The organism is Variovorax sp. GW460-12-1-14-LB1 (assembly GCF_059423605.1).
Genome location: NZ_JBWKYF010000004.1, coordinates 111468 through 158730 on the forward strand (window position 1 = coordinate 111468; position 47263 = coordinate 158730).

Annotated in this window: 44 protein-coding genes, 1 tRNA gene, 1 pseudogene and 1 riboswitch (1 of these 47 running past the window's edge); of the genes and pseudogenes, 11 read left to right on the forward strand and 35 right to left on the reverse strand. The window is 68.3% G+C overall.

What is annotated here, in order from left to right; translation table 11 throughout:
* On the reverse strand, positions 1 to 886 hold the 5' portion of the coding sequence (locus AC07Y4_RS03595) for an MBL fold metallo-hydrolase (protein ID WP_487846801.1). The gene continues 191 nt to the left of window position 1, outside the view; only the first 886 of its 1077 coding nucleotides appear in the window; it begins with the start codon at positions 884 to 886; the stop codon falls past the left edge of the window.
* Positions 887 to 968: 82 nt separating this feature from the next.
* Entirely contained in the window at positions 969 to 1856 is an 888-nt protein-coding gene (locus tag AC07Y4_RS03600) for a CsgG/HfaB family protein (RefSeq protein ID WP_139704166.1), read from the reverse strand.
* A gap of 178 nt (positions 1857 to 2034) precedes the next feature.
* Here AC07Y4_RS03600 and AC07Y4_RS03605 point away from each other — a divergent pair, with 178 nt between their 5' ends.
* Positions 2035 to 2265 carry a hypothetical protein gene (locus AC07Y4_RS03605; protein ID WP_062472430.1) on the forward strand — a complete coding sequence of 77 codons (231 nt, stop codon included), beginning with the start codon at positions 2035 to 2037 and terminating at the stop codon, positions 2263 to 2265.
* A 43-nt stretch (positions 2266 to 2308) separates the two neighbouring features.
* On the opposite strand, the gene AC07Y4_RS03610 is transcribed toward AC07Y4_RS03605, so the two are convergent.
* Complete coding sequence (locus AC07Y4_RS03610) at positions 2309 to 2710, reverse strand: GreA/GreB family elongation factor (protein ID WP_062472433.1); 402 nt, start codon at positions 2708 to 2710, stop codon at positions 2309 to 2311.
* A gap of 890 nt (positions 2711 to 3600) precedes the next feature.
* On the opposite strand from AC07Y4_RS03610, the gene AC07Y4_RS03615 reads away from it, so the two are divergent.
* The 3 genes and pseudogenes from AC07Y4_RS03615 to AC07Y4_RS03625 form a co-directional block, all read left to right on the forward strand.
* Positions 3601 to 4224 (forward strand): hypothetical protein, encoded by a 624-nt coding sequence (locus AC07Y4_RS03615; RefSeq protein WP_487846802.1) that lies wholly within the window; start codon positions 3601 to 3603, stop codon positions 4222 to 4224.
* Between the two features lie 577 nt (positions 4225 to 4801).
* Positions 4802 to 5410: a hypothetical protein gene (locus AC07Y4_RS03620; protein WP_487846803.1), complete on the forward strand. Its 609-nt coding sequence runs from the start codon at positions 4802 to 4804 to the stop codon at positions 5408 to 5410.
* 406 nt (positions 5411 to 5816) lie between these two features.
* Positions 5817 to 6413, forward strand: a pseudogene (locus tag AC07Y4_RS03625) (hypothetical protein); the annotation flags it as partial.
* Positions 6414 to 6566: 153 nt separating this feature from the next.
* Here the strand turns inward: AC07Y4_RS03625 and AC07Y4_RS03630 are convergent.
* On the reverse strand, positions 6567 to 6830 hold the full coding sequence (locus AC07Y4_RS03630; protein WP_495274191.1) for a hypothetical protein: 264 nt from the start codon (positions 6828 to 6830) through the stop codon (positions 6567 to 6569).
* 156 nt (positions 6831 to 6986) lie between these two features.
* On the reverse strand, positions 6987 to 7163 hold the full coding sequence (locus AC07Y4_RS03635; protein ID WP_487847346.1) for a hypothetical protein: 177 nt from the start codon (positions 7161 to 7163) through the stop codon (positions 6987 to 6989).
* A 241-nt stretch (positions 7164 to 7404) separates the two neighbouring features.
* On the opposite strand from AC07Y4_RS03635, the gene AC07Y4_RS03640 reads away from it, so the two are divergent.
* Positions 7405 to 9306 carry a prealbumin-like fold domain-containing protein gene (locus tag AC07Y4_RS03640; RefSeq protein ID WP_495274189.1) on the forward strand — a complete coding sequence of 634 codons (1902 nt, stop codon included), beginning with the start codon at positions 7405 to 7407 and terminating at the stop codon, positions 9304 to 9306.
* 48 nt (positions 9307 to 9354) lie between these two features.
* Here the strand turns inward: AC07Y4_RS03640 and AC07Y4_RS03645 are convergent, their stop codons facing one another.
* The 7 genes from AC07Y4_RS03645 to AC07Y4_RS03675 form a co-directional block, all read right to left on the reverse strand.
* Positions 9355 to 9795: a hypothetical protein gene (locus tag AC07Y4_RS03645; RefSeq protein ID WP_487846804.1), complete on the reverse strand. Its 441-nt coding sequence runs from the start codon at positions 9793 to 9795 to the stop codon at positions 9355 to 9357.
* A gap of 257 nt (positions 9796 to 10052) precedes the next feature.
* Positions 10053 to 10128 (reverse strand) — tRNA-Asn (locus AC07Y4_RS03650).
* 115 nt (positions 10129 to 10243) lie between these two features.
* Positions 10244 to 12385 carry a TonB-dependent siderophore receptor gene (locus AC07Y4_RS03655; protein ID WP_487846805.1) on the reverse strand — a complete coding sequence of 714 codons (2142 nt, stop codon included), beginning with the start codon at positions 12383 to 12385 and terminating at the stop codon, positions 10244 to 10246.
* Positions 12382 to 13341: a thiamine phosphate synthase gene (gene thiE / locus AC07Y4_RS03660; RefSeq protein WP_487846806.1), complete on the reverse strand. Its 960-nt coding sequence runs from the start codon at positions 13339 to 13341 to the stop codon at positions 12382 to 12384. Before thiE ends, AC07Y4_RS03655 begins: the two co-directional genes overlap by 4 nt.
* Positions 13338 to 14147 carry a thiazole synthase gene (locus tag AC07Y4_RS03665; protein WP_487847327.1) on the reverse strand — a complete coding sequence of 270 codons (810 nt, stop codon included), beginning with the start codon at positions 14145 to 14147 and terminating at the stop codon, positions 13338 to 13340. The genes thiE and AC07Y4_RS03665 overlap by 4 nt, the downstream gene beginning before the upstream one ends.
* Before the next feature lie 38 nt (positions 14148 to 14185).
* On the reverse strand, positions 14186 to 14383 hold the full coding sequence (thiS, locus tag AC07Y4_RS03670; RefSeq protein ID WP_062472460.1) for a sulfur carrier protein ThiS: 198 nt from the start codon (positions 14381 to 14383) through the stop codon (positions 14186 to 14188).
* A 20-nt stretch (positions 14384 to 14403) separates the two neighbouring features.
* The gene (locus tag AC07Y4_RS03675; protein ID WP_487846807.1) at positions 14404 to 15510 is read right to left on the reverse strand and encodes an FAD-dependent oxidoreductase; all 1107 of its coding nucleotides are present in this window, start codon (positions 15508 to 15510) and stop codon (positions 14404 to 14406) included.
* Positions 15511 to 15545: 35 nt separating this feature from the next.
* Here AC07Y4_RS03675 and thiD point away from each other — a divergent pair, with 35 nt between their 5' ends.
* Positions 15546 to 16394, forward strand: a complete 849-nt coding sequence (gene thiD, locus AC07Y4_RS03680; protein ID WP_487846808.1) for a bifunctional hydroxymethylpyrimidine kinase/phosphomethylpyrimidine kinase — start codon at positions 15546 to 15548, stop codon at positions 16392 to 16394.
* Here the strand turns inward: thiD and AC07Y4_RS03685 are convergent.
* Positions 16339 to 17679 (reverse strand): purine-cytosine permease family protein, encoded by a 1341-nt coding sequence (locus tag AC07Y4_RS03685; RefSeq protein ID WP_487846809.1) that lies wholly within the window; start codon positions 17677 to 17679, stop codon positions 16339 to 16341. The two genes, thiD and AC07Y4_RS03685, sit on opposite strands and share 56 nt — an antisense overlap.
* A gap of 76 nt (positions 17680 to 17755) precedes the next feature.
* A riboswitch (TPP riboswitch) is annotated at positions 17756 to 17860 on the reverse strand.
* Positions 17861 to 17970: 110 nt separating this feature from the next.
* Positions 17971 to 18426, reverse strand: a complete 456-nt coding sequence (locus AC07Y4_RS03690; protein ID WP_159276713.1) for a MarR family winged helix-turn-helix transcriptional regulator — start codon at positions 18424 to 18426, stop codon at positions 17971 to 17973.
* A gap of 136 nt (positions 18427 to 18562) precedes the next feature.
* On the opposite strand from AC07Y4_RS03690, the gene AC07Y4_RS03695 reads away from it, so the two are divergent.
* Positions 18563 to 19339 carry an enoyl-CoA hydratase gene (locus AC07Y4_RS03695; protein WP_062472475.1) on the forward strand — a complete coding sequence of 259 codons (777 nt, stop codon included), beginning with the start codon at positions 18563 to 18565 and terminating at the stop codon, positions 19337 to 19339.
* Positions 19340 to 20835: 1496 nt separating this feature from the next.
* Positions 20836 to 21396 (forward strand): adenylate/guanylate cyclase domain-containing protein, encoded by a 561-nt coding sequence (locus tag AC07Y4_RS03700; RefSeq protein WP_370869525.1) that lies wholly within the window; start codon positions 20836 to 20838, stop codon positions 21394 to 21396.
* Here AC07Y4_RS03700 and AC07Y4_RS03705 read toward each other — a convergent pair.
* Genes AC07Y4_RS03705 through AC07Y4_RS03715 form a run of 3 tightly spaced genes read right to left on the reverse strand, consistent with a single transcriptional unit; the run spans position 21370 to position 24604 of the window.
* Complete coding sequence (locus AC07Y4_RS03705) at positions 21370 to 22344, reverse strand: PDR/VanB family oxidoreductase (protein ID WP_487846810.1); 975 nt, start codon at positions 22342 to 22344, stop codon at positions 21370 to 21372. The two genes, AC07Y4_RS03700 and AC07Y4_RS03705, sit on opposite strands and share 27 nt — an antisense overlap.
* Before the next feature lie 5 nt (positions 22345 to 22349).
* Positions 22350 to 23576, reverse strand: a complete 1227-nt coding sequence (locus AC07Y4_RS03710) for a Rieske 2Fe-2S domain-containing protein (protein ID WP_487846811.1) — start codon at positions 23574 to 23576, stop codon at positions 22350 to 22352.
* Complete coding sequence (locus AC07Y4_RS03715) at positions 23573 to 24604, reverse strand: Bug family tripartite tricarboxylate transporter substrate binding protein (protein ID WP_487846812.1); 1032 nt, start codon at positions 24602 to 24604, stop codon at positions 23573 to 23575. The genes AC07Y4_RS03710 and AC07Y4_RS03715 overlap by 4 nt, the downstream gene beginning before the upstream one ends.
* Before the next feature lie 84 nt (positions 24605 to 24688).
* Here AC07Y4_RS03715 and AC07Y4_RS03720 point away from each other — a divergent pair, with 84 nt between their 5' ends.
* Positions 24689 to 25606: a LysR family transcriptional regulator gene (locus AC07Y4_RS03720; protein ID WP_369646872.1), complete on the forward strand. Its 918-nt coding sequence runs from the start codon at positions 24689 to 24691 to the stop codon at positions 25604 to 25606.
* Here the strand turns inward: AC07Y4_RS03720 and AC07Y4_RS03725 are convergent.
* Positions 25590 to 26330 carry a TetR/AcrR family transcriptional regulator gene (locus AC07Y4_RS03725; RefSeq protein WP_390343631.1) on the reverse strand — a complete coding sequence of 247 codons (741 nt, stop codon included), beginning with the start codon at positions 26328 to 26330 and terminating at the stop codon, positions 25590 to 25592. The genes AC07Y4_RS03720 and AC07Y4_RS03725 overlap by 17 nt on opposite strands.
* A gap of 115 nt (positions 26331 to 26445) precedes the next feature.
* Here AC07Y4_RS03725 and AC07Y4_RS03730 point away from each other — a divergent pair, with 115 nt between their 5' ends.
* Positions 26446 to 27744: an aspartate aminotransferase family protein gene (locus AC07Y4_RS03730; protein WP_487846813.1), complete on the forward strand. Its 1299-nt coding sequence runs from the start codon at positions 26446 to 26448 to the stop codon at positions 27742 to 27744.
* Here the strand turns inward: AC07Y4_RS03730 and AC07Y4_RS03735 are convergent.
* The 9 genes from AC07Y4_RS03735 to AC07Y4_RS03775 all read right to left on the reverse strand — a co-directional run bounded on the left by AC07Y4_RS03735 (position 27731) and on the right by AC07Y4_RS03775 (position 35655).
* Complete coding sequence (locus AC07Y4_RS03735) at positions 27731 to 28807, reverse strand: NAD(P)/FAD-dependent oxidoreductase (RefSeq protein ID WP_487846814.1); 1077 nt, start codon at positions 28805 to 28807, stop codon at positions 27731 to 27733. The genes AC07Y4_RS03730 and AC07Y4_RS03735 overlap by 14 nt on opposite strands.
* Positions 28765 to 29094: a ferredoxin FdxA gene (gene fdxA, locus AC07Y4_RS03740; protein WP_062472491.1), complete on the reverse strand. Its 330-nt coding sequence runs from the start codon at positions 29092 to 29094 to the stop codon at positions 28765 to 28767. The genes AC07Y4_RS03735 and fdxA overlap by 43 nt, the downstream gene beginning before the upstream one ends.
* A 43-nt stretch (positions 29095 to 29137) precedes the next feature.
* The gene (locus tag AC07Y4_RS03745) at positions 29138 to 30475 is read right to left on the reverse strand and encodes a sulfate adenylyltransferase subunit 1 (protein ID WP_062472493.1); all 1338 of its coding nucleotides are present in this window, start codon (positions 30473 to 30475) and stop codon (positions 29138 to 29140) included.
* Positions 30475 to 31428, reverse strand: coding sequence for a sulfate adenylyltransferase subunit CysD (cysD, locus tag AC07Y4_RS03750; RefSeq protein WP_062472495.1), 954 nt, complete (start codon positions 31426 to 31428; stop codon positions 30475 to 30477). The genes AC07Y4_RS03745 and cysD overlap by 1 nt, the downstream gene beginning before the upstream one ends.
* 31 nt (positions 31429 to 31459) lie before the next feature.
* Positions 31460 to 32092 (reverse strand): phosphoadenosine phosphosulfate reductase domain-containing protein, encoded by a 633-nt coding sequence (locus AC07Y4_RS03755; protein WP_307692959.1) that lies wholly within the window; start codon positions 32090 to 32092, stop codon positions 31460 to 31462.
* Between the two features lie 17 nt (positions 32093 to 32109).
* On the reverse strand, positions 32110 to 32505 hold the full coding sequence (locus AC07Y4_RS03760) for a DUF934 domain-containing protein (protein WP_062472499.1): 396 nt from the start codon (positions 32503 to 32505) through the stop codon (positions 32110 to 32112).
* Complete coding sequence (locus tag AC07Y4_RS03765) at positions 32502 to 34280, reverse strand: nitrite/sulfite reductase (RefSeq protein ID WP_307692958.1); 1779 nt, start codon at positions 34278 to 34280, stop codon at positions 32502 to 32504. The genes AC07Y4_RS03760 and AC07Y4_RS03765 overlap by 4 nt, the downstream gene beginning before the upstream one ends.
* Before the next feature lie 254 nt (positions 34281 to 34534).
* Positions 34535 to 34855: a hypothetical protein gene (locus AC07Y4_RS03770; protein WP_139705889.1), complete on the reverse strand. Its 321-nt coding sequence runs from the start codon at positions 34853 to 34855 to the stop codon at positions 34535 to 34537.
* A 107-nt stretch (positions 34856 to 34962) separates the two neighbouring features.
* Positions 34963 to 35655, reverse strand: a complete 693-nt coding sequence (locus tag AC07Y4_RS03775; protein ID WP_095950162.1) for a response regulator transcription factor — start codon at positions 35653 to 35655, stop codon at positions 34963 to 34965.
* Between the two features lie 98 nt (positions 35656 to 35753).
* Here AC07Y4_RS03775 and AC07Y4_RS03780 point away from each other — a divergent pair, with 98 nt between their 5' ends.
* Positions 35754 to 37775 (forward strand): sensor histidine kinase, encoded by a 2022-nt coding sequence (locus tag AC07Y4_RS03780; protein WP_487846815.1) that lies wholly within the window; start codon positions 35754 to 35756, stop codon positions 37773 to 37775.
* A gap of 12 nt (positions 37776 to 37787) precedes the next feature.
* Here AC07Y4_RS03780 and AC07Y4_RS03785 read toward each other — a convergent pair whose 3' ends face one another.
* The 8 genes from AC07Y4_RS03785 to AC07Y4_RS03820 form a co-directional block, all read right to left on the reverse strand.
* Positions 37788 to 38606: a M55 family metallopeptidase gene (locus tag AC07Y4_RS03785; protein ID WP_487846816.1), complete on the reverse strand. Its 819-nt coding sequence runs from the start codon at positions 38604 to 38606 to the stop codon at positions 37788 to 37790.
* An 11-nt stretch (positions 38607 to 38617) separates the two neighbouring features.
* Positions 38618 to 39679: a DmpA family aminopeptidase gene (locus AC07Y4_RS03790; protein WP_487846817.1), complete on the reverse strand. Its 1062-nt coding sequence runs from the start codon at positions 39677 to 39679 to the stop codon at positions 38618 to 38620.
* Positions 39680 to 39692: 13 nt separating this feature from the next.
* Positions 39693 to 40619 carry a glutathione ABC transporter permease GsiD gene (gene gsiD, locus AC07Y4_RS03795; RefSeq protein ID WP_070060869.1) on the reverse strand — a complete coding sequence of 309 codons (927 nt, stop codon included), beginning with the start codon at positions 40617 to 40619 and terminating at the stop codon, positions 39693 to 39695.
* A 10-nt stretch (positions 40620 to 40629) separates the two neighbouring features.
* Positions 40630 to 41550 carry a glutathione ABC transporter permease GsiC gene (gene gsiC, locus AC07Y4_RS03800; protein ID WP_062472516.1) on the reverse strand — a complete coding sequence of 307 codons (921 nt, stop codon included), beginning with the start codon at positions 41548 to 41550 and terminating at the stop codon, positions 40630 to 40632.
* Positions 41551 to 41631: 81 nt separating this feature from the next.
* Positions 41632 to 43185: a glutathione ABC transporter substrate-binding protein GsiB gene (gsiB, locus tag AC07Y4_RS03805; protein WP_487846818.1), complete on the reverse strand. Its 1554-nt coding sequence runs from the start codon at positions 43183 to 43185 to the stop codon at positions 41632 to 41634.
* A 65-nt stretch (positions 43186 to 43250) separates the two neighbouring features.
* Positions 43251 to 45140: a dipeptide ABC transporter ATP-binding protein gene (locus AC07Y4_RS03810; protein WP_487846819.1), complete on the reverse strand. Its 1890-nt coding sequence runs from the start codon at positions 45138 to 45140 to the stop codon at positions 43251 to 43253.
* Between the two features lie 30 nt (positions 45141 to 45170).
* Complete coding sequence (locus tag AC07Y4_RS03815; protein ID WP_495274190.1) at positions 45171 to 46130, reverse strand: isoaspartyl peptidase/L-asparaginase family protein; 960 nt, start codon at positions 46128 to 46130, stop codon at positions 45171 to 45173.
* A complete protein-coding gene (locus tag AC07Y4_RS03820) occupies positions 46127 to 47098 on the reverse strand; it encodes a MurR/RpiR family transcriptional regulator (RefSeq protein WP_062472523.1) in 972 nt (323 codons plus the stop codon). The genes AC07Y4_RS03815 and AC07Y4_RS03820 overlap by 4 nt, the downstream gene beginning before the upstream one ends.
* Positions 47099 to 47263 lie beyond the last annotated feature (165 nt).

A 47263-nucleotide genomic window follows, 5' to 3' on the forward strand; every position in this document is an offset into this window, starting at 1 on the left:
TCTTCAGTGCGTTGCGCAAGCGGTCGAGCGAGCGCTCCTGTCCGTGCTGCAGCCGGTCGATGCGCGCATGCAGGCCGCGGAAGCACTCGTTGTGCGACGGCAGCACCAGCACGTCGTCGGGCACTTCGCGCTTGAGCTTGGCGAGCGACGCGAGCCAGTCGGCCATCGGGTCGGCGTCGGGTTCGACGGGCGAGACCGACACGTTGGACGAGATGCGGGGAAGGATCTGGTCACCCGAGATCAGCACCTTCAGGTCGGGGCAGTACAGGCACGCATGCTCGGGCGAGTGGCCGTTGCCGGTGACGACGCGCCAGTCGTGCGCGCCGATGCGCAACACCTCGCCATCGCGCAGGCGCCGGAAGCTGTCGGGCAGCGGGTGGATGTGCTTGCCGAAGTTGCCGAAGCGCGTGCGGTAGGTTTCGATGGCCGCCTCGCCCCAGCCGGCGCGGCGGTAGAAGGCGATGGCGTCGTCGGGCGCTTCGCGGCCGGTGTCGGACACCATCACGCGGCACATGAGGTATTCGGAGCGGGTCATCCACAGCCGCACGCCAAACTTGCGCGTGAGCCAGCCGGCCATGCCGACGTGGTCGGGGTGCATGTGCGTCACGAAGACGCGGGTGAGGCCGCGCGTGTCGGGCGAATTGGCGAACAGCTCGCGCCAGACCGCCACCGTTTCCTCGGTGCGCACGCCGGTGTCCACCACGGCCCAGCCGTCGCCGTCGTCCAGCGCCCACAGGTTGATGTGGTCGAGCGAATAGGGCAGCGGCATGCGAATCCAGTGGACCCCGTCGGCGACCTCGATCGACTTGCCGCGGGGCGGAAGCTCCGCAAAAGGATAAACAAGCTTGCCCTTGGCTGCTTCCGCCGACTCTTCCAAACCATCCATCGTGTTTCACCTCCAGAGGGATGAATTGTGAACCCGGCCGGCATTCGGGCCGGGTCACTTCGAAGACGATGGACGGCGGCGCTTACTTGCGGCGCGGGCGGGCGGCGCCCGGCGCCGAGGTCTGCGACGGGGCGGCGCCGCCGTCCACGCCCAGCCGGCCACCGCCGCCCAGGCCCTGGCCGCGCACCGTCTGCGCCTTGTAGTTGCGCAGCGAACGGACCATCTGGTTGAACGCGTCCATGAAGGCCGCCGCGATCACCTTGCCCTGTGCGGTGTTGGTGTAGCCGCCGATGCCGCCGGCGCCGCTGCGGCCACCGAGTCCGCCGAAGCCCGCAAAGTCGGTCTTGGAGGCGCTGCCTTCGGCGGCAGCCACCTGCACGCCCGAGCGGTTGTCGATGAGCGTCAGCAGTGCGCTGGCTTCCTTGGTCTGCAGGCTGGCGCCAACGGCCGCGATGGCACGGCCACGGCCGCCGCCCACGAGGCCGCCGAGTGCGCCGCCGATGCCGCCGGCGTCGTTGTTGCTGAACACGATCTCGGGCGACAGGCCGTAGTCGGAGGCCACCATCTGGCCGCGGCCGAAGTTGCTGCCGCCGCGCATCTCGCCCGATTGCATCAGCGCGCGCTCGCGCGTCATGGCGTTCATGCCGGCCGCGCCGCGCTCCACCACCACGAAGCAGTTCGACTGCTGCACCAGCAGGCGCAGCAGGTTGGCCGTGGGCGGCAGGCGGTATTCACCGGTGAGGATCGTGTACCAGCCGGCATTGACGTTCTCGATCAGCGAGACGGTACCGAGCGGCGATTCGCAGCGCTCGAGCTGGCTGCTCTCGCCCGAGGTGGCGCCGCCGGCGGCGCTGCCCGTGGCCGTGGTCTTGGCCGCCGGAGCGCCCATCTGCATGTCCATGGTCTGGCAACCGGAGAGCGCGAGCAGGCCCGCGAGTGCGCTGGCGAGAGAGAGTTTGGAAAAAGGCATGTCCCTGTCCGTCAAATGAAAACAATGTGGCGTCCGCCCCACCGGCGGGCGCCGCGCCCGCGCGACGATACGGGCCGCCCGATGCGCGGGCCAGTGTCGAAAGTCACGCGGTCAGGAACATTTGTGGCGCTTGTCGGGGCTTGGTTACAGTCCGAACTCCATTCGCAGGAGTTTTCAGATGGCCACAAAGAAGAGGAATATCGTGGGAGAAGCCGCCGTCGAACTGACGACGCAACAGGTCGCGCAGGCCCTGGCCATTGCCGGGGCGTCGGGCTACAGCGGCAGCGCCGATCCGTCGTTCGTGGGGGCGGTGCTGGTGGCGCTGGCGGTCAACACGAGTTCCGTCAGCGCGACCATCGACAGTGCGAAGAGCAGGGGCCCCGGCGTCGCTGGCGTGCTGCAGCACTGACCGGCCGGCGGGGCGCCGGCCTCCGGCCTGAACCGGCGCACTTTCAGGTCGTGTAGTCGCCGCTGGCTTCCGGCTGGAACAGCACGGCGATCACGCGCGCACTGTGTTCGCCGCCGCCGGGCGTCTTCCAGCGCGCGACCGCGCCGGTCTTCTGGCCGAGCAGGCCGATGCCGACGGGCGAGAACACCGAGATGAAGCCCGTGGTCGGGTTCGCATCGGCGGGATAGCAGATCACGATCTTCTGCCGCTGTCCGGCGGGCAGGTCTTCGATTTCCACCTGGGTGTACATCGTCACGATGTCCGAGGGCATTTCCCGTGACGGAAGGATGTCGGCCGTGTCGAGCAGATCGACCAGGGCCGGAGGAAGAGGCGTGTCCGCGAATTTGCTGAGACGGACGTAATCGAGTTCGGTGAGCGTGCGCTCCCCGTGAACGGTTGAAAGCATGAAGCACTCCAGATGAACGCAACCCGCCTTTCCAACAGACAGGGTCGCTACCGCGCGGTGTGGTGCCCGGCGGTCAAGGTGTGCGCATCAAGAAGAAGGTAGCGGACCGCCGGGCTCAGGAATGTGCGGACGTGCGTCGGAGGACCGACGTGGCCGCCGCGACGACGGCGCCCACACGACGACCGGCCGCTGCCATGGGCAGGGCTGCGCGCGCAGGGTATCGACGGGGCGAGAGGAGAGCCATGGGGCGCGAGTGTAGGGGATTCTGGCCAGATTGGCCAATTATGGCCCTACGGGTGCAGCGAGGAATTGCCGTGGAATCTCTGGATTCAATCAGTAGAACGCCTGAATTGAAATCAAGAACCTGTGATTCGAGACGACGTGAATGAGTGATGGAAAACGGGTGGGCAAGCACTCATCTTTACGAGATTCTTTGTGAATTGGATATTTTCTTGGTCGACGGGATTTCTCCGAAATTCATCGATGAATAATTTCTTGTGCCGCATCGAATGAGTGGTTTCAAATTAATTCTATGAGTTTGAATTTATTGAAAATATTATTTCATGAATAGGGAGTGCGCCTGGGGTTGCTGTTGTTGTCATTCGATCTCAATCGTTTTGACTCTCCCAGAAGCTTGAAAGCTTCAATTGAGAGGGCTTCATGTCGAATGAAATGGTGGATGCATTTTGTTTGTTCAATATGTCTCATTTGCGCATCCTCTGTTCTTTTGTTTGATTGCCATAAAAGCCCCGAGACATAAGAATTCAGTACGCAAAAATCCAAGTGGCCGATTGCCTTCAATTGCAAGCAATGTTGGCTATTTGTTTGCAATAAGAAGTTGATTGCAAATTTTGCGACGTGAATTTCAAATATTGTTAATTGGGGTTTGAATGACAGCATCCACATGGGACTTGTTCTTGTCGTCGTCGCGAGGCCGCGCAGGGGCGGTCCACCCGCTGATCCGCGCAGGCCTGGTCCTGCTTGCCGCAGGCGCCGCGACCGTCGCGTTCGCGCAACCCACCGCTTCGCTGGAGGCGCCGCGTGCACCTGTCGCGACCCAGGCCGTGACCGTCGTCCTCGCCCAGTCGAAGGTGGTCAAGGGGCCCGACGGCAATGAACAGTTCCAGGACGCGGCCACCATCAAGCCGGGCGACGTCATCGAATACAAGGCCACCTACACCAACAACACCGGCAAGCCCGTCAAGGGCCTCGTGGCCGATCTGCCGATCCCCGAGGGGCTGGAATACCTGCCGCGCAGCGCGAAGCCAGGTGCCAGCCTCGTGAAAGCCGCCACCAAGACCGCCGTCTTCGAGCCCGAGCCGCTCGTTCGCAAACTGCCCGGCGGCAAGACCGAACCCGTTCCCTACAGCGAGTACCGCATGCTGCGCTGGAGCCTGGGCCAGTTGCCCGCAAACGGCAGCCTCGCCGTGAGCGCGCGCGCCAAGGTCGAAACCGTCGCGCCGCCAACGGCAGCGCCTCCCACGCCCGCCACGCCGCCCCCGCGCGGCAAGTAAAGGCCGCGCCGGCCCTCGCGCGCTGCGCGAGGCGAGGGCGCTCGCCTTTTCCATCGATCTCTTGTTTCTGAGTGCCAGTCGGCAGGTACGCGTTCGCCCATCGAAACGTACCGGCCAGGTTCTTTCGTGTTCCCGTTCATCGACAACAGAGGAGAAAACTACGTGATTCCCACCCAGCCAACCCAACGCGCCAGCGGCTGCAAGCCGTGTGCGCCCTGGGCAGGCGCCGCAGCGTTGACGCTGGGCTTCCTTTTCGGAAGCCCGGCTGCATTTGCCGCGTCGCCGCCCGCCAACACCGTCATCGGCAACCAGGCGTCCGCCAGCTATTCGGACGCCGCCGGGACGACCCAGGTCGCTACCTCCAACCTGGTGCAGACCACTGTTCTCCAGGTGGGCTCGTTCACGCTCGACAGCGTCAACCAGGTCACGACGACCGTCGTCAACACCAAGTCCGGCGCGGCCGGTGCCACGGTCTATGCGCCTCACGTGCTGACCAACACCGGCAATGGCGTCGACACCTTCGGCCTCACGGTCAAGGCCGATGCGGGCAAGTTCTCGCGTGTCGAGGTCTTTGCCGATGCCGACGGCAACGGGCTACCGCCCGGTGGACACCGACAGCTGGAACGCGCTCATGCGCTACGAGCGTCGTTCCGAGCGCGTCACCGGCACCGGCAGTTCGACCGGCGCACTCGACGGCGCGAGCGTCTTCGGTGCGGGCAACGGCAGCGCAGCGCTGCCCGGGCGCACCAGCGCCGACATCGTCTCGGCCCACCTCAACTACAACCCGCGCCCCGGCACCGTCATCAACGGGCGCTACGCCGCCAAGTGGTCGCGCGCCGACGACGGCCTGCTGCGCAGCACCTACTGGGCGCATCTGCTGCAGGCGCGCTACACGCAAGACCTCAACGACAGCTGGGACCTCGGCGTGCAGGCCGGCCTGCTGCGCGGCAAGGGCGGCGGCCTGCAGAAAAGCTTGGGCATCGAAGTCGGCTACCAGGTCATGAAGGACCTGTGGGTGTCGGCGGGCTACAACTTCGTGGGCCTGAAAGACCGCGATCTGGCGGCCAACGACTACACGAGCAAGGGCGCGTACATCCGGCTGCGTTTCAAGTTCGACGAGACGGCGCTGGGTGCCGCGTCGGCGGGCGCAGCAGCCCCCGTGAACGACGACCGGACCGATCGATGAAGTCGCGGAGGAATGGCCAATGAAAATGCAAAAAACTGATTCGATGCGCTGCGCGACGGCGCTTCGCTGCCTGCCCGTGCGGAAGAGTGCGATGGCGCTTGCGAGAGGCGTGGCGCACTTCTTTCATGCCTTGCGCGGCGTCGTCTTTCTGGCACTGACCTCGCTGCTGATCGGCACGCAGGCCACGGCTGCAGATCTATGTCTATGGAAGAGCGGGACCTACGGGGGCGTCGCTGTCACCACGGAGGGCGCATGCGGGGTGGTGGGCCAGTACCCATGGGGTACTTATCTCCGGCTGGGAAGGTCCAACCTGCGGGAGGCATGCACGTTCAACTTTTCTGTGCCCGTGAAGAACCTGAGCGTTCGAACTCACTCGCTCAACTGCAACCCACTTGGGTGCGAGAAGATGGTGGTGTCCGTCAACGGAAATCACTATCCGTTCACTGCGGCCGAGCTTACGACGCCTGTCCCCGATCCAGCGCTCCTACAGGTAGCTGGCCCTGCCCCGGTAAAAATCGATGCAGACGGCAATCTCGAGGGGGCGGAACTCTTCAACTCGTCCGGTTATGGGGCCTCTGCATGGGCCTTTGTTTCGAGAACATCCGTGTCTTCCGTCACGCTCTCGAACGAGCCAATCCGCGGTCAGCCCTATGGGTCGGAGAACACGGTGTGCTTCTTCGTGCCAGACCCCCCCATCGGCCCCATCGTGCCAGACCCCCGATTGGCGCTCAAGAAGGAAGCCAGCGCGGCCCCATGGGTCGTGGGCCAGCCTGCCAGCTACACACTCACGCTGACGAACACGACTGGCGTCGCGACCACTGCCGATACGGTGGTGACCGACAGAGTGCCGCCTTCGCTGACCATCGGCGACCTTCCCCCGGGGTGCAGCCGAGTGGGCCAGAACGTCAGTTGCCTGGTGCCCCCAGGGTTCACATCGTCCGCGTCCTTCGTCATTCCGGTGACGCCCCAGCCTTCTGCCGCGCCCGGCGTGACCAACACGGCCACGGTATCGGGGGGGGGGCGACGCCACTTGCAACGGCACGGGGGCGTGCACGAGCACGGTGACCACGCCGGTGGCCCCTCCGTCTCCGCCCATCATCACCTCGACCAAGACGGTCAGCGCCAGCCCGCTGGTGGTGGGGGCGCCCAACCAGTTCTACTCTGTGCTCGTTACCGTGGCCAACGGTACGACCACAGTGCCGATCTCGGTGATGGACACCTTGCCGCCGGGTGTCACCCTGCGCGGGGGCCCGACATTGGTGGCGGGAACGACCACCGGCGTGCTGAGTGGTTGCCCGACCTCGGGATCGAACACGACCAACTGCAGCGTGGCGGCGGGCATCGCGCCCGGCACCTTCGAAATACGGATTCCTGTGAACGTCGCCGCATCGGCCGTGGGCGCAACGGGCGGCACGAACACGGTGAATCTCAGCGGCGGTGGGGATGTCGCATGTACGACGGCGCCAGCAGAGGCGTGCGATGCGAGCACGCCGGCCACGCGCGTGGTGTCTCAAGCGACGTTGAAACTCGAAAAGATCGCTGATGTGGCGCAGTTCATCATTGCCGAGCCGGCCAGCTACACGCTGAAACTGAGCAGCACCAATGCCGGGATGACGACGGCGAACACTGTCATCACCGACACCTTCCCGGTCTCCTTGACGATCGGCACGCTGCCTTCGGGGTGCAGCAGGGCCGGGCAGGTCGTGACGTGCACGGTGCCTGCGGGCATGGCAACGTCCGCGTCGTTCGTCATCCCGGTGACGCCTCTGCCGGCTGCGAGGCCGCGCGTGATCAACGCGGCAACGGCCGTGGGGGGCGGGGACCCCGCGTGCAACGGTGTCGGTCCATGCGCGAGCACGACAATCACATCGGTTGCTGGGCCGCGCATCCGGGGATTCAAGTATTCGAGGCCCCACCCATTGATTGTCGGGGCGCCGGGGCAGCTCTACCTGGTCGACGTCGTTGTGGATTTTGCTCCGACCACAGCGCCGCTCGTGCTCGAGGACGTCTTGCCCAAGGGCATCACACTGGCTGGACCGCCCGTGCTGGTCGCGATGACTACCACGGGTGTCCTGAGCGGTTGTTCCCCCGCCGGCTCCGTGGTCGTCCGCTGCAGCGTGGCTGCGGGTGTCGTGCCCGGTAGCTTCTTTGTCGAGATTCCTGTGCACGTCGACGCCACGGCCGTCGGGCCGCTGGGTGGTACGAACTCCATCAACCTGAGCGGTGGTGGGGATCCGCTTTGCACCACCTTGCCGAACGAAACGCTCTGCGATGACTCGACGGGGCCGGTCGCGGTCCTCTTGCCTCCGAAACTTCGCATCGTCAAGGAAGTGATCAGCGGTTCCGGCACCCATCGCTTCGACTTTGCGCTGTCGGGCCTGAGCGTGGCCCGCGACACCATCACGGTCAGCGCGCCGGGCCGGGGTATCGGTGCGCAGACGATCACCGGCAAGGTGGGCGTGCCGGTCACCATCACCGAAACGTCGCCTGCCGGCTGGCCCGTGAACCCGGTGAGCGCCAGCTGCCGCGACCTGAAGGACGTCATCGCGCCGTCGCCCATTCGCGGGGTGTCGGGTTCGAGCCCGGCCGCAGCGGCCGCGTCGGCGCCGCCGGTGGTGCTGGCCGGCAATGTACTGAAGATTCCTGCCGAGTGGATGGTGGCGGGCGCGGACCTCGAATGCACCTTCGTCAACAGCGACGCCTACGCCATCACCGGCCGCGTCTTCAGCGACAACGGCAGCGGCGCGGGCGTGCCGAACGACGGCGTGGCCAACGGCGGCGAAGCGGGGCTCGTGGGCGTGCAGATGCGGCTCACCAACTGTGCGGCGGGGGTGTGGTCCACGGCGGTGACCGACGGCTCGGGCCGTTACCGCCTGGAGGTGCCGTCGCAGCCTTCGTCGCCATCCGATGGCGATCCGCTGTGCGTCGAAGAGGTGACGCCGGCGGGCCATCTGTCCACGGGGGCGTCGGTCGGCGCCACGCCGCTGCCTTCCGGCACGGGCGTGGCCGTGGGCGGGCGGACCTACACCTACACGCGCACCGCCGGGGGGGCGCCGGACCACATCGCCTTTGGATGGAGCGAGGCCCGGGCCGGCGAGCTGAACTTCGGCGACGTGGCCGTCAACCGCTTCGGCGCCGACAGCGCCCGCACCGGCTCGCCCGGCAGCAGCGTCAGCCACGCACACACCTTCGTGGCGCAGACCGGCGGGACGGTGAGCTTCGGCGTGGCCGGCGCGGTGGCCACGCCGCCGATCGATGGCTGGAGCGCCAAGATCTTCGACGACCCGGGCTGCACCGGCGCCTTGCAGGCCGGCGCTGCGGTGCTCTATCCGCCGGCGGTGCCCCGGCCTGTGACGACAGGGCAGAACCTGTGCGTGGTGGTGCAGGAGTTCATTCCGGCCAGCGCGCTCGCCGGCTACAACGACAAGCGTTCGGTGCAGGCGAGCTTCGTGTTCACGAACGCATCGCCCGCGTTGAGCGCGAGCTACCTCGTGCTCGACACCACGACCGTGTCGAGCACGGCGCTGGAGCTCAAGAAGGAAGTGCGCAACCTGACGAAGAACGGCGACTTCGGGCTCAACAACGAAGCCAAGTCGGGCGAGACGCTCGAATACCGCATCACCTACACCAACAACGGCGCGACGCCGATCAGTGGCCTGACGGTGAGCGACGTCACGCCGGTCTACACCAGCTTCGTCGCCTCGCAGGAAGGCGCGACCCCGGCGACGCTGACCGCATGCACGAAGCGCACGCCGGCCAATGCAGTGCCTGCGCCGGCCGTGGCGTGCGCGGCCGCACAAGCGCCGGGCGGAACGGGGCCATTGGACTGGAAGTTCACCGGGCAACTCGCGCCCGGCGGCACGGGCAGCGTGCGGTTCAGGGTGACGGTGAACTGACGACTTGCGCGTCAGCAGGCGCGCAAGCTGCTCCTGCTGCTGCTGCTATCAGCAGCGTCCCTTTTTCGCCTGGCCGGGCGGGCAGTGGCCGCCGCCGCGGTGGTCGTCGTCATGGTCGTAGCGGTCGTGGTCATGGCGACGGTGGTGGCGGTCTTCGCGGCGTTCCTCACGGCGCTCGGCGCGGCGCCAGTCGCCTTCGCGCCAGCGCCAGCCGCCGTCGGCGCGCACCCAGCCGCCCGGGGCGTAGGCGTAGTCGGGGCGGGCCGCCACGTAGTAGCCGGGGCGCCATGCGTAGGCGCGGTCGTTCCACTGCCAATGGCCGGGCACCCAGACCTGGCCGCTGCGCGGGCGGGGCGCGGGCTCGTAGCGCGGCGCGGGCGGCGCGACCTGGATCAGGCCGGGCACGTTGATGTTGACGGACACCTGCGCCACGGCGGGCAAGGTGGCGGCGGCCACGGCGGCGGCCAGAAGAATTCTTATGAGTTTCATCGTGATGCCCTTGATGGTTGTTATTTGTGAATGACTGAGCCCAAACAACGCCTGAGCGGCGCGTCGCGTGCACGGGTTTGCCCGGGGCAGGGCAGCACAAGTCATTAACAAAGAGGGAGTTTTGCACGCAGGGCGGGGCCTGCGTGTCGGACAGGCCCGCGAGCGGGCAGATGGCGGCCGATGTGTGGCGCCAAAGCAAAAGGGCCGCAAAGCGAAAAGGCCCGTTACCTTGTGGGTAACGGGCCTTCAGCAAATGGTGGCTCCTCGACCTGGGCTCGAACCAGGGACCTACGGATTAACAGTCCGGCGCTCTACCAACTGAGCTATCGAGGAACAAGCCTTAGATTATAGCGTGATTTTTGGGGCTTCCAAAACAACGCGGCGCCGGCGCAACGAATTCGTGGCAACGACGCCGCGATGACGAAGACGAAGCGCTCCATTCATGTCGTCACATCGCGATGCTCACGCCCAGGCGCAGCGTGCGCGGCGCCCCCGGGAACAGGTAGACGTGGCTGAACTGGTAGGGCGATTCCTTCCAGTAGCGGCGGTCGAACAGGTTGTCGACGGCCAGCGTCCAGCTCGTGGCCATGCCGGCCAGCTTCGTGTCGTAGCGCAGCACCGCATCCAGGCGCGTCCACGACGGCAGACGGATGGAGCCGTCGGGCAGCACGTTGCGGCGGCCTTCGTACGACAGCTGTCCCGCGAGTTCGAGGCCCGGCACCGACGCGAAGCGGTAGGCGGCCTGCGCGCGCAGCACCTGCTTGGGTACGTTGGTGGGCGCCTGTCCGTTGAGCTCGGGCGCGGCCGTGCTGCCGCGCCGCTTGGCGTCGATGAGCGCCAGGCTGCCGCCCAGGCGCCAGGGGCCGCCGGCCCATTGCGCGCCGGCCTCGAGGCCGCGGTGCACCGCGCGGCCGTCGTTGCGCACCGTGCAGGACGCGCCGCACAGGTCGAGGTTGGTCATCGGGCGGGAGATGTCGAACCACGCGAGCTGCCAGTTGAACGCCGCGTCGCCGCCCTTCAGGCCCAGTTCCCACTGGCGCGATTGCAGCGCGGGCACCGCCTCGCCCGCGTTCGCGTACTGCGAGCTCTTGTTCGGCACGACCTGCGATTCGACGCCCTTGCCCCAGCTCGCATAGGCGAGCAGCCCGGGCTGGATCGTGTAGCTGGCCGCGATCCACGGCGTGGTGATGCTGTCGCTGTAGCCGGTGGGGCGCGAGCCGTCGGTGCGGATGCTGTCGCGCGACAGCCGCGTGTGCCGCGCGCCGATCCAGGTCGTGAAGCGGTCGTTCCAGCGGATCGCGTCCTGCACCGACAGCTCGGTCGAGCGCTCGTTGCGGTTGGTGTTCGCGTCGGTCAGGCGCGGGTCGGCCGGCGTCATCGCGGTGGCCCAGATGTTGCCGGTGCCGACGTAGTTATAGGCCTGGTCCTGGAAGCGGTTGCGTACGCGACTTTGCAGCAGGCCGAAGCCCAGCTCGTGGCGCACGCTGCCCGTCATCACGTTGCCCTTGAGGTTGAGGCTGCCCGCGGTCTGCGTGCGGCGCTCGTTCTCGCTGCGGAAGTCGTACACGTCGAAGGTGCCGTCGGAACAGTAGCGGTCGTAGTTGCCTTCGGCGCCGCAGCCGAAGGCATAGGCCAGCCGGTCGTCGGTCTTCAGGCGCTGCTGGCCGATCTGCGCGCTCCAGCGCCAGTCGGCATTCAGTGCCTGGCTGAAGCGCACCGTGCCGGTCAGCGCCTTGAACACCGAGGGTTGCGACCACGGCTGGTTGTTGAGGTTGATGCGCGGATCGACCGGCCGGGGCAGCGTGTTGCCCAGCAGGCTGTAGCCGTTCTGGCTCGGCTGCTGCTTGTGGCTTTGCTCCACCTCGAACTCGAGCACCGAGTCGCGTGTGATGCGCCAGTCGGCCGCGAGTGAGAAGAGGCGGCGGCTGCCGTCCAGGTTGTGCGTGAGCGGTTTGAGCTTTTCGCCGGCCACGTTGAGCCGGTAGCCGAACTGACGGTTCTCGCCGAAGCGCCCACCGACGTCGAGCGCGCTCAGCACGCTGCCGCGGCTGGTGGTTTCGAGGCGGATGGTGCGCAGGTCCTGCTCGGTCGGGCGCTTGACGACGTAGTTGACGAGCCCGCCCGGCGCGCTGGTACCGGCCTGGATGCCGCTGGTGCCGCGCAGGATCTCGATGCGCTCCTTGTTGTCCAGCGGGATCGCCGTCTCGGCGCTGATCGGCAGGCCTTCGCGACGGTAGTTGAAGCGGTTGTCGAGCACGAAGCCGCGCACCGTGAGGTAGTCCCAGTAGCCGGCGGAGTTGTAGGCGTCGGTGACCGAGGCGTCGAACTGCGTCAGGTCGGCGAGGCGGCGTGCGCCGCTGCTGCGCAGTTGCTGGCTGTCGATGATGGTGGCCGACAGCGGCAACTCGCGCAGCGGCACATCGCCGAAGCCGCTGATTTCGGCCTGCGGCGCGGCGGCGCCGTCGTTGACGGTGACCTCGGGCAAGGCCTGCGACTGCGATTGCGCATGCGCGCCGCAAGTGCCGAAAGCGAGGAGGGCGGCGGCAAGCGCGCGCGAAAGCGGGGAGTGCGAGAAAAGTCGAGCGTTCATTCTGTGCGTTCAGGGGAGCCGGGGGCGGCGTGCATTGCCGTCATCCATTGCGCGGCCGTGGCCTCGGGGTCGTCGGCGGCCACCAGCGCGCGCACCACGGCGACCGAGCCGACGCCAGTGGCGAGCACCTCGGGCAGCCGCACGGCATCGACGCCGCCGATGCCCACCTGCGGGTAGCCGCGCAGCAGCCGCGCGTAGGCCGCGAGCCGCGCCACGCCCTGCGGCGCGGTCGCCATCTTCTTGAGCGTGGTCGGGTAGATGGCGCCCATCGCGATGTAGCTCGGGCTCACCGCATCGGCGCGCACCATCTCGGCGTAGCCATGGGTGCTCACGCCGAGCCGCAGGCCCGAGGCGCGCAGTTGTTGAAGATCATCGGGCGACAGCGCGTCGAGGTCTTCCTGTCCGAGGTGGATGCCGTAGGCGCCCGCTGCGATGGCGACCTGCCAGTGGTCGTTGATGAACAGCAGCGCACCGGTGCCGCGCACGGCTTCGACGGCGGCCTGCACTTCGCGCGCGACGGCCTCGGCGTCGTCCGACTTGAAGCGCAGCTGCACCGTCGGCACGCCGGCGCGCGCCATGCGGCCGACCCATGCCGCATCGGGCAGCACGGCGTAGAGGCCGAGCCGTTCGGGGCAGGGCGGGAAGGCGTTGGCGCGCGCGGCGGGCGGAAACGGGCCCATGCCGAAGTCGACCGGCGCATCGGGCCATGCCGAGGCGTCGAACTGGCTGAGCCGTTCGGTCTGCGCACGCCACGCATGGGCGAGGCATTCGGCATCGATCTCGATGAAGCCGAGTGCGGTGCAGGCCTGCTTCGCGCCGCGGTAGACGGCGTCGTCCGACGAAAAGCGCGGCGCGCCGCTCACAGCCGTGGACGTTGCCGCGCCGAAGCGCAGGCCGTGGGCCGCGACGATGGCTTGCGCCACGGCGCGGGCGTTGGGGGTGTCGATGGGGTTCATGGTGCGTGGTGCCAGAAGGGCGTGCCGAGCACGGGCGTGCTGGGCTGTGCGGCGTTCTGCGCGGCCATCGCGCCGGCGCGGTAGGCGGCGCGGCCGGCCTGCACCGCATCGGCGAACGCGCCGGCCATGGCGACGGGTTCCTGTGCGAGCGCGACGGCGGTGTTGAGCAGCACGCCGTCGTAGCCCCACTCCATCACCTGGCACGCATGCGAGGGCAGGCCGAGGCCCGCGTCGACCAGCATCGGCACCTGCAGCCGCTCGCGCAGCAGGCGCAGCGCATACGGGTTGACCGGTCCGCGCCCCGTGCCGATGGGTGCGGCCCAGGGCATCACGGCCTGGCAGCCGACATCGACGAGGCGCTGGCACAGCACGAGGTCTTCGGTGCAGTACGGCAGCACATGAAAGCCATCGCGGATCAGCTGCGACGCTGCATCGACGAGGTTCAGCGTGTCGGGCTGCAGCGTGTAGTCGTCGCCGATGAGCTCGAGCTTGATCCACGGCGTGTCGAACAGCTCGCGCGCCATCTGCGCGGTGGCGATCACTTCCTGCACGCTGTGGCAGCCGGCGGTGTTGGGCAGCACCGGCACGGCCAGCTTGCGCAGCAGCTCCCAGAAGCCGTTGCCGAGGTCGCTGTTGCCGGAGCCCTGGCTGGCGGTCTGGCGACGCAGCGAGGCCGTCAGCATCGCGGGTTGGGCGCGCTGTACGGCGGCTTCGAGCACGTCGGGCGAGGGGTAGCGCGCGGTGCCCAGCAGCAGGCGGCTGTGGAAGGTCTGGCCGTAGAGGACCAGGGGATCGGGGTTGGTCATGGTTGTCGTCTCCATCGTCTTGTCTCTGGTGCGTTCGTTCAGCCGCCGGTCACCGGGCGGATCACCTCGACGCGGTCGTCGGCGTGCAGCGGGTGCGTGGCATAGGCCGAGCGCGGCACGAACTCGCGGTTCACCGCCACCGCGAAAGGCGGCACGGCCTGCAGCACGGCCAGCGCGTCGGCGAGCAGCGCGCCCTCGGGCAGTGTGCAGGGCTTGTCGTTGATCAGGATGTTCATCGTCGAAGTCGTTGTTCTCGTCATGCGTCGGGCACGTCCATGCCGAAGCCGCGAGCGAGCGTGGCGCGGCCGTGCGCCAGCAGTTCCATCGCCGCGTCGAGCAGGGCGGGCGCGATCATGAAACCGTGGCGGTACAGGCCGTTGATCTGCAGCACGCGCGGCTGAGGCTGGCGAATGGCAGGAAGGTTGTCGGGCAGCGTGGGCCGGCATTGCGTCGCGATCTCGACGATGCGCGCCTCGGCAAAACCGCTGTGCACCGCATAGGCCGCGCTCAGCAGCTCGAGCGTGGAGCGCACGCTGGCGGGCGACAGGTCGTCCGACTCGATCTCGGTCGCGCCGATCACGAACAGGTGGTCAGGCTTGGGCGCGATGTACAGCGGGTAGCGCGGATGCACGAGGCGCGTGGGCCGCTTCAGCGTGACCTCGAGCGCATGCACGCGGATCACCTCGCCGCGCACGCCGCGCAGCGCATTCCATTGCGGCTTGGCACCGAGGCCGCGGCAGTCGATCACCCAGTCGGGCTGGCCCGCCGTGCCGGGCGAAAAGTCGGAAGGCGCGCGTGGCGACTGCCAGTGCAGCGTCACGCGCGCATCGGCTTCGAGCGTGGCGCGCAGCGACGCCAGCAGTGCGCGGTTGTCGAGCTGGCCTTCGCCCGGCAGGTACAGGCCGCGCGCGAAGCGCGTGCCCAGCGAGGGCTCCAGCGCGGCGATGGCGGCGGGGGTGTCGAGCGCCTGCATCGGTGCCAGCTCGGGCACTTGCGCACCGGTGCGCGCCAGCACGCCCGCGAGCCGCGTGGCCTCGGCGGCGTCCTGGCGGTGCCACAGCACCAGCGTGCCTTCGCGCTGGAAGAACACGGGCTGCGCCAGCGGCGCCAACAGCTCGGGCCAGCGCGACAGCGCGTGCTGGCCCATGCGCACGACCGACACCGGCGCCACGGCCGATTCGGCCAGCGGCGCGAGCATGGCCGCGGCCACGCGCGCGGCGGCGCCTTCGGCCTCGGGGCTGCCGGCTTCGTACAGGTCGATGCGGCAGCCAGCGCGTGCCAGCTCGACCGCGAGCAGGCGGCCCATCAGGCCCGCGCCGAGGATCGCCGCCGAGCAGAAAGGCAGGGGATGCGGTGCGCTCATGCGGCACCTCCGTCGGCTCGCCGATAATTTTCGACATGACCCAAGCATCCACCCAGCGCTACGCACGCGTGCTCTCCATCGCCGGCTCGGACAGCGGCGGCGGCGCCGGCATCCAGGCCGACCTCAAGACCTTCGCGGCGCTCGGCTGCTACGGCATGACGGCCATCACCGCGCTCACCGCGCAGAACACGGTGGGCGTCTCGGGCATCCACGGCGTGCCGCCCGACTTCCTGAAGGCGCAGATCCAGGCCGTGGTGGAAGACATCGGCGTCGACGCCGTCAAGCTCGGCATGCTGCATGCACCCGAGGTGGTCGAGGTGGTGGCCTGGGCCATCGACCGCTACCAGCTGAAGAACGTGGTGCTCGACCCCGTGATGATCGCCACCAGCGGCGACCGCCTGATCGCAGCCGAGACGGTGCAGGTGCTGGTGCGCGAGCTGTTCCCGCGCGCCGTGGTGGTCACGCCCAACCTCGACGAAGCCGCCTTGCTGGTCGGCCACGCCATCGGCGGCATCGACGCGCTCGACGGCGCGGCCGATGAACTGCTCGCGCTCGGCGCGAAGGCCGTGTTGCTCAAGGGCGGCCACCTGCCGGGCGACGAAGTGGTCGATGTGCTGCTGGAGCGCAGCGGCGCGCGCAAGCGGCTCGCGTCGCAACGCATCGCCAGCCGCAACCTGCACGGCACCGGCTGCACGCTCTCGTCGGCCATCGCCGCGCACCTGGCACTGGGCCTGGCGCTGCCCGAGGCGGTCGAGCGCGCACGCACGTACATCCTCGGCGCGATGCGCGCCGGTGCGGATGTGTTGGTCGGCGCGGGCCACGGTCCGCTCAACCACGGCTTTGCGCCAGTGCCGACCCACCGCTTGCCGCTGTCGGCCGGCTGAGCCAGGCCAGCACGAAGGTCGCCGCCAGCGTCGGCAGCGCCGAGCCGAACTGCGGCGCCCACTTGGCCAGCGCGTGGTAGGCCGCGATGCCCGCGAGCCAGATCAGCGCTGCGCCCCAGTCGATGGTGCGCGTGCCGCTCGCCGACACGGTGTGGCCGCTGCCCAGCCGCCCCAGGATCACGCCGTACAGCGGAACGAACACCGAACTCAGCAGCAGCAGGAAGGGTTCGAGCGTGTGCATCGGCAGCACCAGCGCCAGGCCGATGCACAGCACCGCCAGCAGCAGGCCCCAGCGCTTCACGCTCCAGCGCGGCAGCAGGCTGTGCGTGGACACCGAGCCCGAGTACACGTCGCCATAGGCGTTGTCGAGTTCGTCGATGAGGATCAGGCCCAGCGCCACCAGCCCGCCCTGCGCCAGCAGCAGCGCCGTGACGAGGCTGGTGCCCGGCTCGGCCACGCTCACCACCATCACGCCCAGCGCGTAGCACCAGATGTTGGCGAGCGCGTAGCCGATCCAGGTGCCGCTGAACGCGCTGCCCAGGCCGCCCCCCGTGCTGCGCTTGCCGTGGCGTGCGTAGTCGGCCACCAGCGGCAGCCACGACACCGGCATCGCAATCACCAGGTCGAGCGCGCTGAACATGCCCATGCTGCCGTTGCCCGGCCGCGCCCAGAAGGCGTCCAGGCCCTTGGCGTGAAGCTGCGTGGCGAACTGCCAGCTGAGCCACAGCAGCGACAGCACCACCAGCGGCAGGCCGAAGCGGCTCACGAAGCGGCGCACCAGCTTCACCATCGAGCCGGCCAGCAGCGCCAGCAGCACCGCACCCCACAGCAGCGTCGTCAGCACGCCACCCCAGGCCGTGCCCAGCGCGGCGCCGAAGGCCTGTTGCCCGATGGCCTGCGTGCCTTCTCGCATGATCACGAGTTCGAAGGTGGTCCAGCCCACCAGCTGCACGATGTTGAGCAGCACCGGCAGCCGCGCGAAGGCGCTGCCGTAGGTGGCGTGCATCAGTCCGGCGCTGGCCAGCCCGGTTTCGCAGCCCAGCCGCGCCGTCCAGGCCAGCAGCCCGGCGCCGAGCAGCGAGCCCAGCACGATCGCCAGCGCCGCGTCGCGCGTGCCCACGGCCGGCACCAGGTAGGCGCCGATCTGCATTACCAGCAGCCCGACGCCGAGGCTGAACCACAGCGAGGCGTGGTCGTGCCAGCCGAAGACGCGCCGGGCGGCGGGCAGGGGCGTGAGCGCTTCGTTGCCGGACGAAGCGGAACTGTCGTTGTCGTTGTGTGCCATCCGTTTGCTCCAGTGCAAAAGGTTTGGCAGGTGGGCGAGGCTCCAGTGGCGTGGCCGTCGCGCGAGACAACGCGACAGGCCACCGGACCAGCTTCCCTGCGCGAGGATTACCTCAGTCAGGTTCAAAGGGACTTTCTCAGCCACACCGGTCGAAACCGGCGCAGCACCCCTAGCGAAATGTCATTTTAGGCGCGTGTGTCGCAGACGCACCGAAAAGTTCCTGCGCACGGAAGAATCCGGCCACAGCGGGCCTTGCACCCGCCGCACCGATGGCGTGCCGGGGCCGAGGGCCTATTCCTCGTGCTTTCCCGTGCCCTCGGCGGAAAAATTCTCGACCACCGATTCGAGCCACCGGCCGACGATTGCCATCTCTTCGTCGCTGAAACCCTGGGTCAGCCGTGCGTTCAACGCGCCGAGCCCGGCCTTTGCACGCTGTCCGGCAAGCCGTCCTTCCTCGGTCTGGTACAGGCGGAATGCGCGCCCGTCGTTCGGGTCTTGCGCGCGGGTCAGGTAGCCGGCTTTTTCGAGCCGGGCGGCAAGGCCGGACATGGCCGGTGCACCGATGTTCAGTGCCTGCGCGACTTCTCCCGTCAGGGCGCCATCGTTGGTCGACAGGAAAAACATCGTGCCGGCCTGGGCTGCCGACAGCGCGGGCAGGGCGTCGCCGCGGGTTTCTTTCCAGCGCTGCACCGCCCGCTGGGCGACGTTCAGAAGAAACACCAGCCTGTATTTTTTTTGAGCTTTCATCGGATTCCTGTGGCCTGGGCGAAGGCGCTGCAGGTTACATCTTATCCGTATTTATTTCGCACGCGAAGCATATACTTCGTATGCGAATTAAATGCCATCCATCTCGCACGGTGCGAGAGGGCAACCAGGAGAACCTATGACCGAATACGTGACCGTCGAATCCACCCAGGGTGTCCTGACCCTCACGCTGGCCAGGCCGGAGAAGATGAACGCACTGACCAATGCGATGTATGGCCGTCTGGCCGATGCCATCGCAGGCGCCGAGAGCGACCCGTCCGTCCGGGCCATCGTGATGCGAGGCGAAGGTGGCATGTTCACCTCGGGCAACGACCTGGGCGAATTTGCTGCCGTGGCTGCCGGGAAGGCCGGCAACGAAGAGCGCCATGTCGCCCGCTTCCTGCGTGCGTTGGCGAGTTCAACGCGACCGGTGATTGCGGCGGTCAACGGACGCGCAGTCGGCGTGGGGACCACCTTGCTGTTGCACTGCGACTTCGTCGTGCTGGCTGAGGATGCGCTGCTGTCCACGCCGTTCGTCAACCTGGCGCTGGTTCCCGAAGCGGCGTCGAGCCTGCTGCTGCCGGCCCGCATCGGCCACGTTCGTGCCTACGAGATGTTTGCGCTGGGCCTGCCGGTGTCCGCTGCGCAGGCCTTGGCCTGGGGCATCGCGAACCGGGTCGTGCCTGTGTCGGACCTGCACGGCGAGGCGCAGAAGGTTGCCGAGCTGCTCGCCAGCCGTGCCGCGGGCTCGTTGAAGCTGACGAAGGGCCTGATGAAGCAGGGCGCGGCCGTTGCAGCCCAGATGGACCTCGAAGGCGCGCAGTTCGTGGAGCGCCTCCAGAGTCCCGAAGCGCGCGAAGCCTTCACGGCGTTCGCCGAGAAGCGGGCCCCTGACTTCTCAAAGACTGCGGCGTAGCGGCAAGCGGGCCGGTCATCGTCCAGATGTCGGCCGACCCGTGATGCGCCGGTCCGCGGGCCCACGGCCCGGGTGAGAATCTCCGCCACGAGGGCGCCTTCGAATGCCCTGGAGGCTCCCCGCACATGACAGACGACCGCAAGCACCCGGAACCACCGGCCTCATCGCCCGCACCCCACGCGCGGCTGCGGCGCTTCCGGGTCGACGTCGGCACCATCATCTGCGCGGTCGCGCTGCTGCAGTCGCTGCTGCTGGTGGCCTTCGGCTACTGGGGGGCGGAGAAGCTGGTGTCGAAGGTGGGCGAGTCGGCGCACAAGGTCAACCACGACCGGGTCGAGGACAACATCCTCGCCTTCCTGGCCAAGACCGAGGGCCTGGTGCGCGCCATCGCCCACACGCCCGACCTGCACCCGGCGGGCCACGACGGCGAGCAGACTGCCGAGCTGCTCTGGGCCGCGCTGGAACAGACACCCGAAATCGACAGCATCGGCGTGGGCAGCGACGACGGCCATTTCTTGATGGCCATGCGTCACCCCGTGTCGGTGGTGCGGCAGGTGCTGCGCGAGAAAGACTTCAGCACCGAGACCTGGGAGTACAAGTCGCCGCCCGACAGCGACGGCGACGAAGACCCGCGGCGGCGCTATGAGACGACGCGCATCGAGGCCTTTCGCAGCGAGGACGACCCGGTGCACCAGGACTGGTTCACGCAGGCCGAGAAGGCGCAGCGCGCCGTGTGGACCGCGCCCTTCGTGCTGCCCTCGATGAAGGAACTTGGCGTGAGCCATGCGCGGCCGAGCCGGCGGCAGGACGAGGAGGGCGTCACGCAGACGATCGTGGCGGTCGCCAGCGTGTCGCTGGGGCATCTCTCCAACCTCGTGCGCCTGTTCGGTGGCACGGGCCACGGCCACAGCGCGCTGTTGAGTGCCGACCACCACGTGATCGCGCGCAGCGACCACCCGCATTCCGTGCGCGTGCTCGAAGACCCGGACGAGGGCGTGCTCGGTGCGCTGCACACCCACATGCTGGCCAACGGCAGCCGCGGCTGGACCGAGGACATGGCCTTTGCGCTCGTGCACGAGGGCACCCACTACCAGGTGCAGACCTCGCGCATTCCGGCCACCGACTGGCATCTGGTCAGCTGGGAGCCCGAAGAGGCGTTGCTGGGCGCGCTGCATCGCAATGTGCTGTGGTCGCTGCTGCTGGTGCTGGCGTTCCTGGCGATCGCGCTCTTCATTTCGCTGCGCCTGTCGAAGCTGGTGACCGCGCCGATCGAAAGCCTCTCGCGCACGGCGCGGCGCATCGGGCGGCTGGAGCTCGACGACCTGCCGCGCGAGTCGAGCCGCGTGCTCGAGATCCAGCACCTGAACCAGGCGCTGGACGAATCCGCGCGCAGCCTGCAGGCCTTTCGCAAGTTCGTGCCGGTGGACGTGATCCGCCAGCTCATCGCCGAAGGGCATGCACTCGAGCCCAACGGGTCGCCGCGCCGCATCACCGCGATGTTCACCGACGTGGAAGGATTCACGGCCATCGCGGAATCGATGCCGGCCGACGTGCTGATGCGGCAGCTGACCGACTACTTCAACCTCGCGACCCGCGTGTTCGCGCGCCACGGCGGCGTGATCGACAAGTTCATGGGCGACGGCATCATGGTGTTGTGGGGCGCGCCCACCGACCTGCCCGACGCGGAGTACCGCGCGTGCGTGGCCTCGCTCGAACTGCACGCCGAGATGACCGAGCTCAACCGCCGCTGGCAGGCCGAGGGCCTGCAGCCCTTTCGCACGCGCATCGGCATGCACACCGGCATCGTGATCGCCGGGGTGCTCGGCTCGAGCGACCGGCTGTCGTACACCGCGCTGGGCGACGTGATCAACGCGGCCAGCCGCATCGAGGGCACCAACAAGCAGCTGGGCACGCGCACGCTGATGTCCGAAGCGACCTTCGAAGGGCTGGGCGGGCGTCTGGCCACGCGGCGCATCGAGGAGCAGATCGAGCTGCGCGGGCGGCAGACGCGGATGGTGCTCTACGAGCTGCTAGAGGTCGAGCACCAGCCTCGGTGAGCGGGCCCGCGAGCAGCAAGGCAGGAAGCAGTCGTTGGCCGCCTGCTCGGCGGGCGTCAGGTAGAGGTCGTGGTGCGCGACTTCGCCTGCGAGCACCCGCGTGAGGCAGGTGCCGCAGACGCCCTGCGCGCACGAGACCGGGATCTCGATGCCCTCGGCGGCGAGCGCGTCCAGCACGGTCATCGTCGCGGGGATGCGGACAACGCGGCGCGAGCGGTGCAGTTCGACCTCGAAGCTGCCTTGTCCATCGGCCGGCGGTGCGGCGCCGGAGAACGACTCGAAGTGCACCTGCGCGTCCGTCCAATGCAGGGCGCGTGCGGTCGTGCGCACGGCCTCGAGGAAGCCCGAGGGGCCGCAGACATAGACGTGTCGGCCCGGCGCCGGACGGCCGAGGGTGGCGGCGAGGTCGATGTGCTGCGCGGGCGGGCCGTCGTCGTGGTGAAAGAACACCTTGTCCGCGAACGTGCTGTCTTCGAGCCGCCGCCGGTAGGGCGCGCGCGCCGCCGAGCGGCTGCAGCAGTGCAACGCGAAGTCGGCCCCCAGCGTGGCCAGCCGCTGGGCCATCGACAGCAGCGGCGTCACGCCGATGCCGCCGGCCAGCAGCAGGCTGTGCGTTGCGCTTTCGTCGAGCGCGAAGAGGTTGCGCGGCGGGCCGATCTGCAGCACCGAGCCTTCATGGACGGCGTCGTGCATCGCCCGCGAGCCGCCGCGCGAGGCGGCGTCGCGCAGCACGCCGATCTCGTAGTGCCCCTCGCCGTCAGGGGCCGATGCGTTGCACAGCGAATACTGGCGCACCAGCCCGCCTGGCAATGAGACGTCGATGTGCGCGCCCGGCGTGAAGGCCGGCAAGCGCTCGCCATCGACGGGTACCAGCCTGAAGCCGGCCACGCCTTCGGCCTCGACCGTCTTGCGTGCCACCCGCACCGCGATGCCTGCGCCGCTCGACACGCCATTCATTCCTTGGGCACGAGGAAGTTGCCGGCCTCGAACTGCACCGGCGGCGCCGCGGGGTCGAAGCTCACGCCGGCCGGGTCGCGGCCTTCGCGCAGTGCGTCGAGCTGCCGTTGCAGCAGCCGGCGCAGCATCACGATGCCGCGATCGGACGAGGCCAGGTGCTCTTCCGAATGCGCCGTGATGGCGCCCTGGCTCACCTGCGCCTCGTAGTCGCCGGGGAAGGCGCGGTGCTCGGCCTCGCTCAGCTCTTCCCACAGCTTGCCGTTCAGGCGCGAGCGCACGCGGGCGAGATCGCCGGGGTTTTTCACCCGGCCCACGGTGTAGATGCGAAAGCTGTGGTCGTCGATCGGCAGCACCCAGCCGATCGACTCGACGCGCCCGTAGGCGGCCACGCGCGGGTTGGGCACCACACGCAGCGTCGGCAGCACGGGGCCGGCCACGCGGCGGAAGGTGCTGCCGTCTTCGAGCGTGCGGATCGAGGTGATCGTCACGCCGGTCTCGGTGCTTTCGAAGCTCACGTCGGGCATCTGGCCCATGAGCGCCACGAACTGCGTGCCGCTGAAGCTGCCGTGCAGCACGGGCACGTGGAAGGGGTCGGCCACGTTCTCGTAGTGCTGCAGCCAGTTGCACGGAATGACCTGCGGCCCGCCGCCGCCGATGCTGTTGCCGTCGGCTTCCAGGGTCTCGCCGTCGTCCATGGTTTCGAGGCAGTCGTAGCGTGGCAGCACGGGCTTCTTCTCGGCCGGGCCAAGGTACGCCCAGACCAGGCCGTATTGCTCCTGCACCGGGTACCAGGGCTGGCGCACGCGGCCGCGGCTGCGCGCGCCGCCATCGGGTTCGCAGGGCTGGTCGACGCAGTGGCCCTGCACGTCGAACATCCAGCCGTGGTAGCAGCAGCGGATGCCTTCTTCTTCCACGCGCCCGTAGTAGAGCGACGCTCCGCGGTGCGCGCAGCGCCAGTGCACGAGGCCCGCGCGGCCTTTCTTGTCGCGGAACAGGATGAGGTCTTCGCCCAGCACGCGCACCTGGCGCGGCGTGTCGGTGGCGTCGGCGGCCAGGCCGATGGGGTGCCAGTAGCGGCGCAGCAGCTCGCCCATGGGCGTGCCGGCACCGACCTCGGTCAGCTCGGGCTTGTGGCTCGGCGCCTTGCGGCCGTAGGCGGTGCCGGTGTCGAAGGCGATGGGTTGCCACTCGGAGGTGGCGGAAGGCGGGACAACGGCGCTCATTCGGGGGTGACTCCTGCGGCCTTGATCAGGTCCGCCACGCGGGGAAAGTCGGCCTTGTAGCCGGCACGGAATTCGGCGGGCGTGCTGCCCAGCGGCTCGAAGCCGTAGCCGGCCAGCCGCTCCTGGATGTCGGGCAGCTTCGTGATCTCACGCAGCGCGAGCGACCATTCGTCGAGCACGGGCTGCGGCGTGCGGGCGGGCGCGTACACGCCGATCCAGCTGTCGAGGTCGAAGCCAGCGAAGCCTTGCTCGGTGAAGGTCGGCACGTTGGGCATCGAGCGCACGCGCTGGCGGCCCGTGATGCCCAGCACCTTGATGCGCCCAGCCTGGGCGAGTCCGCGCGCCGTCGCGGGGTTGGCCCAGGCCACGCCCAGTGCCTCGCCGAACATGTCGTTGTGCGCGGCGGCTTCGGCCTTGTAAGGCACATGCACCAGGTCGATGCCGTTCTGGCGTGCCAGCAGTTCGCCGAACAGGTGCGCGTTGGAGCCGTTGCCCCAGGTGCCGTACGAAACGCCGGGGTGCGCCTTGGCGTAGGCCACGAACTCGCGCACGGTGGAGAAGGGCGCCGAGGCGCGGGCGACCAGCATCGGGCCGCCTGTGGCCAGCTGCGACAGCGGCTCGAAGTCTTTCACCGGGTCGTAGGGCAGCTTGGGCTGCAGCACCACGTTGTTGATGTGCGTGAGCGGCAGCGTGAGCAGCACGGTGTAGCCGTCGGGCGCGGCCTTGGCGACGGCGTCGGCAGCGATGGTGCCGCTGGCGCCGGGACGGGCCTCGACGATCACCGGCTGGTTCCAGCGCGCCTTGAGCTTCTCGGCATAGACGCGGGCGATGGCGTCCATCGGTCCGCCGGGCGAGCCGAAGGGCACGATGCGCACCACGCGGTTGGGAAAGGGCGCGGGTTGCGCGAAGGCGGGGCCGGCGGCGAGGGCCGCGATGCCGGCACCGAGCACACCGAGCGCATGGCGGCGCGTGGTGCATTTCTTGTCCGCCGCATGTGCTTCGGGCGGCGAGGGTCTGAACCGATTCATCGTGTCTCCAGTCGTGTTGTACTTGTGCGCTGGACGATACGGACAGCCTGCCCCGCGGGCAATTCGAAGCTTTGAATATGAGATATGGCTCAACGTGATATCCGCAGCCTCGACGTCGGCATGCTGCGGACCTTCGATGCCCTGATGCGCGAACGCAGCGTGTCGCGTGCGGCGACCCGGCTCTTCCTGAGCCAGCCGGCGGTGAGTGCCTCGCTCAACCGGCTGCGCGACACCTTCGGCGATCCGCTGTTCACGCGCACGGCGCATGGCGTGGAGCCCACGGCGCGCGCCCATGCGCTGGCCGGTCAGGTCGAGCGCGTGCTGGCCGACCTGTCCGCGATGCTGGAGCCTGGCGAGGGCTTCGAGCCGGCGTCGTCGCAGCGCATCTTCCGCATCTCAGGCAGCGACTACGCCAGCCACCTGCTGCTGCCCACGCTCGCCAACGAACTCGTGGCCTGCGGCTCGCGCATCCGCCTGCACTGGGAGACGAGCTCGTTCCTCACGCTCACCGAGCGCCTGCGCAAGGGCGACTTCGACGTGGCCGTGCTGCCGCGTCTGCAGCCGCCGAGCGATTGCGAATCGGCGCTGCTGTACGAGGACCGCTACGTGGTCGCGGTGCGGCGCGGCCATCCGACGCTCGGCGAGGCGGCCACGCTCGATGCCTTCTGCGAAGCACCGCACGTGTTCCTGGGCTACGGCAGTTCGGCGCTGGACGACCTCATCGATCAGGTGCTGGCGCGGCAAGGGCGCACGCGCAGCATGCGCGTGGCGATGACCAGCTTCGGCCAGATCGTCGACCTGCTGGCGCAGACCGACCATGTGGCCGTGCTGCCGCTGCGCGTGGCCGAGCGCTTTCGCGATCGCCTCGCGGTGCACCCGCTGCCCTTCGAGCTGCCGGGCTACCGCTCGGTCGTCTGCTGGAACCGCCGCTCGAATTCGGATGCGGGCGTGCTGTGGCTGAAAGACGCGCTGCTGCGCATCGCGCTCACTGCGCCGGCTTGAGCCTGCGCGCGAAGGCTTCCAACCCGTCGATCGTGATCTGGATGTGCCGCTCGAAGCTGCTGTCGAGCGGCACGGTGGTGCCGTTGTCCCAGCGCAGGATGAAGGCCTTGTTGGCCAGCTGCGGCAGGTGGCGCGCAAGCACGGGATGGTCGAGCGGGCGGATCGTGTGGACGCGCTCGCGCAGCTCTTCGGCCCAGGCCTGCGTGTTGTCGGCGGGCAGGGGCGAGAACTCCATCGTCAGGAAGCCCAGCATCGCGGCGATCACGCAGTTGTAGGCCTCGCGCAGCGGCTCGCCGTCGAAGCCGGCCTCGGTCAGCGCCGCCAGCACGCCTTCGACCAGTTCGGTCGGCAGGCTGCCGTTGGACACCAGCTGCGCCCCGAGCAGCTGCGCCACGTTCGGGTGCTGCCGCACCGCGGCGCGGCAGCGGTGGAACAGTTCGGCGATCCAGTCCTGCCAGGCGAGCGTGCCCTTGGGCGGTGTGACCTGCGCCATGACCGTGGCGGCGACTTCGGCTAGCAGGGCCTCGCGGGTGCTGACATGCCAGTGCACGGTGGCCGGGTACACGCCGAGTTGCGCCGCGATCTCTCGCATGCTGAAGGCGCCGAGGCCGAACGCGTCGATGTGCGCCAGCGCGGCTTCGGCGATGCGCTGCTTCGACAACGCCGCACCGCCGGCGGGGCGGCCGGCCGTTCGGGGGCGAGGCTCGGGGGCTTTTTTCTTCATGGATGGGGCCATTGTGCAGCGGGTGAATTGATTGTATAAATATTATTAATTGAGCATTGATCAATTAAACGGGCCGAGCGCTCCCGGCACGTTCCACTCTCAAAGGATGTCTCCCATGACGACCGCCATCGATCAGGCCCTGGCTGAGGCCCATCAACGCTTCACCGACGGCAACCCCGAAAGCCTGCGCCGCTTCGAGGCACAGACGCGCTACATGCCCGGCGCCAACAGCCGATCGGTGCTGTTCTATGCACCGTTCCCGCTCACCATCGCCAAGGGCGAGGGTGCGACGCTCTGGGACGCGGACGGCCACCGCTACACCGATTTCATCGCCGAGTACACGGCCGGCGTCTACGGCCATTCGGCGCCCGAGATTCGCGAGGCGGTCATCGAGGCGATGCAGGGCGGCATCAACCTCACGGGCCACAACCTGCTCGAAGGCCGGCTCGCACAGACGATCTGCGAGCGCTTTCCGCAGGTCGAGCAGCTGCGCTTCACCAACTCGGGCACCGAGGCGAACCTGATGGCGCTCACGGCCGCGCTGCGCTTCACGGGGCGGCGCAAGATCGTCGTGTTCTCGGGCGGGTACCACGGCGGCGTGCTCGGTTTCGGCGACCAGCCGTCGCCGACGACCGTGCCCTTCGACTTCCTCGTGTTGCCCTACAACGACGCGGACACGGCGCGCGCGCAGATCGACGCGCACGGCGCGGACATCGCCGCCATCCTGGTCGAGCCGATGCAGGGCGCGAGCGGCTGCATTCCGGGGCGGCGCGACTTCCTGCAGGCACTGCGCGACGGGGCCACGCGGGTCGGTGCGCTGCTGGTCTTCGACGAGGTGATGACCTCGCGGCTCGGGCCGCACGGGCTGGCGAACGGGCTGGGCATTCGAGCCGACCTGACGACGCTGGGCAAGTACATCGGTGGCGGCATGTCCTTCGGCGCCTTCGGCGGGCGGGCGGACGTGATGGCGCAGTTCGACCCGCGCACCGGAGCGCTCGCGCATTCGGGCACCTTCAACAACAACGTGATGACGATGGCGGCCGGCTACGCGGGCCTCACGCAGCTGTTCACGCCCGAGGCGGCGGCAGCATTGGCCGAGCGCGGCGAGGCGATGCGGTCACGGCTCAACGCACTCTGCGAACGCGAAGGCGTCGCGATGCAGTTCACCGGCGTGGGCTCGCTCATGAATGCGCATTTCCTGCGGAGCGAGGTGCGGCGTGTGGCCGACTTGGCGGCGGTGGACGGGCGCTTGCGGCAGCTGCTGTTCTTCCACCTGTTGAGCCAGGGGATCTACACCTCGCCGCGTGGATTCGTCGTGCTCTCGCTGCCGTTGAAGGCGGATGACATCGACCGCTACGTTGCTGCCGTGGGCAGCTTCATCGACGCCTACCGGTCGCTGCTCAGCGCGGGGTAGTGCCGGTCACGCCCAGCAGCTCGTGCAGCCGCGTGCTGGTGGTCGTGTACTGCAGCGGGATCGCCTTGCCGGGAAACACCCGCGCCGCGGCGCCCCAGGCCGCCAGCGTGGCCTCGTGGAAGCCGCAGACGATGAGCTTCTTCTTGCCCGGGTAGGTGTTGATGTCGCCCACCGCGAACACGCCGGGCTCGCGGGTTTCGTACTTCTCGGTGTCGACTGGCACCTGCTTGCGCTCCAGCTCGAGGCCCCAGTCGGCGATGGGGCCCAGGCGCGGCGAAATGCCCAGGCAGGCGACCAGCGCGTCGAGCGGCAGGTCGACCGTGGTGGCATCAGGCGTGGTGATCTGCAGCTGCCGGCCATCGAAGGCGCTCGGCTGGCCGACCCGGAAGGCCAGCTTGCCGTCGGCCACGAGGGCGCGCATGGCGGCCACGTTCGCCTCGTCGGCCTGGAAGCCGTCGCGGCGGTGGACCAGCGTCACCTGCCTGGCCAGGGCCGTGAGGGCGATGGCGGTTTCGAGCGCGATGTCGTCGCCACCGTTGACCACGACCGTCTGGCCGGCGAAGCGGTCGAGCGAATCGGGGTGATAAAACAGCGTCGAGCCTTCGAACTGAGCGATCCCGTCGACGGCGATGCGCTTGGGCACGAAGGCGCCGACACCCGCCGCGATGAACACGGTCTTCGCAAGGAAGGCGGTGCCGGCCGAGGTGGTCAGCAGCAGGCGGTCGTCGGCCTGGCGGGCCAGGGTAGAAACCTGCTCGCCGAAGTGGAATTGCGGCTTGAACGGCGCCACCTGCTGCAACAGCGACTGCGCCAGATCGCGCCCGCTGGTGACCGGGGTGCCGGGAATGTCGTAGATCGGCTTGTGGCCGTACAACGCCACGCACTGGCCGCCCGCGGCGGGCAGCGCATCGACGATGTGGCAGGAAATCTCGAGCAGGCCCAACTGGAAGGCCTGGAACAGGCCGACCGGACCGGCGCCGATGATCAGCGCGTCGGTCTCGATCGGTGCGGGCGCCTGGCTCAGCGCACCAGCTCCGAGATCTTGCCCGTCTTGTCCTTCCACTCCTCGGCTTCGGGCAGGGCGGGCTTGCGCTTGGTGATGCTCTTCCAGCCGTCGGCCAGGGCCAGCTCGGCGTTCAGCTTGATGAAGGCGATCTGGTCGGCCGGCAGGTCTTCCTCTGCATAGATCGCATTGACCGGGCATTCGGGGATGCAGACGGCGCAGTCGATGCATTCATCCGGGTCGATCACCAGCATGTTGGGACCTTCGCGGAAACAGTCGACGGGGCAAACGTCCACGCAGTCGGTGTATTTGCAACGGATGCAGGCTTCGGAGACGACGTGGGTCATTTGTCTTTTAGCGTCAGGAGAAGGGGCTGGAAAACCCTAGATTTTAGGCCTTTGCGGCGGGAGGCTGCACGAGCACGGCGGCGGAGGTGCGATGAGAGGCCGTATCGACCAGCACCAGCGACCCCAGCGCACGCGATTGGGCGAAGGGCAGGACGGCCAGCGGCTGCTGCAGCGCGAGCACCACATCGCCGATGGAATTGGCCTCCAGCTGGGTCGCCGGCTCGGATTCGAGGGTCGTGATGTTCACGCGATCGACGATGCGCGCCACCTTGGCCTTGACCCAGCGGTGGCCCTGCAGCGCCCAGTACACGCGGCCCGCGACCAGCGGCTCGTCGTCGAGCCAGGCCACGGTGGCGGTGATCTCGCGCACGGGCTCGAAGGCCTCGGGCGCCAGCAGCCAGTCGCCGCGCGACACGTCGAGTTCGCGGTCGAGCACGATGCCGGCGCTGTGGCCCGCATGCACGGTCTTCGGCTGGCGCGTGTGGCTCAGCACCTGCGCCACGGTGGCGGTCTGGTTGCTGGGCAGCACCGTGACGCGCTGGCCGGGCTCCACGTGGCCCGAGGCGACGCGGCCCCAGAACACGCGACGGCCCTGCGAGGTGTCGGCCGAGGCCGAGAACTTCTCGACCCACTGCACCGGGAAGGCGAAGGGCACGGCTTCGTCCTGCGCGGTCACGGGCAGGTCTTCGAGCAGCTCGAGCAGGCTCGGGCCTTCGTAGCCGACCCAGTCGGCATGGCGCGTGGCCACGTTCCAGCCCTTGAGGGCCGAGATCGGCACGATGGCCGCGACCTTCACGCCGGCCGCTTCGGCGAAGGCGTTCAGCGCGGTCGAGATGCGCTCGAAGGCGAGGGCGGCGTCGTCGATGGCGTCGAGCTTGTTGACCGCGAACACGATCGACTGCACGCGCAGCAGGTGGGCCAGCAGCGTGTGGCGGCGCGTCTGCGGCAGCAGCTCGCGCTTGACCACGGTGCCGTCTTCGACTTCGGCGGCCCAGGCCAGCTTGGTGGCATCGACCAGCACGACGGCCGCGTCGGCGGCCGAGACGGCCGTGACCATGTTGCGGGTGTACTGCTCGTGACCCGGCGCGTCGCCGATGATGAACTTGCGCTTGGCGGTCGAGAAGTAGCGGTACGCCACGTCGATCGTGATGCCCTGCTCGCGCTCTGCCGAGAGGCCGTCGGTCAGCAGGGCCAGGTCGGTCTCGCCGCCGCGCTGCACGCCGGCCAGCTGGTCTTGCAGCACGGTCTTGCTGTCAACCAGCAGGCGGCCGATGAGCGTGCTCTTGCCGTCATCGACCGAGCCGCAGGTGATGAAGCGCAGGGCGGTGCCGGTGTCGCCGTGGACGTCGGACGTGGCGGGGGTTGCGATCGTTGCGCTCATCAGAAGTAACCGTCTTTCTTGCGTTTTTCCATCGAAGCTTCGGACGTCATGTCGTCCATGCGCGTGGCGCCGCGCTCGCTGACGTCGACCGACAGCGTCTCCAGCACCACGTCGCCCGCGCCTGCGGCCAGGCTCTCGACCGGGCAGGTGGTCGTGATGTCGCCCACGGTGCGAAAGCGCACGTCGCGCACCTGCACGGTCTCGCCGTCGCGCGGCGGCGTGAGTTCGGTCACGGGCACCAGCAGGCCGCGGCGCTCGACCACTTCACGCTTGTGCGTGTAGTAGATCGACGGCAGGCCGACGTTCTCGCGCTCGATGTATTGCCACACGTCGAGTTCGGTCCAGTTGGAGATCGGAAACACGCGGAAGTGCTCGCCCGGAGCCAGGCGCGTGTTGAACAGCGTCCACAGCTCGGGGCGCTGGTCCTTGGGCTGCCACTGGCCGAAGCTGTCGCGGTGCGAAAAGATGCGCTCCTTGGCGCGGGCCTTTTCCTCGTCGCGGCGGGCGCCGCCGATCAGCGCGTCGAAGCGGAATTCTTCGATCGCTTCGAGCAGCGTCACCGACTGGTGCGCGTTGCGCGATTCGCCGGGATGGGCCAGGCGCACGGTGCCGCGCTTCATGGAGTCTTCGACGCTGCGCACGATGAGTTCGGCGCCCAGTTCCTTCGCGCGCTGGTCGCGGTAGGCCGTCACTTCGGGGAAGTTGTGGCCCGTGTCGATCATCAGCAGCGGGTAGGGAATGCGGCCGACGCCGAAGGCTTTTTCAGCGCACTTGAGCAGCACCAGCGAGTCCTTGCCGCCCGAGAACAGCAGGGTGGGGCGCTCGAAGGCGGCGGCCACTTCGCGCAGGATGAAAATGGTTTCTTCTTCCAGCGCGTCGAGGTGCGTGTTGGACAGGTTCGCGGGTGAATGCATGGGCGGCTGCAGCAGGTCGGCTTCGGTACGGGCGTTCATCGGATGGGTCCTGGAGGCGGGGAGCGATCGTTCAGTGCGACAGATGCAAGCCGCATTCGCGGTTGTCCTCGCCCTTGGTCGGGTCCACGTAGTCGAAGTTGTTGGGCAGGCCGTTGGCTTCGCAGTATTCGTACAGGTCCTTGGACGACCAGTGCAGCAGCGGCGCGACCTTGATCAGGCCGTCCGGGTTGACGCTGACCGGGTCCATCTGCGCGCGCACGGCCGTGTCGGTGGCCCGCAGCGCGGTGAACCAGACCTTGGGCGCGGTCTCGCGCAGCGCGCGGGCAAAGGGCTCCAGCTTCACTTCTTCGGTGAAGGCGGCGTGGCGCGGATCGTCCAGCGCGGGCGTGGCGCCTTCCACCGCTTCGCGGTGCGCGCGCGAGCGGCGCGGCAGGTAGATGTGTAGATGAAGGCCCAGGAGCTTCGTCACCTCGTCGGCAAAACGGTAGGTGGCCTCGGTGTTGTAGCCGTTGTCCATCCAGACCACCGGCACGTCCCGCTTGGCGCGCGTGACCATATGCAGGATCACGGCCTCGAAGGGGCGGAAGTTGGTGGTGATGATCGCGGGCTGACCCAGGCCGACGGCCCAGTCCACCAGGCCCTCGGCGTTGCGGCCGAGTTCGGTGTTGATGCGTGCGAAGTCGATGTCGGTGGCGATGCTCATGGGGCTCTCTTGTCTGCTCAGGCGCCGGCGACGAAGTGCGGCGCGGTCTTCACCGCATCGCCCTGGTAGAACGTGGCGAAGCGGTCGAACTGGCGCTGTGCGTCGGAGGCGTCCACGCCTTCCTTGAGCACGGCGCTGGAGAAGCCGGTGCGTTCCATCTGCACCAGCTGGTCGATCAGCACGTCGCCGGTGGCGCGGATGTCGCCCGTGAAGCCGAGGCGGCGGCGCAGCAGGAAGGCCTGGCTGTAGGCGCGGCCATCGGTGAACTTCGGAAAGTTCAGGTCGATGCGTTCGATGTCGGCCAGGCACACCTCGATGGCGAGCGGGTCGGCGTCGTTGGCCAGTTGCAGGACCTTCGGGTCGCCGTCGTCGATGTGTTCTTCGGCCGAAAGGATGTTCAGAGTCTTCTTCATGCTGCTTCCTCCACCTTGAATCGCGCACCGTTGGCCGCGGCCTTGAACGGGTCGTGGCCCACGCGGCGCAGGGTGTCGATGAAGGTCTCGCCGTTGGCGCGGGTGTCGCGGTACGTGGTGAGCACGGCCTCGATCACGCCCGGCACTTCGGCCGCCGAGAACGAGGGGCCGACCACCTTGCCGGCTTGCGGCGCGCCGCTGAGCGCGGAGCCGTCGGAGCCGCCGAGGGTGACCTGGTACCACTCCTTGCCGTCCTTGTCGACGCCCAGGATGCCGATGTGGCCGCTGTGGTGGTGGCCGCACGAGTTGATGCAGCCGCTGATGTGCAGGTCGATCTCGCCCAGGTCGTCGAGCTCGTCGAGGTCCTGGTAGCGCTCGGTGATGGCTTCGGCGATGGGAATGGAGCGGGCGTTGGCCAGCGCGCAGAAGTCGCCGCCGGGGCAGGCGATCATGTCGGTCAGCAGCTGCACGTTGGCGCTGGCGAAACCGGCGGCGCGGGCGGCGAGCCACAGCGCGTGCAGGTCTTCGGCGTGCACCCAGGGCAGCACCACGTTCTGGTCGTGCGTCACGCGGGCTTCGCCGGCCGAGAAGCGGTCGGCCAGTTCGGCGATGGTGTCGAGCTGGTCGCCCGAGGCGTCGCCGGGCGCCTGCTTCAGGCGCTTGAACGACAGCGTGACGGCGCGCAGCGCGGGGTTCTTGTGGGCGTCGACGTTGCGGGCGAGCCAGCGCGCGAACATCACGTCGTCGGCGGCGTGGGCGCGCAGTTCGGCATCGGTCTTCTCGGCGCTTTGCAGCACGCGGGTGGCGAGCGTCGGCGGCACGAAGGAGGCGGCCACGCGGTCGTACTCTTCCTGCGTGATGGTGTGCGGTGCGCCGTCGTGCTCGAGGATCTGCTTGTACTCGGCCTCGACGTCGTCGATGTAGCGCTGGCCCTCGGCCTTCACCAGGATCTTGATGCGCGCCTTGTAGATGTTGTCGCGGCGGCCGTAGCGGTTGTAGACACGAATCACCGCTTCGAGGTAATTCATGATCTGCTGCCACGGCAGGAACTCGCGCAGCACGGTGCCGATGATGGGCGTGCGGCCCATGCCGCCGCCCACCTGCACGCGAAAGCCGATGTCGCCCGCTTCGTTCTTCACCACGTGCAAGCCCACGTCGTGCCAGCCGGTGGCGGCGCGGTCTTCGGTGGCGCCGGTGATGGCGATCTTGAACTTGCGCGGCAGGAAGGCGAACTCGGGGTGCAGCGTGCTCCACTGGCGCATGATTTCCGCGAAGGGGCGCGGGTCGGCGATCTCGTCGACGGCGATGCCGGCGCGCTCATCGCTGGTGATGTTGCGGATGCAGTTGCCGCTGGTCTGGATGCCGTGCATGTCGACCGAAGCCAGCAGGTCCATCACGTCGGCCGACTTGGCCAGCGGAATCCAGTTGTACTGGACGTTCTGGCGCGTCGTGAAGTGGGCGTAGTGGGTGGGCAGCTTGTGGCTGCCGAGCAGGCCCTGGGTCTCGATGGCCTTGCGATAGACCTCGGCCTCGGGCTCGTCGTATTCGCGGGCGATGCGGGCCAGCACGCGCAGCTGCTTGCTCGACAGCTCGCCGTACGGCACGGCCACGCGCAGCATCGGTGCGTAGCGCTGCACGTACCAGCCGTTTTGCAGGCGCAGGGGGCGGAACTCGTCCTCGTGCAGGCGGCCCTTTTGCCAGCGCTCGAGCTGGTCTCGGAACTGGGCAGCGCGTTGGTGAACGAACTGGCGGTCGAATTCTGTGTATTGGTACATCGTGCGTATGTGTCTTGAAGAAGTGCGGTGCCGCACGTACAACGGGGCGCCCCAGCAAGAAGCCCCGGATTCTGAAAGCCCGCCTTATGGAAACAAACTATTTTTTGGTTCGCGTCTTATGCGGATAAGCTTATTCACCAGCATCCATGCGGGTTGCGAGGCGGTTGGTTGCTTATTCCGGATAAGGCGCGAAGGCCGGCGCGGGGTCGCCGGACGCTGGATTCTAGGAACCCGGGGGCACCCGCGCAGGGCGGCTACCGCAGCTTGAAGTCGAAGCCCAGGGTCTGCGGCGAACTCAGCAGCTGCCGCGCGGCCTTGTCGGCCTGGTGCTGCGCATTGAGCCATTCCCGGGCCAGCCGGGCTTCGGTCCGGTTCAGGTGCTCGATGCCGTGGTGGCGCTCTTTCGACCAGGCCTGGAAGCACTTCACCACCCGCAGCGGATCGCCGATCTGCTCCTCGATCCGCAGCCGATAGATGTCCGCGGCCACCATGACATCCTTCAAAGTGAAGTTCTGGCCTTTGACGTGGACCACGTAGGGGACCACATAAGAAGTTGTCCTGGCGAGATCGCTCATGCCTTCATCCGTGCCTCAAGTCGCTGCCTGTGCCGCAGATTAGCGGCGGGTATCGAAATGAAACTGAGCGTTTCTGAGCGCCGAAGCGGCGCCCGGACAGCGCCGGGCTAGCGCCGGATGAGCGTCTTGGCGTGGAAGCGGTAGCCGGCGTTGCGCGCCGTGTTGATCGGCAGCACAAGGCCGGTGGCCTCGCTGACCTTGCGCCGCAGGCGGCGGATCTGCGTGTCGAGGCGGCGCTGGTCGTAGCTCAGGAAGTGCTCGCCCAGCGCCTGCACGATCTGCTGGCGGCTGGCGATTTCGCCGCCGCTGCGCATCAGTTCGTGCAGCACCGTGAGGTCCTGTTCCGACAGCGCAATGGGCGCGAAGCCCGGCGGCGACAGCCGGCGCGGGCCCAGTTCCAGCACCCAGGCGTCGGCCGGCAGCGCGGCGGGCGAATCGCCCAGGCGCCGCGACAGCGCCGCCAGCGTGGCCGCCAGCTCATCGAGGTCGGTGGTCTTGGACAGGTAGTAGTCGGCGCCGATGTCCAGCCCCGTCACGCGGTCGCGGGCGCCGCCGCGCGCCGTCAGCACGACGATGCCCAGGCGCTCGCCGCGTTCGCGCAGTTCGCGGATCAGCGACAGGCCGTCGCCGTCGGGCAGGCCGAGGTCGACCAGCGCGATGCCGTGGCGGGCGGGGTCGTAGGTGCGGTGGAAACCTTCGAGCGACGCCTCGGCATCAACCCGGTAGCCGCTGCCGGCCAGGAACTCGCTCAACTCTTCGCGCAGCACGGCTTCATCTTCCAGCAGGATCACATCACGCATGGGAACAGGGTAGGGGCTGGTGGCCGAGGGAATCTGAGCGTTTCTAAGCGCGGCGAAGGGCGCGCAGATTCTAGGTGTGGCCTCGATAATCCGCGCCCATGAAACGCCTTGCTCGGTGCCTGTGGCGGTGCGGTTGTCTTGCCGTGCTGGGCCTTCTCTTTTCCACCGCGGCCGCCGCCGGCGTGCTGCGGCTGAATCCGTTGGCGAGCGTCGACAGCCACGGCCAGTTGTCGATGCTGCGCGACCCCGAAGGCCGCCTCAGTGCCGACGAAGCCGCCGCCGCGCCGGGTTGGAAGGCCTTGCCTGGGGCCGTGAATGCGGGCTTCACGCGCGACGCCGTGTGGATCAAGCTCGAGGTGCAGCGCCCGGCCGACGCGCCGCAGCAGCGGTGGCTGGCGCAGTTCAGGAATGCGCTGCTCGACGACGTGCGGCTGTACCGTCGGGACGACGCCGGCCGCTGGCAGCTTGCCGTGCACTCGGGCGAAGACATCGGCCGTGAGCACTGGCCGGTGGACGCGCGCAACGTGCAGCTGCCGCTCACGCTGGAGAGCACCGAGCCCACGCCGCTGCTGCTGCGCCTGCAGTCGCGCAATGCCATGTCGACCACCATCGGCTTTGCCGCACCCGAGGTCTACGCGGGCACCGCGCGGCGCGAGTACCTCTTCTATGGCCTGGGCTTCGGATTCGGCCTGATGCTGCTCGCCTTTCACACGCTGTTCTGGCAGATGACGCGCGAGCGCCTGAGCGCGTGGTACCTGGTCTACGTGGCGAACGCGCTGCTGGTCGAGTTCCTGACGGCCGGGCTGCCGCAGCAGCTGCTGGCCATGCCCGCGCGGCTGTCCGACCTGCTGCTGAGCCTGTCGATCTGCGCCGGCGTGGCCATCGGCATCCGCTTCGCCGGCATGCAACTGGGCACCGACGTGCAGTGGCCGCGCTTCACCCGCGTGGCGGTGCGCGTGGTGGGCCTCGTGAGTGCCATCGCGGTGGCGCTGGTGCTGGCCGGCGCCAACGGCCTGGCCATGCAGGCGGTGCAGGGGACGGCGATGCTGTGCATCGTCTACCTGATCGGCGCCGCGCTGTGGCTGCTGCCGCGCGACCAGGGCCAGGCGCGGGCTTTTCTCATCATCTTCGGCATCTACTACGCGGGCGTGATGGTGAGCTTCCTGCGCAACCAGGGCTGGCTGCCGGCCGGCGCCTGGACCGACAACGCGACCGCCGTGGGCACGCTGCTGCACCTGCTGCTCATGAGCATGCGGCTGAACCGCCGCTACGACCAACTGCGCCGCGAGAAGGAAGCCGCGCAGGCGCGCCTGGTGCACGTGGTCGGGCGCCAGAACGACCGGCTGGAAGACGAGGTGCGCAAGCGCACGGCCGACCTGCGCGGCGAGATCGAGCAGCGCCAGCGCCTCGAGGTCGACCTGCGCGCGGCGCTGGAAACCGAACGTCGCGCCAAGCAGTCGCAGGTGGATTTCGTCGCCATGGTGTCGCACGAGTTCCGCACGCCGCTGGCCATCATCCACACCACCGCGCAGCAGATCGCCAAGAACCTGGACGCCGCGCGAGAGAAGACGCTGGCGCGCTGCCTGAACCTGCGCGCCGCCGCGCAACGCATGACTGCGCTGGTCGACGAGTACTTGACCTCCGATCGCATGGAAGCCGGCCAGACGCCGTTCCAACCGCGCCCTTGTGAGCGCGACGAGCTGCTGGAGCTGTTCGAGGACCTGGTGGCCGACTGGCCCGACGGCCGCGTCGTGTGGCAGGGCAGCCACCTGCCGTCGCAGCTGGTGTGCGACCCCGGCCTGCTGCGCGTGGCGCTGCGCAACCTGCTGGCCAACGCCGATCGCCACACGCCGGCCGGCCGCGCCATCGTGCTCGACGTGGTGCCCGGGGAAGCCGGTGGACTGGATATCCGCGTGAGCAACCCCGGCGACGCGATTCCGCACGACGAGGTGCCGCGGTTGTTCGAGAAGTATTTCCGTGGCCGGCAGGCGGCGCGCTCACCGGGCGCCGGGCTCGGCCTGTACCTCGTGCACCAGATTGCCGAGCTGCACCGGGGGCACGCCCGGCTCGACAGCGCCGGGCAGGACGGTCACGTGCGCTTCAGCCTCGCATTGCCTTGAGAAGCCGCTGCTTCAGCGCAACATCGACGACATCGCCGAACAGCAGTTCAGCATGCGCACCGCCGACTCCACTGTTTCAGCGGTGAAGCGCAGCGTGACGCCATCGACGCGCTCGAAGCTCGGCCACTGGCAGAACAGGTCGGCCATCATCGGCGACTGGGTGCGCAGCGTGACCACCTGCGGGCCCTGGAAGACCAGTGGACGTGCGTGGGCACGCGCGGCCAGCCCTTCGATCACGCCGGCACGGATCGCCTGGCGCGACTGTTCCGGCGAGAGCGACACGCCGCTGTTGAAGCCGGTCGCCTTCTTGGTCTGCACGAAGCTCGCATGCGGGAAGAGCGCCTGGTTCTCGGAGATGAACACGTCGTCGCCGCTGGCCATCACGACCGGCACGCCGTATTCGCCGGCCAGCGCGCCGTAGATTCCGGCTTCGCCCAGTTCCTGGTCGCCCAGCCGGATGCCCGCGAAGGCAAAGCCGTTGATCGTGTGCGCGAGGATGCCGCGCCCCTGCGCGCGCGAGTGGTAGCCCACCATGCACAGCGCGTCCACGCCTTCTTCCACGCCGGCCACCATGCTCAGGTAGCGCGGCTTGCCCTGCACGACACGGGCGCGTGCATCGAGCACATCGGGCGGCATGTTGCGAAAGCCGCCGTGCGAGTCGTTCACCAGCACCTCGGTGGCGCCGGCGTCGAAGGCGCCGGCAATCGCGGCATTGGCCTCCTGCGCCATCAGCACGCGGGCGCGCTCGTACTCGGGGTTGCCCTGGCGCGCCTGCTCGTGGTGGTAGACGCCTGCAACGCCTTCGATGTCGGTGGAGATCAGGACTTTCATGGACGTGTGTTTCAGGCGAGAGGTGAAAGGGAAGACGCCGGCAGCAGTTCGCCGAGCGCCGCGCGGTGGTTGCCGTCGCGGCCCGTGACGGGCGTGGCGCGCCACAGCGCATGAAGTATGGCCTGCTCGGTGCTGTCGGCCGCGGCCTGGAACAGCCCGTCGAGCCGCGTGTCGTGCAGCATCGCCACGGCCGGCATGGGCCGGTCGGCGCGGTCGGGGATCGTGTAGGCCGTCGAGAAGGCCAGCACGAGGTCGCCGCTGCCGTGGCCGTAGACCGAGCCGGTGCGGGCCAGCCCCGCGCCCGCGCGCAATGCCAGGCGGCGCAGCTGGCGCGCGTCGAGCGGCGCGTCGGTGGCGACGACGATGATGATCGAGCCCTTCTCGGGCTCCGCCGCTTCCTTCGATGCCTGCAGCGCCGCGAGCCGTTCGCCCACCGCGTGCCCGGCCAGCACCAGCTGCGGCTGGCGTCCGTAGTTCGCCAGCACCAGCGTGCCCAACGTGTGGGTCGTGCCGTCGGCCATCGCCACGCAGCGCGACGCGCTGCCGATGCCGCCCTTGAGCTGGAAGCTCGACATGCCGCGTCCCGCGCCGACCGAGCCCTGTTCGAAATCGGCCCCGGCGGCGTCGAGCGCCTGCAGGTAGTCGGCTTCGGTCACTGCCAGCCGCTGGATGTCGTTGAGAAAACCGTCGTTGCACTCGAAGACCAGCGGGTTCACCGTGGGCAGCGCGCGGCCGGTTTCGGGGTTGGCCGCCGCGCAGTGGCGGATCTGCGCCGTCGCCACGGTGCCGACCGAGAAGGTGTTGGTCAGCGCGATCGGCGTTTCCAGCACGCCGAGCTCGGCCAGCTGCACCAGCCCCACGCTCTTGCCGAAGCCGTTGAGCACCACGGCCGCGGCCGGCACCTTGTCGCGGAACGCGTCGCCGGCGTGCGGGCGGATCACGGTCACGCCGGTCTGCACCGGGCCGTCGGCCAGCGTGCGGTGGCCGACCGTGACGCCCGCGACGTCAGTGATGGCGTCGCGCGTGCCCGGGGGCAGCGTGCCGATGAAGGGCAGGGAGGTCGTCGAGGCCATGAGAGCGAAGAACTTACTGGCGGTCGATCTTCGGATCGAGCGCGTCGCGCAGCGCATCGCCCAGCAGGTTGAAGGCCAGCACGGTGAAGAAGATGGCCAGGCTGGGGAACAGCGCCACGTGCGGCGAGGTCACCATGTCGGCGCGGGCTTCGTTGAGCATCGCGCCCCACTCGGGCGTCGGCGGCTGCGCGCCCATGCCCAGGAACGAGAGGCTGGCTGCCGTGATGATCGAGGTGCCCACGCGCATCGAGAAGTACACGACGATCGACGAGATCGTGCCCGGCAGGATGTGGCGCACGATGATGGTCCAGTCGGACGCGCCGATGCTGCGCTCGGCCTCGATGTAGGTCTGCTGCTTGAGCACCAGCGTGTTGCCGCGCACCAGGCGCGCAAAGGCCGGCACGCTGAACACCGACACCGCCACCACCACGTTGGTCATGCTGCTGCCCAGGATGGCCACCACGCCCAGCGCCAGCAAAATGCCGGGGAAGGCGAACAGCACGTCCGAGATGCGCATCACGATGCGGTCCCACCAGCCTTCGTAGTAGCCCGCCAGCAGGCCGAAGGCCGTGCCGATGATGCCGCCCACCAGCACCGACAGGAAGCCGGCCGCCAGCGAGATGCGCGTGCCCGCCAGGATGCGGCTGAAGATGTCGCGGCCCAGCGGATCGACGCCGAACCAGTGCGTGGCCGAAGGCCCGCTGTTCAGCATGTCGTAGTCGAAGAAGTTCTCGGGATCGAAGGGCACGATCCACGGTGCGAACACCGCGATCACCACCAGCAGCAGCACGAAGATGGCCGCCACGATGCCCACGGGCTGCTTCTTGAAACGGCGCCAGCATTCGCCCCAGGGCGTGCGGACCTTGCCGGCGGTCAGCGCAACGGCAACGGGGGACAGTGGAACGATGGATTCGGCAGACACGCCGGTAGCTTGCGTCATGGCTGCGTGCTCACTTGTAGCGGATGGTCGGGTTGATGTAGCCGTACAGCACATCGACCACGAGGTTGATCAGGATGAATTCGAGCGAGAACAGCAGCACCAGCGTCTGGATGACGGGGTAGTCGCGCATCTGCACGGCATCGACCAGCAGGCGGCCCAGGCCGGGCCAGTTGAACACCGCCTCCACAAGAATGGAGCCGCCCAGCAGGAAGCCGAACTGCAGGCCCATCATCGTGACCACCGGAATCAGCGCGTTGCGCAGCGTGTGCTTGAACACCACGCTGGTTTCGTGCACGCCCTTGGCGCGCGCGGTGCGCACGAAGTCTTCCTGGATCACTTCGACGAACGAGGCGCGCGTGAAGCGGGCCATCACGGCGGCCACGGCCGCGCCCAGCGTGATCGAGGGCAGGATGTAGTGCTGCCAGGTCGCGGCGCCCACCGTGGGCAGCCAGCCCAGCTGCACCGAGAAGATCTGCATCAGCAGCATGCCCAATGCAAATGCGGGGAATGAGATGCCCGACACCGCCAGCGTCATGCCGATGCGGTCGGGCCATTTGTTGCGGTACACCGCCGACACGATGCCGATCCCCATGCCGAAGATCACCGCCCACACCATGCTGGTGATGGTCAGCATCACCGTCGGGAAGAAGCGCTCGGCAATTTCCGTCGACACCGGCCGCCGCGTGCGGATCGAGGTGCCGAAGTCGCCTTGCACCATGTGGGTGAAGAAGCTCACGAACTGCTGCGGCAGCGGCTTGTCCAGCCCCAGCTCCGCGCGCACCATGGCCACGGTCTGCTCGTCGGCGTCCTGGCCGGCGGCAAGGCGCGCCGGGTCGCCGGGGAGCATGTGGACGAACAGGAACACCAGCACTGCCACGATGAGCAGTGTCGGGATCAGGCCCAACAGTCGTTTGAGGAAGTAATTCAGCATGGGATACGGGTGTCGCGAGCGGGCGATGGCACGGTGCCACCGCCCGCCGGACAGTCAGTCAGGAAAACGAAGGAGCCGCGATCAGTTCGATACCGACATGGCATCGATGTTGATGTTCGCGTCGGGCATCACGAACACACCCGACAGGCGCTTGGCGTGCGCCGACAGGTTCTGCTCGGTGACCAGCGGCACGCGCGGCAGGTCCTTGCGGATCTCTTCCTGCGCGGTCTTGTACAGCGCGGCCTTTTCCTTGTCGTCCACCGTCACGAGCGCCTTGGCGATCGCGGCGTCGACCACGTCGCTCTTGTAGAACGACATGTTGTTGAGCTTGGGCGCCCACGACTCGGAAGCGAACAGCGGACGCAGGCCCCAGTCGGCTTCACCGGTCGACGACGACCAGCCCGTGTAGTACATGCGGACCTTGGCCGTCTTCGGATCGGGCCAGGCGTCGACCTGCTCGGTGCGCTGGCCCACTTCGAGCGCCTGCACCTGCAGCTTGATGCCCACCTGTGCGAGCTGCTGCTGCACGAACTGGATCGTCTTCTGGCTGGTCGTGTTGTTGTAGGCGCTCCACAGCACCGACTCGAAGCCGTTGGGGTAGCCGGCCTCGGTCAGCAGTTGCTTGGCCTTCTTCACGTCGTAGGGAATGGGCGCCATCTTCTCGGCGAACTTCACGCCCTGGGGCATCACGCCCTGCGCGGGGAAGGCGTAGCCGCCGAAGGCGACCTTCGACAGCGCTTCCTTGTTGATGGCGTAGCCGATGGCTTCGCGCACCTTCGGGTTGTCATACGGCTTTTGCAGCATGTTGAAGGCCAGGAAGCGCGTGATGATCGAGGGCGAGGCCACCACTTCGAGCTTGTCGCTCTTCTTCAGCAGCTCGGCCTGCTCGTAGGGAATGGGGAAGGCAAAGTCGGCTTCGCCGGTCTGCAGCATCGCGGCGCGCGTGTTGTTCTCGAGCACCGGCTTCCATTGCAGGTTGTCGACCTTCGGGAAGCCCTTCTTCCAGTAGCCGTCGAACTTCTTGGCCTTCACGGCGTCGGTCTGCTTCCATTCCACGAACTCGAAGGGGCCGGTGCCCACGGGGTGGAAGGCGATGTCCTTGTTGCCCCACTTCTTGAGCGCGGTGGGCGAGATCATGGCGGCCGAAGCGTGGGCCAGCGAGTTGATGAAGGGGCCGAAGGGCTCCTTCAGCGTGATGCGCACGGTGGTCGGGTTCACGGCCTCGACTTTGCCCACGCGGTTGAACTGGTTGTAGCGCAGCAGCTTGTTGTCCTGGTTCAGCACGCGGTCGAGCGTGACCTTCACGGCTTCGGCGTTGAAGTCGGTGCCGTCGTGGAACTTGACGCCGCTGCGCAGCTTGATGGTGTAGACCAGGCCGTCCTTGGACACGTCGTAGCTCTCGGCGAGCACGTTCTGCACCTTCAGGTCCTTGTCGAACTGGAACAGGCCTTCATAGAAGGTCTTGGTCACGGCCGTGGTGATGGTCGTGTTGGTGTTGTACGGGTCCAGCGTTTCCGGCTGGTAGCCGATGGCCAGCACCACGTCTTTGGCGGCCAGTGCCGTGCCCGAGGCGGCGAGCGCGGCCAGGCCCAGCAATGCGGATGCCCAGCGCAGGGAGGAAGAAGATTGCTTCATGGAAGAACTCCAGTCGGTTCGTGGAAAAAATGCAGGGGGCCTGCGGGTGAAAAAACGGTTCGGAATCAGAAGGCGCCGCCGATGGCGTGCCGTGCGACGAAGTGGCCCGGGGCCACTTGCACCAGCGGCGGCACGTCGGGCTCGTCGCCCACGGCGCGGATCGGGCTGGGAATCTCGCCTTCGAGCAGCGCGCGCGGCTTGTGGCGGCGCGACGGGTCGGCCACCGGCACGGCCGCCATCAGCTTGCGCGTGTAGGGGTGCTGCGGCGCTTCGAACACCGCGCGGCGCGGGCCGATCTCGACGATCTGGCCCAGGTACATCACGGCCACGCGGTGGCTGATGCGCTCGACCACGGCCATGTCGTGCGAGATGAACAGGAACGCCACGCCCAGCTCGCGCTGCAGGTCGAGCATGAGGTTGACGATCTGCGCCTGGATGGACACGTCGAGTGCCGACACCGATTCGTCGGCCACCACCACCTTCGGGTTCAGCGCGAGCGCACGCGCGATCGCGATGCGCTGGCGCTGGCCGCCCGAGAACTCGTGCGGATAGCGCTGCGCCACCTCGGGCGGCAGGCCGACCTTCTGCAGCAGCCAGTCGACGCGCTGCTGCGCCTCGGCACCCTTGGCGATGCCGTGGATGAGCAGCGGCTCCATGATCGAGAAGCCCACCGTCACGCGCGGATCGAGCGACGCGAACGGGTCCTGGAAGATGAACTGGATGTTGCGGCGCAGCGCCTGCAGCTCGCGCGTGGGCAGCTCGCGGATGTTCTTGCCGCCGAATTCGATCGCGCCGCTCTGGCTTTCGACCAGGCGCAGCAGCGAGCGGCCCGTGGTCGACTTGCCGCAGCCCGATTCGCCCACCAGCGCCAGCGTCTCGCCGGGGTACAGGTCGAAGCTGATCTTTTCCACCGCATGCACGCGGCGCTTCACGCGGCCGAAGATGCCGCTGCGCACGTCGAAGCGCGTCACGAGGTCGCGCACGCGCAGGATCGGGCCGGCGTCTTCGCGCACGGTGGTCTGCGGCGTGGTGTCGGTGCAGGGCACGGTCTCGGTGCTGTCTTCGGTGCCGGACTCGGTACGAAGGAGCTCGAACTTGGCCGGCAGGTCGGTGCCCTGCATCGCGCCCAGCTTGGGCACGGCCGACAGCAGCGCCCGGGTGTAGGGGTGCTGCGGCGACGCGAACACGGTGTCGGAACTGCCGGCCTCGACCTTGTCGCCGCGGTACATCACGAGCACGCGGTCGGCAATTTCGGCCACCACGCCCATGTCGTGCGTGATGAAGAGCACGCCCATGCGCATCTCTTTCTGCAGCTCGCGGATGAGCTGCAGGATCTGCGCCTGGATCGTCACGTCCAGCGCGGTGGTGGGCTCGTCGGCAATCAGCAGTTGCGGCTTGCACGACAGCGCCATCGCGATCATCACGCGCTGGCGCATGCCGCCCGAGAGCTGGTGCGGGAAGCGGTCGAGCACGTTGCGCGCTTCAGGGATGCGTACGAGTTCGAGCATGCGCAGCGCCTCGGCGCGCGCGGCCGCGTTGCTCTTGCCCTGGTGGATGCGGATGGCCTCGGCGATCTGGTCGCCGGCGGTGAACACCGGGTTCAGCGAGGTCATCGGCTCTTGAAAAATCATCGCGATGTCTGCACCGCGGATGCCGCGCATCGTGCTGTCGCGCGCCTGCGCGAGGTCGAGCACCTCGCCGTTGCGCCGGCGGAAGGCCATGCTGCCGCCGAGGATGCGGCCACCGCCGTGCTCCACCAGCCGCATCAGCGCGAGCGAGGTGACCGACTTGCCCGACCCCGATTCACCCACCACCGCGAGCGTTTCGCCGTGGTCGACGTGGAAGGACAGCTTCTTGACGGCATCGACCGTGCGCTCGGAGGTCGAGAAGCGCACGGTGAGGTCGTCGACGGCGAGGACGCGGCCGTCGGGCAGGTTCAGGGCAGGGGAGGACATGGCGGATGCGAGGGAAAAAGGGGCAGGGCGTCAGGCGAAGATGGCGGTGACCGGGGCTTCGTCACCGCGCGCGTGGCCGCGGTACATGCCTTCGGTGTTGAAGGCCAGGCTCAGGTTGCCGTGGCGGTCGACGGCGATCAGGCCGCCGGTGCCGCCGATGGCGGGCAGCGACTCGTGCACCACGGCGTGCGTGGCCGCTTCGAGCGTGGCGCCGCCGTAGGCCATGCGCGCGCAGATGTCGTACGCGGCTGCGACGCGGATGAACATTTCGCCGCTGCCGGTGCACGAGATGGCGGCGGTGCGGTCGTCGGCGTAGGTGCCCGAGCCGATGAGCGGCGTATCGCCGACGCGGCCCACGCGCTTGTTGGTCATGCCGCCGGTCGAGGTGGCGGCGGCCAGGTGGCCGTGGATGTCGAGCGCCACGGCGCCGACGGTGCCGAACTTCTTGTCTTCGTCCAGCGGCGGCTTGGTCATGGCGGCGCCTTCGTGGTCGGTGACCACGCGGCCGGTGTCGCGCACGCGGTACAGCTGCTGGCGGCGTGCGTCGGTCGAGAAGAAGAAGGGCTCGACCATCTCCAGCCCGCGGTCGCGCGCGAAGGCCTCGGCGCCCGCGCCGGCCAGCAGCACGTGAGCGCCGTCCTCGAGCACGGCGCGCGCGGCGCGCACCGGGCGGCGCACGTGGCTCACGCCGGCGATGGCGCCGGCCGCGAGCGTGGCGCCCTCCATCACGGCGGCGTCGAGCTCGTGCGTTTCCTCGTGCGTGAACACCGCACCGTAGCCGGCGTTGAAGAGGGGGCAGTCTTCGAGCATCTCGACCGCCAGGCAGGTGGCGTCGAGCGCGGGCATGCCCTTGAGCAATGCGGCCTGCGCGGCGCGCACGATGGCCTGCAGCGCGTCGTGGTAAGCCTGCGCCTGCTCGGGGTTGGTCGTCGAGGCGCTGATGGTGCCGGCGCCGCCGTGGATGGCGATGACGGGCGTGACGTTCTTCATCGGGAAGCTTTCTTCTTTTTCTTGCCGGCGTCGGAAGCGACGGCGGCGGGGAGGGAGGGCATGGAGACTTCGCCGCGCGCATGGCCCTGGCCCAGCCCGCCGTGGAGCCACGGGCGCACCGCCTGCAGGATGCGGCCGGCCGACTGCGCCGCGCCGGGCGCGCGCAGGGCGACCGCGCTGGTCAGTGCCTCGATCAGCGCGAGCACGCTGGTCTCGCAGTTGGGGCGGTAGCTGGTTTCGGTCTGGCCGTACAGCACCACGTCGGCCAGCGGTGCGATGGGCGAGCTGGGGCGGTCGGTCAGCGCGAGCACCGCGCAGCCCTGGCCGCGCGCGATCTGCGCGAGTGCCACCGTGTCGGTGAGGTAGCGCGGAAAGGTCAGGCCGATGAACAGGTCCTGCGGCCCCGCATGCATCAGCGTGCGCGCCGAGTGCGTGACGCCGCTCACGCTGGAGAGCATGCGCACGTCGCTGCAGGAGCCATCGAGCCCGTGCTGCAACAGCCCCGCGAGCCAGGCGCTGGCGCCGAAGCCGCCGATGTAGATCGAGCGTGCCTTCAGGATGCGCTGCACCGCGGCCTCGCAGGCGGCGTAGTCCAGCGACTGGCGCGTGGCTTCGATGTTGCGGCGGCTCTCGTCGAGCGCGGTGGCGAACACCTCGGCCACCGTGGTCGGGTGCTCCAGGTTGCCGCGCAGCCGCTCGACCGGCGCCACCAGCGGCTCGAAGCCGCGCACGAGCTCGGCGCGAAAGGCCGCATAGCCGTCGAAGTCCAGCGCGCGCGCAAAGCGGTTGGCCGTGGCCACCGACACGCCGGCCGCGGCGGCGAGCTCGTCGATGGGCAGCGTCGCGACCTGCAGCGGATGCCCGAGCACGAAGTCGGCCACCTGCCGGTGCGAACGCGTCAGCCGCGGCAGCGCCTGCGCAATGCGCTGGGCCACGGTGGTGCCTGGGGTGTCGACGTTGGTGCTCATGGGGCGGGCGATGCACCGGGAAGGGTGCGAGTGATGTAAATCAGTTTACAAATATATGTCAGTTATGAAAATTTTCTGTCATTCCCGAGCGATATCGCAAGTAGCGGGCCAGGTGCGAGGGGCTTTGGCGAGGGGCGGAAGGGGCGTGTTTCCCTTGTGGGGCGC

Excerpts from the sequence above, each read along its gene's own strand:
- cysD (WP_062472495.1), bottom strand. The coding sequence starts at position 31,428 with ATGAACGCCCGTACCGAAGCCGACCTGCTGCAGCCGCCCATGCATTCA.
- gsiD (WP_070060869.1), bottom strand. The coding sequence starts at position 40,619 with ATGACGCAAGCTACCGGCGTGTCTGCCGAATCCATCGTTCCACTGTCC.
- AC07Y4_RS03615 (WP_487846802.1), top strand. The coding sequence starts at position 3,601 with ATGACAGCATCCACATGGGACTTGTTCTTGTCGTCGTCGCGAGGCCGC.
- AC07Y4_RS03665 (WP_487847327.1), bottom strand. The coding sequence starts at position 14,147 with ATGACCAACCCCGATCCCCTGGTCCTCTACGGCCAGACCTTCCACAGC.
- AC07Y4_RS03775 (WP_095950162.1), bottom strand. The coding sequence starts at position 35,655 with ATGCGTGATGTGATCCTGCTGGAAGATGAAGCCGTGCTGCGCGAAGAG.
- AC07Y4_RS03620 (WP_487846803.1), top strand. The coding sequence starts at position 4,802 with ATGCCGACGGCAACGGGCTACCGCCCGGTGGACACCGACAGCTGGAAC.
- AC07Y4_RS03720 (WP_369646872.1), top strand. The coding sequence starts at position 24,689 with ATGGCTCAACGTGATATCCGCAGCCTCGACGTCGGCATGCTGCGGACC.
- AC07Y4_RS03755 (WP_307692959.1), bottom strand. The coding sequence starts at position 32,092 with ATGAGCATCGCCACCGACATCGACTTCGCACGCATCAACACCGAACTC.
- AC07Y4_RS03655 (WP_487846805.1), bottom strand. The coding sequence starts at position 12,385 with ATGAACGCTCGACTTTTCTCGCACTCCCCGCTTTCGCGCGCGCTTGCC.
- AC07Y4_RS03695 (WP_062472475.1), top strand. The coding sequence starts at position 18,563 with ATGACCGAATACGTGACCGTCGAATCCACCCAGGGTGTCCTGACCCTC.
- thiE (WP_487846806.1), bottom strand. The coding sequence starts at position 13,341 with ATGAACCCCATCGACACCCCCAACGCCCGCGCCGTGGCGCAAGCCATC.
- AC07Y4_RS03770 (WP_139705889.1), bottom strand. The coding sequence starts at position 34,855 with ATGAGCGATCTCGCCAGGACAACTTCTTATGTGGTCCCCTACGTGGTC.
- AC07Y4_RS03760 (WP_062472499.1), bottom strand. The coding sequence starts at position 32,505 with ATGAAGAAGACTCTGAACATCCTTTCGGCCGAAGAACACATCGACGAC.
- AC07Y4_RS03725 (WP_390343631.1), bottom strand. The coding sequence starts at position 26,330 with ATGAAGAAAAAAGCCCCCGAGCCTCGCCCCCGAACGGCCGGCCGCCCC.
- AC07Y4_RS03745 (WP_062472493.1), bottom strand. The coding sequence starts at position 30,475 with ATGAGCGCAACGATCGCAACCCCCGCCACGTCCGACGTCCACGGCGAC.
- AC07Y4_RS03700 (WP_370869525.1), top strand. The coding sequence starts at position 20,836 with ATGTTCACCGACGTGGAAGGATTCACGGCCATCGCGGAATCGATGCCG.
- AC07Y4_RS03635 (WP_487847346.1), bottom strand. The coding sequence starts at position 7,163 with ATGACGAACGACGCGGACGTTGCCATGCCCGCAGGCACCGTGCACGTC.
- AC07Y4_RS03600 (WP_139704166.1), bottom strand. The coding sequence starts at position 1,856 with ATGCCTTTTTCCAAACTCTCTCTCGCCAGCGCACTCGCGGGCCTGCTC.
- AC07Y4_RS03730 (WP_487846813.1), top strand. The coding sequence starts at position 26,446 with ATGACGACCGCCATCGATCAGGCCCTGGCTGAGGCCCATCAACGCTTC.
- AC07Y4_RS03675 (WP_487846807.1), bottom strand. The coding sequence starts at position 15,510 with ATGAGCGCACCGCATCCCCTGCCTTTCTGCTCGGCGGCGATCCTCGGC.
- AC07Y4_RS03690 (WP_159276713.1), bottom strand. The coding sequence starts at position 18,426 with ATGAAAGCTCAAAAAAAATACAGGCTGGTGTTTCTTCTGAACGTCGCC.
- AC07Y4_RS03715 (WP_487846812.1), bottom strand. The coding sequence starts at position 24,604 with ATGAATCGGTTCAGACCCTCGCCGCCCGAAGCACATGCGGCGGACAAG.
- AC07Y4_RS03780 (WP_487846815.1), top strand. The coding sequence starts at position 35,754 with ATGAAACGCCTTGCTCGGTGCCTGTGGCGGTGCGGTTGTCTTGCCGTG.
- AC07Y4_RS03645 (WP_487846804.1), bottom strand. The coding sequence starts at position 9,795 with ATGAAACTCATAAGAATTCTTCTGGCCGCCGCCGTGGCCGCCGCCACC.
- AC07Y4_RS03810 (WP_487846819.1), bottom strand. The coding sequence starts at position 45,140 with ATGTCCTCCCCTGCCCTGAACCTGCCCGACGGCCGCGTCCTCGCCGTC.
- fdxA (WP_062472491.1), bottom strand. The coding sequence starts at position 29,094 with ATGACCCACGTCGTCTCCGAAGCCTGCATCCGTTGCAAATACACCGAC.
- AC07Y4_RS03790 (WP_487846817.1), bottom strand. The coding sequence starts at position 39,679 with ATGGCCTCGACGACCTCCCTGCCCTTCATCGGCACGCTGCCCCCGGGC.
- AC07Y4_RS03765 (WP_307692958.1), bottom strand. The coding sequence starts at position 34,280 with ATGTACCAATACACAGAATTCGACCGCCAGTTCGTTCACCAACGCGCT.
- AC07Y4_RS03605 (WP_062472430.1), top strand. The coding sequence starts at position 2,035 with ATGGCCACAAAGAAGAGGAATATCGTGGGAGAAGCCGCCGTCGAACTG.
- gsiB (WP_487846818.1), bottom strand. The coding sequence starts at position 43,185 with ATGAAGCAATCTTCTTCCTCCCTGCGCTGGGCATCCGCATTGCTGGGC.
- AC07Y4_RS03710 (WP_487846811.1), bottom strand. The coding sequence starts at position 23,576 with ATGAGCGCCGTTGTCCCGCCTTCCGCCACCTCCGAGTGGCAACCCATC.
- AC07Y4_RS03685 (WP_487846809.1), bottom strand. The coding sequence starts at position 17,679 with ATGGCACACAACGACAACGACAGTTCCGCTTCGTCCGGCAACGAAGCG.
- AC07Y4_RS03820 (WP_062472523.1), bottom strand. The coding sequence starts at position 47,098 with ATGAGCACCAACGTCGACACCCCAGGCACCACCGTGGCCCAGCGCATT.
- thiD (WP_487846808.1), top strand. The coding sequence starts at position 15,546 with ATGACCCAAGCATCCACCCAGCGCTACGCACGCGTGCTCTCCATCGCC.
- AC07Y4_RS03815 (WP_495274190.1), bottom strand. The coding sequence starts at position 46,130 with ATGAAGAACGTCACGCCCGTCATCGCCATCCACGGCGGCGCCGGCACC.
- gsiC (WP_062472516.1), bottom strand. The coding sequence starts at position 41,550 with ATGCTGAATTACTTCCTCAAACGACTGTTGGGCCTGATCCCGACACTG.
- AC07Y4_RS03610 (WP_062472433.1), bottom strand. The coding sequence starts at position 2,710 with ATGCTTTCAACCGTTCACGGGGAGCGCACGCTCACCGAACTCGATTAC.
- AC07Y4_RS03785 (WP_487846816.1), bottom strand. The coding sequence starts at position 38,606 with ATGAAAGTCCTGATCTCCACCGACATCGAAGGCGTTGCAGGCGTCTAC.
- thiS (WP_062472460.1), bottom strand. The coding sequence starts at position 14,383 with ATGAACATCCTGATCAACGACAAGCCCTGCACACTGCCCGAGGGCGCG.